Raw genomic sequence first — 57,671 nt, 5'->3', positions numbered from 1 at the left:
CGGCAGCCGGGCGGTGGATCACTGGCTGGCGCAGGGCACCGCGTTTTCCGCCATTTTTTCCGCGAACGATCAGATGGCTTACGGCGCGCGTCTCGGCCTGTACCGCAAAGGCATGCGAGTTCCGGAGGACGTTTCGCTGGTCGGTTTCGACGATCTTCCAGCCTCACAGTTCGCCCTTCCTCCCCTGACCTCGGTTCATCAGCCGCTGTTCGAGATGGGTCAGCAGGCCGCGAGGCTGATTTTCCAGCAACTGCACGACGATGACACACCCACCGAAGCTCCGCTGCTGCCGTTGACGCTAAGTGTACGGGAGTCTGTCCGGTACGCCCGGAGTCCAGCACCCTGAGCCCGCTCTTTTTTCCTGACTTTGAAAACGTTTTCTTACTGACCGCCAGAACGAGCGGTCTGGAGGTTATGTATGTCGAGAAGCTATGTCCTTCCCTGCCTGCTCCTGGGTCTGAGCCTGACTCTGGCCGCCTGCGGAAACGCCGTTCCCCAGGCTGGCGGCACAGCGTCCCCTCCCCTGCGCCCCTGGACTACAGCACGGCCGCGCCGGCCGGCACCAATGGCGGGCCGACCAACACCTCCGGAGCGCTGCTGACCCCAGCCTAGACAGCCAATGCCGCGTCCAAGGGCAAGGCGCCCACCAACGAATTCTGGTCTTCGATCCTGTTCAAGCGCAATGCAGGAAACAACCACTCCGAAAATATGTTCGCGCATCCGCTGGCCATGCATGCCCGCCCTGGCGGCCTGGAGCTGAGTTATCCAAACCGGTCCCAGATCGTGGGCGCAACCGGCCTGGAAAAATACGAGTATCCGTATACCCCCGATCTCACGCTGGGAGTTGCCGGACTGAATTCGCCGGACACCAAGACGGACGATTTCGGTGACTGGACCACCACGGCCCTCTGGAGTGACGGGGCCCAGACCCTGCGCGCGACCTTCGGGCACGGGCTGCCGTTCGTGTACGCCACCAAGTCCGGCGGGGACGCCCAGGTCACCTTTGTGGCCACGCCGACCGTCTGGGCCAACTACGGCAATGTCCTGGGCGTAAGCGTCAATGGCCGGCATTACGGGATCTTCGCGCCTTCCGGGGCCGGCTGGGCAGTCAACAACACGGTGGCCACCTCCACCCTGGCCGGCAAGGACTACTACTCGGTCGCCGTCCTGCCTGACGCGTCCACCACGACCCTGAACGATTTCAAGACCTATGCCTACAACTTCGTCACCGGCAGCCAGGTGGGCTGGACCTACAGCCCGGCGTCCGCCACCCTGACGACCACCTTCAACGTCAGCACCGTGGCCAAAGAGGGCAGCGCGGCCGGCACCCTGATGGCCCTGTACCGCCACCAGTGGATGAATTCCAGCAGCGTGAACTCCGGCTATACGTATGTCTCTCCACGGGGCGAGATGAAGGTCGTGCGCGGCAGCAACAGCTTCTCCATGACCCAGAAATTCCAGGGCGTGCTGCCCTACCTGCCCGACAACGGCGCGGCGAACACGCTGAATAAGACCCAGCTGGCTGCCTACGTGAACGAGGCCAACACCAGCGCGACCCTGAACCCCACCGGTGATTCGTACTGGGTGGGCAAGGGGCTGGGCAAACTGGCCGAGCTGGTGCCGCTGGCCGCTCAGGTCGGCAACACCGCAACGCAGAACGCCTTCCTGGACGCCATCCAGCGTGTGCTGCAGGACTGGCTGGACGGCAGCGGCAGCAACCTGTTCTATTACAACTCCACCTGGGGCACGCTGATCGGCTACCCGCAGGGCTACGGCAGCGAGGAAGAACTCAACGACCACCACTTCCACTGGGGCTACTTCATCAAGGCCGCCGCGCTGCTGCAGCAGTACCGCCCGACCTGGGCCAGCGGCGCGACCCCCCAGGGCCGCACGTGGGGCGCAAGCATCAACGACCTGATCATGGACGCGGCCAACTGGACCACGACCACCAGCCAGTTTCCGCGGTTGCGCAACTTCGATCCCTACGCCGGCCATTCCTGGGCTGCGGGGCACTCCGGTTTCGCGGCAGGAAACAACCAGGAGTCCTCCAGCGAGGACATGAATTTCTCCTCGGCACTGATCAACTGGGGGTCGGTGACCGGCAACACGGCGGTGCGGGACCTGGGCATCTTCCTGTACACCAACGAGACGGCGGCCATCGAGCAGTACTGGTTCAACCAGAGCGGTGGCGTCTTTCCCGCTGGCTTCAACAAGCCTGCCGTCGGCATGGTCTGGGGAGACGGCGGCGCGTATTCCACCTGGTTCAGCGCCGAAAAGGAAGCGATCCAGGGCATCAACCTGCTGCCGATTCAGGCGGGCAGCCTTTACCTTGGCCGGAACCCGGCTTACCTGAAGACCAACTACGACTTCCTGGGCCGCGAGCCGAACACCTGGAAGGACATCTTCTGGTCGGCCTATGCCATGTACGACGCGGCAGGAGCCCTGACGAAGTTCGGTAGTGGCGCCTATACCCTGAAGACGGCGAGACGAAAGCGCACACCTACCAGTTCCTGCACAGCCTCAATGCCATGGGACAGGTGGACACCAGCGTCACGGCCAACGTGCCCAACTATGCGGTCTTCAAGAAAGGCACCACCCGCACCTACGCCGCCTATAACCCCACTGCCAGCCCCATCACCGTGACATTTTCCGACGGCGCCACACTCTCGGTTCCGGCCCGGCAGGTGGTCTCGTCCAGAGGCTCGGCCAGCAACACGTGCTCGGCCGACACGGCCGCCCCGACCACACCGGGGGCCGTGTCCTCGCCCTCTCAGAGCTCAAGTTCCGTCACCCTCTCCTGGGGCGCGGCCAGCGATAACTGCGGGGTCAGCGCCTACGAGGTCTACATGAACGCCGCGCTGAAAGCGACGGTCAGCGGGACAGGCACAACCATCAGCGGACTCGGCGCCGACACCGCCTACCTGTTCAAGGTCCGGGCCCGTGACGCCCTGGGCAACCTGAGCCCCTTTACCTCAGAAATCAGCGTGAGAACCCAGACGGGCGGCACAACCGCAGCTTCCCTGCCGGGCACCGTGACGACCAACGCCGGCGCCATCGCCAGCGGAACCTCGAAAACCTTTCCTGTGAACGTGAACTCCACCGGCACCTACCGCCTGTCGGTGCAGAGCACCTCCAGCCTGAACAGCCTCCTGATCAACGTGGCCTTTGCCGGCTCGAACTATGATCTGGCCGTAGACGCCGGGCAGACCGCCATCGCGGATTTCCTGAACGTCCCGGCGGGCTCGGGCGGCATCGTCATTACCGCCAAATCCGACAGCGTCAGCATCGGTCAGATCAGCGGCACGAACCTGTCGGCCCCGAGTGACCCCTGCGCCACCGATACCACGGCACCCAGCACGCCCACCAACCTGACAGCGCCCAGCAGAAGCAGCAGCAGCGTCACCCTGAGCTGGACTGCCAGCACCGACAATTGCGCAGTCAGTGGCTACGACGTGTACATGAACGGCGCCCTCAAGAGCACGGTCAGCGGCGCGGGTGCTACGGTCAGCGGCCTGAACGCCGTGACCACCTATGCCTTCAAGGTGCGCGCCCGGGACGCCAAAGGCAATGTCTCAGCCTTTACGGGCGACCTGAACGTCACGACAGCCAGTGCAGCCATCCCGGTTCCCGGCGTGATCAGCAGCAGCGTTGGCGCCATCGCCAACGGGGCCAGCAGAACCTTTGACCTGAACGTCACGGCGGCCAGCAACCTGCGTTTTCTGATCACCAACGCCAGCACCTCGGCCAGTACAGCCCTGACCGTCAGCTTCAACGGACGCAGCGTGCCCCTGTCCATCGGGGCCGGGCAGACCATTCCAGTAGATTTTGCCGGCGTCCAGGCCGGCATCCGGCCGCTGACCATCACGGCCAATTCCGCTGGCGTGGCTCTGGGCAAACTGGAGGCGGTGACCTACTAGTCCGGCGCTGATCACAGACAGCAGCAATGATGGCAGGCGGTCTTGATCTCAGGCCGCCTGCTTCGCCACCGATTCACCAGCCTCCCTGACTGTTCCAGGTAGGCCGACACTAATTACCCCTGGACCGGTGTCCGGTATGCTCTGCAGCATGACGCTGGTCCGCGCTACCGACGCCCTGATCCTGGCCAACCTCGCCGATCCGGTGTTGCGGGTCCGGGCCGTGGAGGCGGCCAGTCAGTACGACGTGGAGGTGCTGGTCAGCCTCACGGAAAGCTACATGCTGACGGCCAGCCGCAAAGGCGCACGTACCAGCGTCAAGACGATCCAGGCGTACTCGCTGGCGGTGCGTGAGTTCGTGCCGTGGGCGCAGCGCTCGGGTGTGCAGCTGCTGCGTCCGGGGCGGCGCGATGGTGGGCGGTTCGTATCGTGGCTGCAGACCCGGCCCTCCAACGGCAAGGGAAAGCAGGGGCGGCTGGCGGCGTCCAGTGTGGCGCAGTACGTGGCCGGCGCGCGTGCAATGTACCGGGCGCTCCGCTGGGCCGGGGCGACCGACGCCCAGCCCTTCGAGGAAGCGCATGTGCCGCCCGACCCCACGCCCGGAATCGTCAAGAACCCGCCGTATGCGGCGGAAATCGACGCGGCCCTGCCCCACTGCGAACCCAGGCTCGCGGCCCTGCTGCTGCTGTGCGCCCACGCGGGCCTGCGCGTCAGCGAGGCGCTGCAACTGCGCCTGTCGGACCTGAGCGGCTCGCAGCTCACCGTTGCCGGCAAGGGCGGTAAGGTGCGGCGCGTTCCGCTAGGGCGCCGGACCCGTGAAGCCCTGAGCACGCTGACCCCGGCCCGCGCTGACGGCCGGCTGTTTCACTGGACCTACGGGCAGGCGACCTACCGCCTTCAGAAAGCCTTCCGGGCCGCCGGCCACGGAGATGCCTGGCGTGGCTTTCACGCAGCGCGGAAGCATTCGGGCACGCGGCTGTATGCCGCCACGCGTGACTTTACCCGCGTGGGGCTGTTTCTGGGGCACAGCAGTGTGGACACGACCCGGCGGTATGTCGCGGTGCTCGACAATGATGTGTCGCGCGAGGTCGAGGACTTCTGAGCTTCGCGTACGCAGGACAAGAGCCGGCACCTGTATCTCAAAATGCCGGCTCCTGTTGAGGATTGAATTCGGCTGAATTGCACGACAGAGCGCGCCGATTCAGCTGGGCCCGCTCAGCTGTCGCGGACTTCTCGTGGTCCTTCGTCGGGATCAAGCAGATCCGATGCAGAACCACCGTCCGATCCGCGCTGAACATGGCTGTTGACGTAATCATCGTTGGCCTCAGCGCCAGCCACCGGCCGGTCGCCCCGTCCGCTGCGCACGCCCAGCTGCTCGACTTCCTTGTCGGTCAGGCCGGCCTCATCGGTGGTAACGTCTCCGTGGTTCACGCGGCGCTGTTCACGTTCATTGTCTGCCATGGTGTTCCTCCAGGTTTTCAGGGTCAGTCTTTTGTCTGGCTTTTCCCGCCGCCGCTTTCGCTGCCGTTACGGCGCCCGTCACCTTCTCGGTCATCGGCACTGCCGTGGTTGGAGCCGGGATTGCGCCGGCCATGCCCCAGACCGTTGTTGGTCTTGTCGTCGCCGTTGGGATTACGCCCGTCAGTCGAACCCTTGCTGCCTCCCGTGTCGTTTGTCATGGCTGTATCCTCCGCCGCCTATGTGGCTGCATCGTGAGCAGAACGCCAACAGGGCCTCGCGTGCCCTGTAGATGCCCTTCCTGAAGCGTTCAGGGTTCGGCGGGCCCACCTGTTTGCCCTACTGACCTGTGGGGTACAGGTCCGGCACCTCCTCCTGGGCATCGCCGGCGTCTGCATCCAGGGGCCGCAGCGCCCGGGTGCGGTTGATGTGCAGCAGTGCGTCGTACTGGCCGGCCGGGGTGGTCTCGACATAGTGGCTCCACCGCTCTGTAGCGGGCCGGTAGATCACCCCGATGAACCGTTGCAACTGCTCCTGGGTCAGGGCGCCGGCAACCGGAGCCCCTGCGCGCAGGTCCAGCCAGAAGCGCTCGCCGACCTCGTGCAGCAGGGCCTCCAGGCTGCCGTGCAGGCCGGGGCGCACATTCATCACCAGCCCCGGCTCATCCCAGTCGTGCGCGGCCAGGACCTGCCCGTCGTAGGTAGTCTGACCGATGATGAACGTGCTCTCGGGCCAGCGTTCCCGGGTCAGCTGGCCCAGGTTGACCTCGCCCCGCTGCCATCCCATCGCGCTGGCTCGGGCATCCCCCAGGTGCGAGTTGTGCGCCCACACGACCACCCGGGCCTCCTCGCCCCGCCCACGGGCATGCTCGACCAGGGCCTCAAGGGTCTCGACCATGTGCGTGTCGCGGATATTCCACGAACTTTCCCGCCCACGAAACATCGCCCGGTAATACTGCTCGGCGTTGCGGGCCAGCCGCGCGTTCTGCTCGGCGAAAAAATGCTCGTCGTCGCTCACCTGCTGCCCGGCGGTTAGTTCGGTCTCGCGGCGCTGCAGCTCGAGCAGCTGCTGCATGGCTTCCTGCTCGCAGGGCTCCCAGGCCCCGTGTTCGGTGGCGTAGCCGTAAGCCTGCGGGTTCTCCCCGAACATCTCGAAACAGCCGTAGCGTTCGCGTGCGCGCTGCGCCGCGTCCTGATCAACTTCCTGCAGGTACTCGATGACCGCGTTCATGGAGCGGTGCAGGCTGTAGAGGTCCAGACCGTAGAAACCCACCGGCCGCGCACGCCCGGACGCGTTGTGCGCCCGCAGCCAGGTCACGAACTCCTCGACCACGCTGTTGCGCCACATCCAGCGGGGAAACCGCTGAAAATCACCCAGGGCACCGGCGGCAGATTCGTCGGCTCCCGCGTCCCCCCGCACAAAGCGGTTGACCCGGTAGGCGTCGGGCCAGTCGGCCTCGACCGCGACTGCGGTAAATCCGCGCTGCTCGATCAGCAGCCGGGTCAGGCGGGCGCGCTCCTCGTAGAACTCATGGGTCCCGTGCGAGCCCTCCCCGATCAGCACGAACCGGGCGTCTCCGATGGCGTCGAGCAGGGGGAGCAGGTCCGCGTCGGACGTCAAGGGGCGCTGTTCGCGGCGCAGAATCTCGAGGGCCATGTTCTCAGGTCGGGTCATGGGGGCTCCTTTCGTGGGCGGCGCGCAGGGCGGAGCGCACCTCGTCGTCGGTGGTCTGCGTGAAGTCCTGGTAATACTGTCCCACCGCCCGGAAGTCGGGAGGCGTGCACAGGCACAGCACCTCGTCGGCCAGCGCACTGAGGTCCGCGTGGGCCTCGGTGGAGGCCACAGGCACGGTCACGACGACCCTCTGCGGAGACGAGGCGCGCGCCACGCCAACTGCTGCCATCATGGTCGCCCCCGTCGCCAGTCCGTCGTCCACCAGGATCACGGTCTGCCCGCTCAGGACGGGCGCTGGCCTGCCCTCCCGGTAGGCGCCTTCCCGGCGGCTGAGTTCTGTGCGCTCGCGGGCCTCGACCTTCCGAATGGCGTCGTCGCTGATGCCCAGGCGGACAATCAGCGGGTCGTGCAGGACCCTGATGCCCCCGGGGCCGATGGCGCCCATGGCGACCTCCGACCACCCGGGAACGCCGAGCTTGCGGACCGGCAGCACATCCAGCGGCGCCTTCAAGGCGAGGGCGACAGGAAGCGCCACCGGTACTCCTCCGCGCGGGAGGCCCAGAACCAGCGTGTTTGCGGGCCAGGGACCCAGACGGCCGAGCAACCCGGCCAGCTGCTCACCCGCGTCGTGACGGTCCCGGAACCAGCAGGTCATGGCGGGCCTCCTGCATGGGGCGTGGGCCCCGCAGGCGCCGGGGCCGTCAGGAGCAGCGGTCCATTCCCCACAGCGAGCACATCCGGGTGGCTGAAAAATGGACGATCAACGTCGAACCTCATACAGGTATCCTCCAGCAGCCGATCAGATTGCCTCAGTCCACTGTGTGATGCCGCGCCCGAAGTGACAGCTTGGCCAAGGCGTCTGCAGAGAGTCGACCGGTGGAATGAACCCCCTGTAAATCCATGCAGACGCCGCTCTCACCAGAAGATTCCTAGGGTGCACAGAGGGCCAGCCATTGTGCTCGTAACTGCATTCCTCCTCCAGGAGCATGAGAGGGCATTCATATAACATTTAACTTCAGATTCTGGAGGGACCGACTCCATATTCTTAACCGACATGAAGCTTGCCGCCATTCCCTTCTGTTCTGCGCAGATCGCCCTGGACCTCCACGCATGACCGGTACGTTGACCCCTGCGCTCTTTGACGACCAGCAACAGATTCTTGCCGCCCTGAACGCCTTCCGGCGGGGCGATTTCAGCGTGCGCCTGCCCATGAACTGGGACGGCGTGTCTGGCAAGATCGCCGATACCTTCAACGAACTGCTCGAAGAAAGCCAGCGCATCTCTCAGGACATCGCCCGCGTCGGGCTGGTGGTCGGGAAAGAGGGCAACACCAAGCAGCGTATTCCCCTGGGCACCACCACCGGCGGCTGGGCCTCCCTGATTGAAGGTGTCAATGAACTCGTCGACGATCTGGTCCGGCCAACTGCCGAAATGACCCGTGTGATCACGGCCGTTGCCCACGGGGACCTGTCTCAGACCATGGCGATGGAAGTCAACGGGCAGCCGATGCAGGGTCAGTTCCTGCAGATCGTCAGCACTGTCAACACCATGGTCGAGCAGCTCAATGCCTTCGCTTCGGAAGTAACGCGTGTGGCGCGTGAGGTGGGCACCGAAGGCAAGCTGGGTGGACAGGCCCAGGTGGCTGGCGTCGGCGGCGTGTGGAAGGACCTGACCGACAACGTGAACTTCATGGCCAACAACCTCACTGGTCAGGTGCGCAACATTGCCGATGTGACGACCGCGGTCGCTGGTGGGGACCTGAGCCGCAAAATCACGGTCGATGCCCGCGGTGAGATCCTGGATCTGAAGAACACCATCAACACCATGGTGGACCAGCTCAACGCCTTCGCCTCGGAAGTGACCCGCGTGGCGCGCGAGGTGGGTACCGAGGGTCAGCTCGGCGGTCAGGCGGACGTGCGCGGCGTCGGGGGGACCTGGAAGGACCTGACCGACAACGTGAACTTCATGGCCAACAACCTGACCGGTCAGGTGCGCAACATTGCCGACGTGACCACGGCAGTGGCCAACGGGGACCTGAGCCGCAAAATCACCGTGGACGCCCGCGGCGAGATTCTTGAGCTAAAGAACACCATCAATACCATGGTGGATCAGCTCAATGCCTTCGCCTCCGAAGTCACGCGTGTGGCGCGTGAGGTGGGCACCGAAGGGCAACTGGGCGGCCAGGCCGAGGTCAAGGGCGTCGGGGGGACCTGGAAGGACCTGACCGACAACGTGAACTTCATGGCCAACAACCTGACCGGTCAGGTGCGCAACATTGCCGACGTGACCACGGCAGTGGCCAACGGGGACCTGAGCCGCAAAATCACCGTGGACGCCCGCGGTGAGATCCTGGATCTGAAGAACACCATCAATACCATGGTGGATCAGCTCAACGCCTTCGCTTCCGAAGTCACGCGTGTGGCGCGTGAGGTGGGCACGGAGGGCAAGCTGGGCGGCCAGGCGGACGTGCGCGGCGTCGGGGGGACCTGGAAGGACCTGACCGACAACGTGAACTTCATGGCCAACAACCTGACCAATCAGGTGCGCAACATCGCCTTCGTGACCACGGCGGTCGCCGGCGGAGACCTGAGCAAGAAGATCACCGTGGACGTCAAGGGCGAGATCCTGGACCTGAAAAACACCATCAATACGATGGTGGATCAGCTCAATGCCTTCGCCTCGGAGGTAACGCGCGTGGCGCGCGAGGTGGGCACCGAGGGCAAGCTGGGCGGCCAGGCCCAGGTCACCGGCGTCGGGGGGACCTGGAAGGACCTGACCGACAACGTGAACTTCATGGCCAACAACCTCACCGATCAGGTGCGTGGTATTGCGCGCGTCGTCACGGCGGTGGCCAACGGGGAACTCGACCGCAAGCTCAACGTGCGGGCACAGGGCGAAATTGCCGAGCTGGCCGAAACCATCAACGGCATGATCGGCACGCTGGCGACCTTCGCCGAGCAGGTCACCTCGGTGGCCCGTGAGGTGGGCACCGAAGGGCAGCTGGGCGGCCAGGCCAACGTGCCGGGCGCCAGCGGGACCTGGAAGGACCTGACTGACAACGTGAACAGCCTGGCGGCCAACCTGACCACTCAGGTGCGCGCCATCGCCGAGGTCGCCACGGCCGTGACACTGGGCGACCTGACCCGCTCGATCTCGGTGGAAGCCAGCGGTGAGATGGACGCGCTGAAAAACAACATCAACACCATGATCCAGACGTTGCGCGAGACCACCGAGAAGAACTACGAGCAGGACTGGCTGAAAACCAACCTGGCCAAGTTCACCGGGATGCTGCAGGGCCAGCGTGATCTGCTGACCGTAAGCCGCCTGATCCTCTCGGAACTTGCGCCGCTGGTGCGCGCCCGTCACGGAGTGTTCTATACCCTGGACGAGGAAGCCAGCATGCCCACCCTGCAACTGCAGGCCAGCTACGCCTACCGCGAGCGCAAGGGCCTGGGCAACCGCTTCCGTCTGGGCGAGGGTCTGGTCGGGCAGGCGGCGCTGGAGCAGGAACCCATCGTGCTCACGCACGTGCCCAGCGACTACGTGCAGATCAACTCCGGCCTGGGCGCCGCCACGCCCAACAGCATCGTGGTGCTGCCGGTCGTGTTCGAAGGCCAGACCAAGGCCGTCATCGAGCTGGCGTCCTTCGAGCCGTTCAGCGCCACGCACCTGAGTTTCCTGGAGCAGTTCACCGAGTCGGTGGGCATCGTGCTCAACACCATCCAGGCGACCATGCGCACGGAAACGCTGCTGCGTCAGTCGCAGGGCATGGCCCAGGAACTGCAGAGCCAGCAGGAAGAGCTGCGCCAGACCAACGAGGAACTCGAGCAGAAGGCCCGTCTGCTGGCCGAGCAGAACCGCGAGGTGGAGGACAAGAACCGCGAGGTCGAGTCGGCCCGCCACGCCCTGGAGGAGAAGGCCGCACAGCTGGCGCTAACCAGCAAGTACAAGAGCGAATTCCTGGCCAACATGAGCCACGAGCTGCGCACGCCGCTCAACAGCCTGCTGCTGCTGGCCCACCAGCTGCGCGACAACCCGGACGGCAACCTGACCGATCAGCAGCAGGCCTACGCCAAGACCATCTACGCTGCCGGCAACGACCTGCTGAGCCTGATCAACGACATCCTGGACCTGTCCAAGATCGAGTCCGGCACCGTCAGTGCGGACCTGACCGAGGTGCCGCTGCGCAGCGTGCGCGACTCGGTGGAAACCACCTTCGCCCACGTGGCGTCAGACAAGGGGGTGCCGCTGCAGCTGGACTTCGACGCCGAGCTGCCGCCCACACTGTTGACCGACGAGAAACGCCTGCTGCAGATCCTGAAAAACCTGCTGTCCAACGCCTTCAAGTTCACCGAGAAGGGCAGCGTCACCCTGCAGGTCGAGCCCGCGCTCTCCGGCTGGAGCGCCGACCACTCCACGCTGCGCCGGGCGCCTTCGGTGGTGGCCTTCCGAGTCAGCGACACCGGAATCGGGATTGCCGCCGACAAGCAGCGTGTGATTTTCGAAGCCTTCCAGCAGGCCGACGGCACGACCTCGCGCAAGTACGGCGGCACCGGACTGGGGCTGGCCATCAGCCGCGAGCTCGCGCGCATTCTGGGCGGCGAGATCGCCCTCCAGAGCACGCCCGGGGTGGGCAGCGTGTTCACGCTGTACCTGCCGATGGGCGACCGCGCCGTGGACCGTCAGGAGCGTCAGCCCCAGGCCGCCATGCCTGCCCGGCTGTCCCCTTCCGTCTCCGGCAGTTCCGGTGCACGCAGCGCCACCCTGACGGCCGAGCCCGTCCAGGCCACGGTGGAACCGCCGGCCGGTGAGGCGGCGGTGGGCGCGCCGCTCGATGACCGCAGTGCGCTGCAGCCTGGAGACCGGGCTGTCTTGATCGTCGAGGACGACCCCACCTACGCAGGTATCCTGCTGGACCTGGCCCGCGAGCGCGGCTTCATGGGTCTGGTCGCCACGCGCGGGGACCAGGCACTCACGCTGGCCCAGACCTACCGGCCCGCGGCCGTGACCCTGGATCTGACCCTGCCCGACACCAGCGGCTGGGCTGTGCTGGACTCGCTCAAGCACGACCCGTTGACCCGGCACATCCCGGTGCACATCATCTCGGGGCAGGAGGCGTCACTGGTGGGGCGCAAGCTCGGTGCGCTGGACCACATCACCAAGTCCGGGGACCGCGAGCAGCTCAGCGCCGCGTTTGCCAGCCTGGAAGACTTCCTGGCACGCCGCGTCAAGAACCTGCTGGTGGTGGAGGACGACGGCCCGCAGCGGCAGAACATCGTTGATCTGATCGGCAATGGAGACGTGAAAACCACCGCGGTGAGCACCGGCACCGAGGCGCTGGAGCTGCTGTCCAGCATGCCGTTTGACTGCATCGTGCTGGATCTCAATCTGCCGGACATGAACGGCTTCGAGCTGATGACCAGGCTGCAGCAGACGCCGTCACTGCGCGCCATCCCGATTATCGTGTACACCGCCCAGGACCTCACCCGCCAGCAGGAGACCCAGCTGCGCAAGGCGGCCAAGTCGATCATCCTCAAGGACGTGCGCTCGCCCGAGCGTCTGCTTGACGAGGTGACACTGTTCCTGCACCGCGTGGAGGCCAACCTGCCTGAGGCCAAGCGCCAGGTCCTGGAAGGGGCGCGCCAGCAGGAGCCGATCCTGCACGGCCGGCGCGTGCTGGTGGTAGACGACGATATCCGCAACATCTTTGCGCTGACGGCGGTACTTGAGCGCCACCGCATGCAGGTCCTGACGGCCGAGAACGGGCGGGACGCCATCCAGATGCTCGAGAGCAATCCCGACGTGGACATCGTCCTGATGGACGTGATGATGCCGGAACTCGACGGTTACGAGACCACGCGCCTGATCCGCCAGAACCGCAAGTGGAAGAACCTGCCCATCATCTCCCTGACGGCCAAGGCCATGCCCGGTGACCGTGAGCAGTCCATCGAGTCGGGCGCCAGCGACTACATCAGCAAGCCGGTCAACACCGGTCAGCTGCTGTCGTTGCTGCGCGTCTGGCTCTCGCGCTGACATGTCGGGCTTTCCGAAAGAAAGTCTGGAAGACATCGAAGTGACCCTGCTGCTCGAAGGGGTCTTCCGGCACTCCGGGCACGACTTCCGGGGGTACGCCCCGGCGACCCTGAAGCGCCGGGTGCTCCATTGCATGGCCGAGGAGGGCCTGCGCACCGTCAGTGCCCTGCAGGACCGGGTGCTGCACGACCCGGCGGCTCTGATCCGGCTGCGCGACGCGCTGTCGATCAACGTCACCGAGATGTTCCGGGACCCGCCCTTCTTCCGGGCGCTGCGCGACCAGGTGCTGCCGGTGCTGCGGACGCACCCCTTTTTGCGGGTGTGGCATGCGGGCTGTTCTACCGGCGAGGAGGTGTATTCGGTGGCGATCCTGCTGGAGGAGGCTGGACTTCTGGAACGCAGCCGCCTGTACGCCACCGACATCAGCGCCCCTGCTCTGGCTGTCGCGCGGCGCGGGATCTATCCCCAGGACCGGCTGAAGGAGTACGGCCGTAACTACCTGCTTGCGGGCGGCACCCGGCAGTTCAGCTCCTATTTCACCGCGCAGTATGACCACGGACTGGTGCGCTCCGACCTGAGGCGCAACATCATCTGGGGCCAGCACAACCTGGTCACCGACGGGTCCTTCAATGAATTTCACCTTATCCTGTGCCGCAACGTGCTGATCTACTTCACCCAGAAACTGCAGGAGCAGGTGCAGGCGCTGCTGCTGGGCAGCCTGGTGCCGTTCGGGGTGCTGGGGCTGGGCCGTCACGAGACGCTGGACTTCAGCGCGCACCAGCGCCGGTTCGAGACCCTCAACCTCAGCGAGAAGCTGTACCGGAGAATCGCCTGATGACGGGCGCCGCGCTTGACATTCCCAGGGCCAACATCCTGATCGTCGATGACCAGGACGCCAAGCGGCTGGCCCTGGCGGCGGCCCTCGAGCCCCTGGGGCAGAACCTGGTGCTGGCCTCCTCCGGCCGCGAGGCCCTGCGCCTGGTGCTGGGTCAGGAGTTCGCGGTGATTCTGCTGGACGTGCGCATGCCGGGCATGGACGGCTTCGAGACCGCCGAACTGATCCGCAGCCGTCGCCAGACGGAGAGCACCCCAATTATCTTCGTCACGGCGCATGACCGCGCCGAGGCCGACATGCTGGGCGGCTACACCCTGGGGGCGGTGGACTACATCTTCTCGCCGGTACGTTCTGAAGTGCTGCAGGCCAAGGTGAGCGTCTTCGTGGACCTGCACCTCAAGACCCTGACCGTGCAGGCCCACGAACGCCGGCTGCGGGAACTCGAGGCGCGTGAGGCCAAGGCCCGTCAGGAAGAACTGCGCCGCGAGAACGAGCGCGAGCGCCGCACCGCACGCTTCGAACTGCTCAAGCTGTCGAGCGCCATTGAGCAGACCGCCGACCCGATCCTGATCACCGGGCGCGACGGCGTGATCGAGTACGTGAACACGGCCTTCGAGGAGATCACCGGTTATGGCCGCGACGAAGCCGTTGGCCAGGACGCGGGCATCCTGAACTCGGGCCTGCACGACACGGCCGTTTTCCGGGAGATGTGGGAGACACTGCTTCGCGGCGAGGTCTACCGCGGCGAACTGATCAACCGCCGCCGGGACGGTTCTCTGTACCACGAGGAAAAAACCATCACGCCGATCAAGGGTGACCGCGGGCGCATCACGCATTTCGTGTCGACCGGCAAGGACGTGACCTACCGCAAGCACATGGAAGAGGAACTCCGGGCACTCAACGCCTCGCTTGAGGCGCGGGTGCAGGAGCGCACTGCCCAGCTCGAGGACGTCAACGGGGAACTCGAGGCTTACGCCTATTCCATCTCGCATGACCTGCGTACGCCGCTGCGGCATATCGCCAGTTTTGCCGACCTGCTCAGCCGCAATGCCAGGGAGCAGCTGCCGCCGTCCTCGGCTCGCTACCTGCAGCTGATTCAGGACGGCGCGCGGCGCATGGAACACCTGATCGACGGGTTGCTGGATTTTGCCCGCACCGGCCGGCATGACCTGACGCCGCAGACGGTGGCGCTCGACATCCTGGCGCGCGAAGTGATCCGGGACCTGGACAATGCCCCGGGCGCCAAAACGGTGCAATGGAGCGTTCGAGACCTACCGGTGGTCCAGGCCGACGTCCTGGCGCTGCGCCAGATCCTGACCAATCTGGTGTCCAACGCGGTGAAGTATTCGCAGTGCCGCGACGAGCCGCGTGTGGAGATCTGGGGAGAAGACCAGGGCGGTGAGGTCGTGGTGCACGTGCGCGACAACGGCGTGGGCTTCAATATGGCCTACAGCCACAAGCTGTTCGGCGTGTTTCAACGTCTGCACGCGGCAGAGGAGTTCGAGGGCTTTGGCGTGGGGCTGGCGAACGTCCGCCGGATGGTCGTGCGGCACGGCGGACGGGTGTGGGCCCAGGGCGAGGAAGACCGGGGCGCGACTTTCAGTTTCTCGCTGCCACGTTCCGTGCCGCGCGCCGCGCCCGCCAGCGAAGAGCTGTCTGCGGCCCTGGTCAAGAAGGGCGAGAAGGGCTAGATACTCGAGTTTTTCGCGGTTGACAAGTTGTTCCGATTGGCATCATCAGTCGGGAAGGACCCACCAGGTGATGGTGTTCAGATCAGTGCACAGGCAGGTGACCCATCGCGTATACCCCAACAAAGACACGATGTGTAATGCAGGGTCGACCTTCAAGCCGTAACACAGGTGATGGCCCGCTTGCGTATCGTTCATCAGTTGGCCAAAGTGGTGTGGGGGAACGAAATGCCCTTGGTCACCAGCGACATGATCAACGACGCGCCGTATTTCGAGACGCGTTCCCTTACGAGCCACATGGTCGCAGGGCAGATCGACACTTGGGGCCAGTAAGAGGGCAACCGTTGGGACCAGGACTTCAACGGGACCCAGATCCCAATGATCAACCTGAAGCTTCAAGACACCCGCCTGGTAGGCGGCGCCGAGATACGTGCCGTCTCCTATGGAGGGCAGGGTCTGAAAGGGTTGAGGGCTGGTCACTTCACATCCAGCGTACTCAATTCGTTTAACACATCCGAGCGGATCCATAATTCACGTCAAAAGGTTGTTGGGATCGCACGACAGCGAAGGAAATGCAGAGTATTTTCCGCGCTAGGGCAATCAGGTGCTGACGGGGCTGGCCAGTCGCCGGTCCTTTACCGAAAGTCTTGAAGGTGCGGTGGCCAACGCGCAGCGCCACGGTACGCCGCTGGCCCTGCTGCTGGCGGACGTCACGCGCTTTAAAGCCATCAACGATACCCTGGGCCACGCGGCCGGCAACCAGGCCCTGGTCGAGGTGGGGTCCACGCTGCGTGAGTGTCTGCGGGCGGGCGACCACGTCTTCCGCTGGGGTGGAGACGAGTTTGCGCTGCTGCTGCCACATACCTGAACGGGGCCCTGCAGGTCCGGGCGCGCATCCGCGAGGCCATGGCCGGGCGCTTTGCCAGGCATCTGCCCCTGGAGCTGAATCTGGGGGCCGCCGCTCTGGAAGCTGGAGACCTGACCTGCGCCCGCCTGTTGCAGGACGCCGACGCGGCCATGTACCACGAGAAGCGAGAGAGCCACCGCCGGTCCCACTGACCACGAAGCTGACCGGTTGAATAGGGAAAGGCAGCCAAGGAGACGGTGCCTGACCGGTCCCGGGTGAGGGTTTAACGCTCCGGGCGACTCCGGGGTCCATCGTCCTGCCGGGCGGATCTGTCCGGCTCGAGGCGGCGCCCTGGGGGCCGGGTGGTGCGACGCGTCAGGCCCGCCTGAACGGCCGGCCCCAGGAGGCCACTGATCGAGCCCAGGCCCATGACCCAGTACGCCCATTCCGGGATGGTGGAGATCACCTCCTGAACGGCTTGGAACAACTCTTCCATGCGGCCCTATTTTCCTGTGAATGCGCTCTTGCAAGGTGATGCGATTCACCAGACCATCCTGATTGTGACCAGGCAGGCTGCGAGTAGTGCAGCTGCCTTCAGGGGCGGGCAGGTGTGACTGCCGCACCTCTGGAGACGGGAACAGACCAGGCCGGCGCCCGTCGTCAGACGCACTGGTTGACGGGCGCCGGCCTGGCCGCGGCCTCTAAGAAGAGGTTATGTGCCTCGGCTCTGCCGGTCAGACTTCAGTTCAGGCCGTCAATCCCGATGGTGGCCCGGGCATTGTCGTCGGACATCGAACGGCGGGACGCATCGTCGTCCGACCAGCCTGGAGCGATCAGCCATTTGCTGCTCTGTAACCAGTACGAGCCCCACGCGAAGATGCCGCTTCCACCAGCATCTCTGACGACGGGTGTCAGGGCTTTCAGCAAGTCGTACCGACCCTGGGGGGTTTTGGGGGAGGGCAGGTTGGTATAGCCCTTCTGGTTCCTGTCCCAGTAATATGCGGTTTCCGCCAGATACACCTTGGCCCGGCTGAAGTTGCTGCGCAGCGCCTTGTTGGTACTGCTGAGTTTGTTGAAGTCCCCGTGCCACATCGGGTAGTACGACAGCCCGGTCACGTCCACCCACCGGCGTTGACAAACGACCTGTACCAGTTAACCGTCTCGGTCGCAGCGCCATCCTTGGCGAGGTACACCATGATGGGGGCATGTAGGTTTTTCCGCCGCTGGCATCCTTGACGCCGTTGGCGCCGGCCTAGTGAGCTGTCAATTGCGATTCACGCGTCAGACTTATTTTTCTCGGGTGGCCACGTTCCGCACTGCCAGGCTTTACCGTCGCCTCGCCTGAAGGTCGTGAACTGGCAGGTCTGCCTCTGACCTCCGCGCACTCGGGACCCAACGAGAGCCGGACCCCCCATTCAGGAGGCCCGGCCCGATGTATTTGATTTCTGGCTGCGTTCAGCTGCGGCAGCGAACGTCTTCTTTGAAATAGCGCTGCGAGAGGAAGGCGTAACTGTTGGACTGCAAGTACTTGGTGATCGCCGCATTGAGCGTGGTGCGGGTGGTGATGTTGTCCTCGGCAGTCATGATGCCGATCGGCACGCGCCACAGCTCAGGGCCGAAGTTGATCGGGGCCTTGGGGTACATGCTTTTCAGGCCTGGTCCCATGATCGTGTAGGCAAAGGTCGCGTCGACCTGCTTGGCGATGACCGCAAAAATCAGCTCCTTGGTGCTGTTGAAGACCGTGACCTTCTTCTCGAAGGGCAGTTTCTGAACGTAGGTTTGCATGATCGAACCTGCGCCCACACCGATGGACTTACCGACCAGATCCGTGTGCATCTGCAGCTTAGGATCGAACGAGACGACCGAGACACCGGCGCACGCGGTCGGGACCGTGAAGTCCACCTTGTTCTCACGGGTGCTGGTAATGCCCAGTGCTCCGATGGCGATGTCGGCCCGGTCTTCCTGAAGCTCCTTGATCAGCTGATAGGGCGGCACGACCTGGTAGGAGACTTTCAGTCCCAGAGTGCGGGCCACGGCTTCGATCATCTCGGGCTCGTAGCCGCGGTGGCGCTGGCCGTCGACACGGATGAAAGGAGGAAGATCGCCCCCGGAAACGACGCGCAGCACGCCACTGGCTTTGATGTCGGCGTAGGTCCTGGCACTGGCTTCGGTAAAAGCACCCATGACGGACAGGGCGGCAGCAAACGGCAACATGTGTGAACGCTTCATTAAGGCTCCTTGGTCAGAATCGCTTGACTTCTGGATTAAGTATGTCTACCGAATTCACACAGGGTTCTTACTTTTAGGCCATTTTGCAAAGGCTGGAGTCAGTCCAATTTTTTATGTGTTCTCTTCATTGGTGTCAGCACCGGATAGACCGCGCCGACCGTGTCTGTTCACGGGAGATGCAGTGGCAACGTCAACGTGAATGCGCTTCCCTGACCAGGACGTGACTCTGCCGTCAGGGTGCCGCCCATGGCTTCGGCCAGCCCACGTGCGATCGTCAGGCCGACTCCGCTTCCAGCTTCGAGGCGTGAACGGGCGGGGTCTACGCGGTAGAAGCGTTCGAACAGCCGCGGAAGATGGTTGGCTGCGATGCCAGGACCTGTATCCGAGACCGTGATGGCCGCCCTGGTATCCAGGCGCCTGACTTCCAGGCCGACCTGACCGCCCGGCGGGGTATGGCGCAGGGCGTTTCCCAGGATGTTGGTCAGAACCTGGAGGGTCCGCTCCTGGTCCGCGTGCAGGTCAGGTAGAGGCGGGTCCTCGTTTCCCGAAGGAATATGCAGGTCCACGTCCTTTTCCTCGAAAGCCAGGGTGAACCGTTCACGGACTGCCTGAAGCAGAGCTTCGAGGGGCACAGGCTCGAGGTGCAGCTCCATCTGTCCGGCTTCTACCCTTGACACCAGGCTCAGGTCACGCACCAGCCTCTCCATGGCAGCTACCTCGCGGCTGATGGCGCGCGCCGCATGCTCAGGGGGCAGAACATGGTCATCTATGGCGTCGGCGTAGCCCCGCAGCGCTGTCAATGGCGCACGCAGCTCGTGGGCCACGTTGCCGATTAGCTCCGTGCGGCCCTGTTCCACCCGCTCGAGGGCGGCGGCCAGCACGTTGAAGTGGTGTGCCAGATCAGCCAGTTCATCGCGGCCGGTGGCCTGGACCCGCTGCCGGTAGTCGCCCTGGGCCAGTGCCCGGCTGCGGCGGCGCAGCGTCTCCACACTGCCCACGACCCGCCGCGACGAGACATACGCCGCTATGGCCGCCACCAGCACCGAGAGCGGCAGCGAGGCCCACAGCGCGCGCGTCAGGGTCGAGCGGAGTCCGTGTTCCAGGTGACCGCGCAGACCAGCGCCGGCCGGTCCCAGGGTCTGGACCATTTCTTCTACGTGGGCCCGGTAGAAACCCGGGGCAATCAGTTCGACAGAAACGAAGACACCGGCCACCGCCAGGAGAATCACCATCAGGTGCGAGAGCAGCAGGCGCATGAAAAAGCCCACCGTTTCAGCTCCCGCCTTCGCGGAACCGGTAGCCGACTCCCCGTACTGTTTCGATGTAACGTGGGCGCTCCGGGTCGTCACCCAGTTTCTTGCGCACGGCCGTGATGTGCACGTCCACCACCCGCTCGGTCCCCGGAAAATCCGGTCCCCACAGGCGTTCAAGCAGGCGTTCACGGGTCCAGGCAAGGCCCGGATGCTGCGCCATGGCCGCCAGAAGGTCGAATTCCAGGCGGGAGAGTTCGAGGCCCACTCCATCTACCTGAACGGTGCGGCGCTTGAGGTCCATGTGCAGACCGTCGGAACGGATTTCCTGCTGAACACCGACCCGCCGCAGCAGGGCGCGCACCCGCGCCACGATCTCACGGGGGCTGAAGGGTTTGACCACGTAGTCGTCCACGCCATCTTCGAGCCCGCGGAGTTTGTCAGCCTCCTCGCCTCTGGCCGTCAGCATCAGGATCGGCAGGTCGAGCCCGGCGGCGCGCGCTTCACGGGCCAAAGTGGTGCCGGGCACACCCGGGAGCATCCAGTCCAGGACCGCCACGTCGGCGCGTACGAGCAGTCCCCGTGCCTGCAGCCCGTCACGCGCCTCCAGTACCTCGTGACCCTCAGCCCCCAGATAGGCCCTCAGGATTTCCAGAATCGCCGGGTCATCGTCAACGATCAGGACTCGGGCCACAGCCCTACCTTACTTGAGGTAAGCCTTGAACTCGTTGATTTCCTTGGCCTGCGAGCGGACAATGTCGCGCGCGAGTTTCAGGATCGTGGGATTGCTGGACTTTTTCAGGGCGTGATTGGCCATTTCGATGGCGCTGGCGTGGTGAGGAATCATCCCCTTGACGAAAGCCCGGTCGCGGTTGCCGGCCGTGCGGACATCCTTGACCATGCTGTCCATCATCTCGTTCATCTGGCTGGCCATGGCTTTATCGCTGCCGGCATGCTTGGCCAGCAGGCCCTTCATCAGGGCGATCTCGGTGTTCTGGGCCTTGATGATGGCATTGGCCCAGGTCCTGACCTGAGCAGATTTGGTTCCCGGCAACACGGCCCGGCTCATGTCCACTGCCGCCTGATGGTGAGGAATCATCATGCTGAGAAATGCGCGGTCAAAAGCCTTTCCGCTGAGCGATTTGAGATCCTGGTGCTTGGCAGAGCCGGTCGAATGGTGCATCCCGGAGTGGTTGGTCTGTGCTGAGGCAACAGACAGGGTGGCAGTCAGAAGAGTGATAGGCAGTTTCTTGGTCATAGGGGTTACCTCTGCTGTGCAGGCTATAGAGGGCCTGTTAAATTCCTGTAAAGGCCACCTCCGCCACTCCAATCCGAGTACGTTTTTATACGCACGAATGTACCTATATATTAGCGACTAATATTCTGGCAGACGAGTTGCGAGATCGGTTTTATACAAATGCGGAAACGAAAAGAGTGGCAATTACCGCCTGCCGTTGCCAGTCTCTCGACAGATCGGTCAGGTCATCGAAACAGCGCCGTCGCATAGCTTCAGCACCGGCACAAGCCCCTGGGCTGAACGTAGATTGGGTGGAGCGCCAGAGAAAGCCGCCAGACCGACCTGGAGCAGGATGGCACTCAAACCATTCTCTTCACTTCTACAACGGGGTCAGGACTATCATATATGTACATTCGTACGTATACTTAGACTGTGACAGGACTTCATCCAACCGACGAACGTGCAGTGACGATCCTGCGGCTGCTTCGGCATCCCAGCATCAGCGCCAGCGAGCAGCTCGACTCCCTGCTTCCGCTGGTGCAATTGCCAGGAATACAGAAGGTACTGCGCAGCAACCTTAAAACCACCTTCGAGGACGCGCGGAGCGACAACATCGATCTCAGCCGGCCCCCAGCAGACTTCCACGACTGGCTGGTCAAGCCATTAGGGCGCATCGGTGACGAACAGGGCGCGGCTAAGCCCAACACCTACAACGCCCGGGCCACCAGTCTTTCGCGGCTGTACGAGCGCTTCCGGGAACTGGGTGTGGTACCGGTCAACCCGCTTGATGGCCTGCCCCGGCATGCACGCGAAAGTGCGACCGATCCTCTCCCCTCCCGCGCCGAACTTCAGCTGGTGCACGCGCAGACTGCCGACGCACACGCACGCGCTGCCCTGCTGCTGATCGACGACCTGGCCTTTACCATGACTGATCTGTTGACCCTGCAGTGGCAACATGTCAACCTCAGCCGCGAAACACTGCTGCGCCGGACGGAATGCCGCATCCCCAGCCGGAGCCTCGACGCGCTTCACGAACTTGCGCGCCTGGACGCGGCGCCGCTGAATCCGGACGCGCAGAGCCAGCGGGTGCTTCCCTTCGACGAACGGACACTGCGGGCGCGGCTGTGGACCGCCTTCCAGAACGCGGGCGTGCGCTGGTCCACCCCCAGCCAGCTGCGCATGGCGGCGCTGCGCGACCACGGTATGTCCATTGCCGCCACGCCCTATCAGGCTGCTTCCCAGTTCGGGTTTACCAGCCCGCGGGCCTATCAGCAGGCGATGGAACTGGCCCGCAGCCTCAGCGTGCGCGACCCGGAGTCCGGAACGTAACAGCCAGGAGAGGAAGCGCATAGTCACCGTGTGCTTTACATGTCCCGAAGCTGAGCATCCGCACGCCTGCCGTGCAATATGCTGAAGGTATGCCTGATCACCATGGCACGCTCGCTCCGCCTACCCTCAGTGAGCGGCTCCAGGAAGTCACAGAAGCGCTGGCTGCCACCCGCATGCAGGAAGGCGTTTTTGAGGTCATCCTGCAGCCGGCCCGTGAGGCCCTTGACGCCCGCGCCGCGACCGTGCTGCTGGCGGGCCGCGGGGGATTGCATCTGGAGCGCGTCGCCATGACCGGCCAGCCGGAGGGGGGGGCCTCGATCTGGCACGGCGCCATGCTGGAAGACGATGGACCAGCGGCCGACGCACTGGCCCAGCGGCGGCCCCTGTTTTTTGAGCACGAGGGCGAGCTGACGCAGAAATACCCGTCGGTCGAGGCCCGCTCCGGAGCCACGGCCCCGGTCGTGGCCACCGCAGTCCTGCCCATGTTTCTGGACGACCGTCCTCTTGGCGTTCTCGTGCTGGACTTTCTGGAGCCGCACAAGTTTACCAAGGACGAGCAGCGGTTCTTAAGGACGCTTGCGGCGCAGTGCGCTATTGCCTTCGGGCGCGCGCGGCTGCTGCGTGACCTGGAAAGCCGCGTCACCGAACGGACCATTCAGCTCGAATCCCAGAACGACGTTCTGGAAGCGCAGCACGCCGAGCTGACCTCGCGGTCCGAGGCGCTGCGCCTGGCCAATGAGGAGCTCGACGCCTTCGCCATGTCGGTGTCGCACGACCTGCGCGCGCCGCTGCGGCACATCACCGGATTCCTGGGTCTGCTGCGCCGGTCGCTCGACGCGCCTCTCAGCGAGAAATCGGAGCGCTACCTCGGCCTGGTGGACGAGGCGGCCACCCGGATGAACACGCTGATCGACGCCATGCTCGACCTGTCACGCACCTCGCGTCAGCCCCTTCGCCTGACCCCCGTGGATGTCGGGGAACTGCTTTCCAGCGTGCAGGCAGCCCTGCAACCCGACACCGCTCAGCGGCAGGTGAGCTGGAACGTGGGCCCGATGCCGGTGGTCACTGCCGACCCCGAACTGCTGCGGCAGGTGCTGGTCAACCTGCTGTCCAACGCCCTGAAATATAGTCAGCCACGCACGGAAACGCACATCAGCGTGTGCGCCGAGCAACGGCCCGGTGAGTGGGTTTTCCAGATCACCGACAACGGGGTCGGCTTTGATCCCCGGTACGCAGGCAAACTGTTTACCGTGTTCCAGCGCCTTCACCGCCCCGAAGCGTTCGAGGGCATCGGCGTAGGGCTGGCCAACGTCCGGCGCATCGTCCTGCGGCACGGCGGCCGGGTCTGGGCAGAAGGTCAGGAAGACCAGGGCGCGACCTTCAGTTTCTCGCTGCCGCGCCCCCGATAGCGGCGATAAGACTCAGGAAGACAGCCCCCGGCTCACCCTTCCCGCGCCGAACCTGGATATACGGATGGCCCGGATCTAAGGATGGTAGGTGCGGGGCAGGCTGGCGGTGCCGAACCAGTAGGCGCCCAGCCGCTCCATCAGCTGCATGAAACCCGTCAGGGTTACCGGCTTGCTGACATAGGAGTTGGCGTTCAGGGCATAGGCGCGCTTCACGTCCTCGGGCGCGGTGGACGTCGTGAAGACCACGACCGGCAGATGAGCCAGCGCCGGGTCCCGGCGGATTGCCGTGAGCACCTCGAAGCCGTTCATACGCGGCATGTTCAGGTCGAGCAGCACCAGGTCGGGAAGGCGCCCACCGTCCTTGAGTTCATCAAGCTGATCGACCACTTCGCGGCCGTCGCGTGCCACCGTCATCACCACCGGCATCGCGGCAAGTTCGAGGGCCGCCTCCATCAGATAGACGTCGGCCGGATTGTCCTCGGCCAGCAGCAGCCTCACCGGTTCGGTGGTCACGGGCGCCCCGACCCTTCCGGGGAATCCGGCAGCCAGAAGGTAAAGGTGCTGCCCCGGCCCGGCACCGAGCTGACGCCCAGGGTGCCGCCGTGCCGCTCGGCGATCTTGCGGGCCAGTGCCAGACCGATGCCGTTTCCAGGCGCATCTTCACGCCGCCCCAGGCGCTGAAACAGGCCAAAGATCTTCTCGCGGTACTCCGGCGCGATCCCCAGGCCGTTGTCCTGCACGGTAATGTTCCAGCCGCCTGCGGTCCGCCCGGCCCCGATCTTGATCCAGGGGGCGTGGGCCGCACCGAAGGTCAGGGCATTCTTGACGAGTTGCAGCAGCAGCTCGCGCATACCGGCCGGGTCAGCTTCCACACTGGGCAGGTCGGCCGCGACCTCCACCTGCGCGCCGCTGCTGCCGATCTGGGGAGCGACCCCAGCCAGCACATCCTGCACCACTGCTGACAGCGCAAAGCGGCGGCGCACGACCGCCGGTGCCGACAGAAGCGCCGTGTAGGTGTGCAGGTCAGCCGTCAGACTGCGCAGCCGCGCGGTCTCGTCAAGCATGAAACGGATCATTTGCGCGGCGTTCTCGTCGACCTGATCGCGGTAGCGCAGCTGGAACAGCTCGGCGAACTGGGTAATCAGCCGCAGTGGTTCCTGCATGTCGTGAGCGATCACGAACCCGTACTGCCGCCATTCAGTGACCGAGCGCTCCAGCGCCTCGTTCAGGCCGCGCACGACACTCAGCCGTTCGCCCAGCGCGGCCGTCAGGGCCCGCTGAAGTTCCTGGGCCTCTTCGACCTCGCCGGCGTGCCACGGCTCGGCGTGGCCGCGCACGGTCTGCTCATAGGTCTCGAACGACCGGCGCGGGCCCAGCGCGTGCTTGGCCTGTTCGGGGGTCGCGCCGCCCCAGGCCACCGTTGTGGTGATGGCGGGGCGCAGCCACACCACACCCTCGGACCAGCCGGTACCGACACTGATGGCCAGCAGCCCGCTGGCCCGATCCGCGAAGGACGCCGCAGGCGGCCACTGCTCCCCCAGCGCCTCGGTCTGCACCAGAGTGCCGTCCTGCTCGCGCAGCCAGGACAGCAGGGCCTCGGTCTGGGCCGGGGTCGGCACCCGCCCGGAAGCCTGCCAGCGGCCTTCGAAAAAGACGATCACCCCGCCGGCGCGCATCAGTCCAGGCAGATCCAGGCTTTCGTCGGCGAATGTGGCCAGCGGGTCGACCGAATGGGCGGCCGCCCCGACGATCTGGGCGCGGCGCGTCTGCAGTCCGGCCCGGAAAGCGTCGGTGTCGGCACGGGTCTTGACCTGAACCTGCAGCGCCAGGAGCCGGCCCAGGTATTCCAGAGCCGTGCGGGTTTCAGGCGGCACCACGTAGGCCTGCTCATGGTGACAGGCGATCAGCCCCCACAGCCGGCCGTCCACCACGATGGACACCGACAGGCTCGACCCGACGCCCATGTTGCGCAGGTATTGCAGGTGCATCGGTGAGGTGCTGCGCAGCACGGCGCCGCCCAGGGGCGTGGGCTTCCCGCTGCGCGGACTGAGCACCGGCTCCAGCGCCACGGGCTCGGCGTGCGAATCGGCCGTCAGCCGCAGGAGGTGGCGCAGATACAGGGCGCGCGCCTGTGCCGGAATGTCCGACTCGGGAAACCGGTGGCCCATGAACGACTTCAGGTCCTCGCGGCGGGCCTCGGCGCGCACCTCCCCGCTGGCGTCCCCGGCAAACTGGTACAGCATCACGCGGTCGAAGCCCGAGATCTCGCGCACCACCTGGGCGGCCACCTGCAGCAACTCCGCCAGGGTCCGGGCATTTTCCAGCGCAAAGACCGCGTTTCGCAGGGCGTGTGACCCGCTGCGCTCCACGTCCGGGGCCGGCTCGAACTCGAGAATGTACATTTCCTCGGCCCGGTGGGCAGTCATGGCCTGCGGCCCACCCGGGCGCCCGGACGAGGCTGGTACCAGGGTGGTGCGGTATTGCAGGTGGTCGGGTGACCCTGGGGGCAGGGCGGCAGTCAGAGCCTGGAGGTCGGCCGCTGCCAGCAGGCTGCCCAGCGGGGCCCCGCGCAGGGCCTCCGGTACGTGACCCAGGTGTCGCAGGGTATTGGCACTCACCTGCAGGATCTCCAGGCTCACAGCGTCGGCGGTGAGCAGCGCCCCGTGAGGCTGGATGCTGCCGGGAATCTGAATCGGCTCACGCTCGCAGTTGTCGGTGGTGATGGCCGGTCCACCAAGGTACGTGGGTGGCAGCAGATCGCTTCCGGAACCCCTGGTCATGCCGGCGTTCCCGCAAGTACCCGCCGGAAGGCCTCGAAGGCCGTCTGGGCACCACCGATCACACGTTCCTCTGCTTCAATCGGCACTTCACGGTTCATGGCCTGCGTAAACGCCTTCCACATGGTTCCGGTGCGGGCGCCGTAGGCATGGAAATATGCCGCTCCGGTTTCGGGGGTCAGGCCCAGCGCGCTGTTCAGGTGCCGTCCGATGACCTGCCCGCCCAGCGTGGCCCCCTCAAGCACATACAGCACGCCGAGGGCCTCGGGCACACCCTGTGGCCGCAGAGGCGGCCGTGGAGCCGGCGTGGCGCCCGAGACCGCCTGCAGGTCACTGACCAGCAGGGGTGTTTTGAGCCTCGCGGGCAGTTCGAACGGTTCAGGCAGCGTCAGCGCCTGCAGTCCGGCTTCCAGCGGCTGGACAGCTGCGTAAATTTGCGTCAGCAGCCCGGCGTACGCAGGCAGAGTCAGGCCCGGGTGCAACACAGGCATCAGAGCTTCGACCTCCAGGTGCTGCGCCAGAGTGCTGTGTTTGAGGCGCGACATGATCATGGGTTCTGGCGACATTATCACGGGGGGTGTGAGAGTCTCCCTCTTGCGCATCAGCCCGGAGCACAAGCATTGGCTGTCTTTCTTTATGACCCAGGGTTATTATGATGACCTGCGCCAGAGGGCAAACTGGACCACACCAGACTGCGTGGCGTGCTCCAGCGTCAGGCCCGGAAGGTGACGCGAAATCCAGGCCAGGTCAGGAAAGTGCAGACCGCCGAGGTGACCAAAAGCCGTCTGCGCTGGACCCGGCGCGTGGGTCACGTACATCAGCCACAGACCGCCGCCAGGACGCAGCAGACGGTTTATTTCTGCCAGAAACAGGGCCGGACAGGCGGTCTCGTTGAGTGTCGCTCCGACGGTGATGCCGTCGTAGGTGTCAGCTTCCCAGCCAGACCGCTCCAGGTTGACCTGACGCCAGGAAATCAGCGGGGACGGGTGGCGTCGTGCCGCCTGCCGCAACATTCCGGCGCTGAGGTCGGCCGCGTCAACCTGGCAGCCGCACCCTGCAAGGACACCGGCGTAAAAGCCGGTACTGGTTCCGGCGTCCAGCCAGCGCTGCCCCGCTCGGGGGCCGGCGAGCGCCCTGAACAGCCGGGCTTCACGGTCCAGCCCGAAGAACTCTCCTGCCAGCAGGGTCAGGGACCTCTCCCGCCACCAGGGATATCCGAGAGGAGTGACGGGCAGAAAGTTGCTTCGCTGTGCCAGGGTCAGGGCGTTTGTACTCATGTTGCTCTCCAGGAGGACTCTTGAGGCGGTGCTGGTCCAGAATCTCGCGTTCGCGGTCAGCCAGGAGGACGGAGAACCACACCGGTACCACGTGTTGCCGATAGAAACACAATGCGAATGTTCCGACAAAGCGGGAATGACGCATCGAGTCAGCCCGGTTCCCAGGGCGCAAACCCACAGCGCTGCCCCGCCGGAACCACGGCAATGCAGTCCACGGCTCCAGCGCCGGAAATCTTCAGCCAGCGTATCTTTCAGGCCAACACGATTCCTTTAAGATTAAAGTAACTTAAGCCGGGTTGTGAACTAAGATGCATTGAGCCGCCCCGCCCACCCGATTCCTGGGAGACCTGCCATGCCTCAGCTCAACCTGCCTGACTCACCTCCGCTGGCCGCGCTGCGCTGGTGCCAGTCGGTGACCCGTGTGCACAGCCAGACCTTTTACCTGGGCTCGCTGCTTTACCCCCGACGGCAACGGCTGGCGGTATGGGCTGTGTACGCAGCCTGCCGGGTGGGTGATGACATCGTGGACGAGCAGACCGGTGAAGACGCCCGGCAGCAGCTTGACCGCTGGTGGGCCCAGGTCCAGGCAGCCTTCCGCGGCGATCCTGGGAACAACGCCATGCAGAGCGCGCTCGCGTGGGCCACGCGGGAATTCCGTATTCCGCTGAGCGCCTTCGCCGAACTGTACGAGGGATTCTGCATGGATCTCACGGGGGAGGTCTATCAGGGGCTCGGCGACCTGGCCCTGTACTGCCGGCGGGTGGCCGGCGTCGTGGGATTTATGGTTGCCCCAATCGGGGGCTACCGGGGCGGAGCACAGACGCTGGAACAGGCGCTGATGCTGGGTCAGGCCATGCAGCTGACCAACATCCTGCGGGATGTGGGCGAGGATCTGGCGCGCGGGCGGGTCTACCTGCCGGCCGACCTGCTGGGCCGGCACGGCGTCACGCTGGCCGACCTGCACGCTGGCGAGGTCACGCCGGAATACCGCCGGCTGATTCGCGAACTGTGCGGACTCGCGCGCGAGTGGTATTCATGGGGCCGCGAGGGCATCCCTGCGCTGGAAGGCCGGGCCCGCGTGGGGGTGGCCGCTGCAGCCCGGGCCTACGAAGGGATCCTGGACGACCTGGAGCTGCACGGCTACGACAACTTCACCCGCCGGGCGCATGTGCCGGGCCGCCAGAAACTGCGGCTGCTGTGGCAGGAATGCCGCGTGCACGCCCCTGCGCCTTCGGTGTGCCCGGTCAGCTGGGCCGAACAGCAGTACCTGCGGCTCAAGGGCCTGCGCGGCTGAAGCCCGGCCGGTCCGTCGGACTCCAGCACTCAGGTCACGGGGCCACCGTCCCGACCGACCAGGCTACGATGGCCGCAGCATGCCTCTTCCTCCAGAACTCACGCGGCGCAAGGTCGCCGTGATTATCGGCGCGGGCATTGGCGGGCTGAGCCTGGGCATCCGGCTCCAGAGCCTGGGTTTCGATACGACCCTTCTCGAACGTCTGGACGGCCCGGGGGGTCGGGGGTACCAGAAGCGCACGCCCGACGGTTATGTGTTCGACATGGGGCCGACCGTCATCACGGTGCCGCACTTTATCGAGGAACTGTTTACGCTGGAGCGGGACCGAAGCGCACTGGACGACGAGGATTTCCCGCCGGCGGTGCGCGAGGCCACCCGCGTCACCAGCGGTGAAAGCGGCGGGCCCCGTACCCGGGACTACGTGAAACTGGTGCCGATCCTGCCGTTTTACCGGATCATGTTCGATGACGGCACCTTCTTCGATTATGACGGTGACCCCGAGGGCACCCGCCGGCAGATTGCGGCGCTGGCCCCGGAGGACCTGGAAGGCTACGGGCACTTTCACCGCGACGCCCAGGCCATCTTCGAGCGCGGATTCCTGGAACTGGGCTACACGCATTTCGGTGACGTTCCCACCATGCTGAGCGCCGTGCCGGATCTGCTGCGCCTGGACGCGGTGCGCACGCTGTTTTCGTTCACGTCGAAGTACTTCCGCTCCGACAAGATGAGGCAGGTGTTCTCGTTCGAGACGCTTCTGGTGGGCGGCAACCCGCTGAGCGTCCCGGCGATCTACGCCATGATTCACTTTGTCGAGAAAACCTGGGGCGTCCACTACGCGATGGGAGGCACTGGCGCCCTGGTGCAGGGCATGGTCCGCAAGTTCGAGGAGTTGGGTGGAACGGTCCGCTACAGCGCCGGGGTCGAGGAGATCCTAGTCACCGACGTGTGGGGCCAGCCGGTACGGGCGCCACTGGGACACCGCCGGGCGCGCGGAGTCCGCCTGGAGAACGGTGAGAGCATTCCGGCCGACCTGGTGGTCAGCAATGGCGACTGGGCCAACACCTACCTCCGCCGCGTTCCGCGTGCGGCGCGACTGGTGAACTCGGACCTGAGGGTACGCGCCGCCCGTCAGAGCATGAGCCTGCTGGTCATCTACTTCGGCTTCCGGGATGATGGCCGGCCGCTTGGGCTGCGTCACCACAACATTCTGCTGGGGCCACGCTATGAGGCGCTGCTGCGCGAGATTTTCGGGCAGAAGGTGCTGGGCGCGGATTTCAGCCAGTACCTGCACGTGCCGACCCTGACCGACCCGGGTCTGGCTCCGGAAGGCCACCACGCGGCATACACGCTGGTCCCGGTTCCGCACAATGGCAACGGCGTGGACTGGAAGGTTCAGGGGCCCCTGCTGGTGGACCGTGTCCTGGACTACCTGGAGGAGCGCGGGGTCATCCCCGGGCTGCGCTCACGGCTGACGCATCTGGAGTACGTCACGCCGGACTATTTCGAGACGACGCTCGACAGCTATCTGGGCAACGCCTTCGGGCCGGAACCGGTCCTGGCGCAGAGTGCCTTCTTCCGCCCGCACAACCGCAGTGAGGACGTGAGCAACCTGTACCTGGTGGGGGCCGGGGCGCAGCCAGGCGCCGGAACGCCCAGCGTGATGATGTCAGCCAAGATGACTGCGCGCCTGATTGCCGAGGACTTCGGCGTCACGGCCGAAATGACAAACTAAGCCGCCAGCCCGGGGTGCGGCCACCAGCCCCCGGGGAAGAAACTCGCGTGGACGCCGTCCTCTACCCGAAGTCCGGGCCGCCCAGCGGGTCATATGGCAGACCCAGCAACTGACCTGAGGCGTTCCAGCCGGACAGCACCGACAGGGGCACGCCTCCACCAGGAAACACCGTGCCCCCGGCCTGCGCCAGGTTGCTTATTCCCGGCACGCGCCAGCCCGGACGCAGGCTGCCCAGGAGGCCGTGAGGCGCGCGCCCATACAGGGCCCCGCCACGGGCGGTCCGGGCATAGTCGGCTGGCGACAGGGCCCGCAACTCCTGGACCGGCAACGGGAAACGCGCCTGAAGCTGGCGCAGCAACAGCTCCGCGTACAGTGCTGAGTGCGCGCCAAGGTCAGGCTGCGGTGGCGCATTGACCAGCAGGAAGGCCCGCTGTCCATCCAGGTGCAGGTACAGGGTGGGCTTCTGTGGAAGTTGGCCCCGTCGGATGTCGTGCCATTCCTGACGGTAATCCTGGGGCCAGAAGACATGGTGGCCCTGGCCGTGATCCCCGGTCAGCCGCAGTTGCAGGGCGAATCCGCTGACCCCCAGACGAGTGGCGCCACCGCGTCTGCCCAGCCACCCAGCGGTCAGGTGGTGGTCTGCTGCGCTGACCCAGGCGTCGGCCGTAAAGACCCCCCGCGAGGTGTGTGCCGCCACCACCTGAGCGCCCCGGGTGTGGAGCGTACGAACCTCGGTAGCGTGCTCAAATTCGACGCCCCTGGCCCGGGCTTCTACGTACATCCGGGCCGCGAGCTGTAGCAGGCCGCCATCCAGATGCCACACGCCGCCTCCCAGTTCGACCCAGGAAATGTTGTGCAGCACGGCCGGGGCCCGGTAGGGATCGGCGCCCAGGTAGGTGGCAAAGCGCAGCCAGAAGGGGGTCAGGAAAGGACCGCTGTCCACCAGACGGTGCAGGGAGGTCAGCGGCGCGGCGTGCCGGCCATGACGCGCCGCGTACCGCGCCAGTCCCGCCAGCCCCGGAGGCGGCGCAAAGAGAAAGGTGGAAGCCGCCGCCTCGTACAGCTCGCGGGCGAGGGTCAGCAGGCGGTGGTAGTCCCGGGCCTCTGCTGCGGTCAGCTGAGCCTGAGTGCGGTCCAGCGCGCCGGGCACGACTGGCGCTTCGGGGCCGAAGGTCCGGCCGTCCGGCGCGTGGTAGAGGGTCACCGGCCGGGCGGGGTCCAGCGCCGGGGGGGCCCACCCGAGACGGTCATACAGGGCCCGGAACACCTGGGGCATGGTGACCACCGTGGGACCGCTAGAAAAGTCCTCGTACCCCAGCGCGGCCTTACCCCCGGCGCGGTCCAGTCGGTCAAGGACGGTGACCTTCGCGCCGGCACGCGACAGCCGCAGCGCCGCCGCCAGCCCGGCAAAACCCGCCCCGATTACCACGACATTCATGGTCGGTCCTGTGAATAGTAACGCCCCTTCCATTCCACATTCCGGCGCAGGGCGCGCAGGTACACCGGCAGGGCCGCCAGGGGCAGCACCGGGGCCAGCACTATTTCCGCGAGGTCGGCCGGTCGGGTGCGGCCGGTCAGGACCCTGACCAGCAGACCTTCCAGCCCCGCCAGCACCACCGGGCCCGGACGTCCCCTCAGCAGGGGCAGCGTATAGGTGATCAGGTTCAGGACCCAGGACAGGCTGAGCGCCAGCCGGGACCCCCCGTGGACCGTCAGCACATTCTTGCCAAAGCCACGCACCGAATCCGGATACGAGCGGTACATCCGCACGCGGATCAGGTCGCGGCCCAGCGCCACCGATACCCGGCCGCCGGCGGCCTTGACGAGCTGCGACAGCGCGACGTCCTCCAGCAGGTGGTCGTGCACCGCCGCGTGCCCACCGAGCCGGGCATAGATTCCGCGCCGGAACAGCATGACCTGACCGTTGGCCGCGCTGGCCTGCCGGTGCCGGAGCCGCAGCAGCGGCGCGGGCAGAAGTGTCAGCAGCACGTGGTCCACCAGTGGGGTCAGCAGCCGTTCCCCGCCCGTGACGTTGGCCTGCCGGGGAAAGACACTCAGCAGGTCGGCTCCGGTGCGCTCCAGTTCGGTCAGCAGGGCGTCCAGTGCCCCGGGCGACCAGGACACGTCCGCATCGGTAAACAGAAGGAATTCTCCCCGGGCCGCCTGAGCCAGCTGATGACAGGCCCAGGTCTTGCCATTCCAGCGCGGCGGCAGCGGCTGACCCGCCAGAACCTGCGCCCCCCGGCTGCGGGCCACCTCGCCCGTCTGGTCCTGGCTCTCGTCGTCCAGCACCAGAACTTCAAGCGCTCCCTGACACAGCACGCCGCCCAGTGTTTCCTGAAGGGTGAGCGCCTCGTTACGGGCCGGGATCAGCACCGACACACGCCGCGCAGCACGCACACTGACCCCGGAGGGCCGCAGCCGGGGAAACGTCGCCACGTTGACCAGAGCCACGCCGACTTTCAGGGTCAGCACGGCCCAGGGCAGGGCGCGTATCAGGGTCCTCATGGTGCTGGGCTCATTGGTCTTGGGCTCATGGTGTCGGCCGCCCGGTATTCCAGACCCACCACATCAGCAGGGGCTGAAGAGGCAGCCGCGCCCAGGTCACCCAGGCCGGCGTACCGAATTTGTCGGGCGCCTGGGCCATATACAGGTTGGCCGGGTAGACCGCCACCAGCAGGGCCAGCAGCCCCCAGCGCGCCGCCGGACGGGTCCGCGGATGCAGCAGCCCCAGCCCGCCGGCCAGTTCGGCCGCGCCGCTCAGCAGGGTCGCGGCGCGCGGCGACATCGGCGTTGCGGGCGGCACGATGCGGTCGAAGAACTCCGGCCTGAGGAAATGCAGCACACCGGCACCGGCAAACAGGGCCGCCAGCAGTGCCGTTGAGAGGTCGAAGCGGGCACGCGGACTCATGGGCGCATTCTGCCGTGTGCCGGCACAGGGAGCTCAGGGGCCGCTTCGGTCCGTCCGAAGCCACTCAGCCGGGTGAGCCAGCGGACCGCGAGCGTGACCTCGTCCGGTCGGGCGCCGAGTCCCGTCACGCGGAGCAGGTAGCCGGCCGGAGGCCGCTCAGGGTCTGCGCTGCTCAGGTCGGCGTCGAGCGCTTGCAGTACTGCCGCCAGTTGCGAGGGCAGCTCAGAGGTCAGACAGGGCGTTCCGAACCGGAGGAAAGCTTCCGGACCGGGCCCGGCCCGCACCACGACCCGGATGGCCACCGGCACCAGCGGCACCCGGGCAATCTGCGCCAGCCACCCGGCGCCGGGCTGAAGGGCCTGCAGGGGACCGGCCGCCTGGATCGCTCCTTCGGGGAACACGCCGATCCAGTACCCGGCCCCCGCGTCACGTGCCAGAGAGCGCAACTGGCCAGGGGGGCGCGCCCCGATCAGCTGCAGAAAGGGAAAGCGGTCCAGCTGCCGCGACGTCATCATCACCCGCAGCGGCTGCCCTGCCTGCCAGGCCAGCTCCGCCAGCAGGTAGCCGTCCCAAAAGGAATGGTGATTGGGGGCCAGCACGGCGCCGCCTTCAGGGGGGCCGCCACGCACCCAGACACCCGCGAGCCCCCGGCGAACCTGGGTCCGGATCGTGCGGCGCAGCATCGGCGCGATCCACCAGCGGTTCACACGGCCCTCCGGGTCTGGCTCAGGACCAGAGCCATGGCCACCAGGGTGACACCCGCCGCCACCGGTTGGCCGAACAGCAGCAGGCCGCCGGGAAGGAACAGCAGTTCGGCCAGGTACACCTGCCCCGGATGCAGCCCGGAGGTGGGCCGCCGCAGGTCCGGGGCCAGCCGGACGAACGCCCAGCTCAGGGCCGTCCCTATTCCCCACCAGCCGATAAAATTCAGCAGCGGCGCCCCGCTCCACAGCGGGTGGGGGTCCTGCCAAGTCCAGTACCCCTGGGACGTCATCAGGGGCTCGAGCCCCAGGTCCCAGGCGACCAGCAGCAGGCCCGCCAGCCAGGCCCGGCCCCCGGACAGCAGCGTGGCCACCAGGGTCATGGCAAACCAGCCCAGCGGCACGATCAGGGGCACTCCCAGCAGGGTTGGTGCAGGAGCACCCTCGTAGCTGTACTGCCCGAACGGCAGCCCGGTCTGACTCCCGATCCACTCGACCAGCCAGCCGGTCCCGCTGCCCAGCAGCAGCAGGGAAACGGCGCGGCCCCACCCCACCCGGTCAGCGGCGTACGACAGCGCAGCCAGGCACAGGAAGCCGGTGCTCAGGGTGCCGAGCAGCGGGAAGCCGCCCGGCCACAGGGGCACCGGAATTTTCAGCAGCAGGTACAGCGCCGCGAAGCCCAGCCAGGGACGCAGGTATGGGCGGGCCCGGCCAAGCCGCTCCAGGGCTGCCGGATGCAGGAACAGCATCAGCCCCGTGACCACCAGCAGGTTCGTTACCAGGAAAAACAGCATCTCCTCGAAGGGGAGCCGTCCCAGATTCAGGCCAACCGTGTAGCGCGGCGAAATCTGCCAGATGCCGTTCGAGATCGCGTAGGCATCGGTCAGCCACAGATAGGTGGTGGGAAGCAGCGTGGCAGTCCAGAACAGCCGCGCGCGGCCCAGCAGCAGGTCTCCTCCAAAGGCCCACTGCCCCGCGAGCACCGGCATGGCCCAGGCCAGGATCAGGCCCAGGTACAGCGTGCGCTCCTGACGCAGACACAGGGCGCCGACAAAAGCCAGCCCCAGCAGCAGCGCGGCGCCGCCCCAGCGGACCAGCTCCGGACGGGCCGCGACCCGCGCCGGCCCCCCCCGGCGCATGAGCAGCAGCAGCAGCAGCCCGGAGATCAGGGTCTGAAGGATAAAAAACGCGTACTCCTCGTAGGGTACGTAGCCCAACCGGCCCAGCACGCGCTCGGGTGGGTAGGACCAGACCTCGCGGAAAACCAGATAGTTGTCCCAGGGCGTGGTGTAGACCGTGGCCACCAGCGGCAGGGCCCAGAACCAGCTCCAGCTCCAGCGGTCATCCGGGTTATACGGTCCGGCCAGCGGGCCACGCCGGCGGGCGGTGAGGGCAGCCAGCACCAGCAGCACCGGCAGGATAAAAACCAGGTGGTACTGCAGGTAGCTCACGAAGGCCACCTGACCAGCGCATGCAGAGGCATGTCAGGGTTCACTGCCACCGCCGCCGGGTCAGGTCGCTGAGCAGCACGCGGGCCGCGGTGCGACCGGAAGCGCCCATGATGCCCCCGCCGGGATGGGTACTGGCGCCAGTCAGGTACAGGCCCCTGACGCCGGGCCAGCGGTACCCGCTGGCCTGCATCCATGGCCGGAAGGCGAACATCTGGTCGAAGCTCATTTCCAGGTGCATCACGTTGCCGCGGTGCAACCCGAGGTGCTGATCTAGCCAGGCGGGCGTCTGGACCAGTTCACCTACTATCTGGTCGCGGGTGCCCGGGGCGTAATGTTCGAAGGCGTTCAGGATACTGTCGCGGGCCTCAGCAGTGCGGGTCTCCCAGCTTCCGGACGCCAGCTCGAAGGGGTAGTACTGAGCCCACAGCCACAGCACCTCGCCTCCGGGTGGAGCCAGCGAATCATCCACGGCGCTGAACGTCATGGCCACCAGTGGAGGATCGGTGGTCGGCTCCCCGGCCAGGTACTCCCCGTAGCCTTTCATCAGCTGGCGTTCGTTTTTGATCAGCAGGCCAAGACCGATCCGGCTTTCGGGTTCGGTGTGCTGGCGATAGCGGACCTTGCCACTGAGAGCCAGCCGCAGAATCATGCCGAATCCATTGCCCACCCGCACGTCCCGTGCGGCAGCCGGCACATGTTCCGGTGACAGGGCCCCGGCGGTGGTCAGGATGTGCGACCCGGCCACTACCGCGCGGGCCGTGTAGGTTTCTCCGTTGACCAGACGGACGCCCTGGGCCCGGCCGCCCTTGACCAGAATGTCCTGCACGGGTGCGTTCAGGAAGATCTGGCCGCCGTGGGCTTCGGTGGCGCGTGCCAGGGCCCGTGTCAGACCGCCGCTGCCGCCCTTGGGGCGCGCCACTCCGCCCTCGTGGTACAGCGGATGCCACAGCAGAAAGGGAGCGCTGAGCGGATCGGTCGGTGGTGGACCGCTCTGGGCCGCCATCCAGGTCAGGGGCGCACGCACCCGTTCCTCTGAAAAATATTCACGGGCGACCTCACCGTAGGGGCGCAGGATGCGGCTGAGCTGCCGTGCGCTGTCCTGCCCACGGCCGCTGCCCAGCGCCATGCGGCCAAGTTCCAGCGGCCCCGGCGCACTGTTGAACAGTTCAGCGACACTGCGCGCAAAGGGAGTCCACTCGTCGAGAAAGCGTGAGTATGCCTCTCCCTGGCCAGGAAATAAACTTTCAAGGTCGTGCGCCGTGCGTTCGCGGTCGCGCCAGATAAACCAGGGTGTCTCTCCATCGGAACAGTGAAACAGAGGGTCGAGATCCAGATAATGCAGACCGTAGCGGGAGAGTTCGAGTTCCTGAACAACAGGTGTCATTCGGATCAGGATGTGGGCGCTGCCCCCGTAATCGAAACGGTATCCGGAGACGATTTCCTCGGTGCTGACGGCGCCGCCGACCAGATGCCGGCGTTCGAACACGCCAACCCGCAGACCCGCACGGGCTGCATAGGCGGCCGTGACCAGAGCATTGTGACCTGCTCCCATCACGATCACATCAAAATCAGTCATGTTGAGGCAGTTTGACATGTGACCCTTGCCAGACTGTCCTTCACACGCGCAGATGAGGTGTCGGCAGTCGCATTCGAGGTCGCCGAAAGTGACCTCAGAACGCGCAGCAGCCACAAAAGCAGTTTATTGTAAGCAAGAGAACTAAACAGTCTAGCGGAGTCAGGAGACGTTCGCCGGGGGCATCCCACAGTGTTAAGGGACCTTCACCAGACTCTCTGACCACCGTTCACAGAGATGATTCTTCCGCCAAAAATAAGGTGGCGGTCATGACATATATTTGGGCTCCAGACCCGTCGGGGACGTACTTTGCTGTCGCCTGACGTACTCTATTGCTTTTAACTTTCAACAAGTTCTTTTGAACTGGGAGGAGCCACTGTGTCTAAGCCCCTTACACTTCCTACTCCTGCCCTGATCGTGCTGTCTCACCTGCGCTGGCATTTCGTCTACCAGCGTCCTCAGCACCTGATGACCCGGGCAGCCAGAGACCGTCGTGTGTATTACGTCGAAGAACCGATGTTTGGCGAGTATGCCAACCAGCTTGAACTGGAACGCACCGACAGTGGGGTGACCGTCTGCACGCCTCATCTGCAGGCTGGGCTGACACCAGCCGAGGCGCAGGGCATCACGGCCCGGCTGCTGGAAGGCCTGGTAAACGACGAGAACCTCACCGAATATGACCTGTGGGTGTATTCCCCGATGGAACTGCCTGTCGCTTCCCACTTGAGCCCCCGTATCACGGTCTACGACTGTATGGACGAATTGGCCAATTTTAAAGGCGCGTCGTCCGAGCTGCGACGCCGTGAAGCGTCGCTGTTCCAGCAGGCAGATGTGGTCTTTACCGGCGGACACCGGCTGTACGAGGCCAAGTGCCTGCAGCACAGCAACGTGTTCCCGTTTCCGTCCAGTGTGGATGTGGGCCACTTTGCCCAGGCCCGCACGGATCTGGCCGATCCGGCTGACCAGGCGGCCCTGGCGCGTCCGCGTCTCGGGTTCTACGGTGTGATCGACGAGCGCTTTGACATCGACCTGATCGGGGAGGTGGCCCGCCGACGCCCCGAGTGGCACTTCGTGCTGCTGGGCCCGGTGGTCAAGATCGACGAGGCCGAGCTTCCCCGCGGCGAGAACCTGCACTACCTGGGTCAGAAGAAATACGCGGACCTGCCGGCCTATCTGGCCCACTGGGACGTGGCGTTGCTGCCCTTTTCCCTGAACGCGTCGACCGAGTTCATCAGCCCGACCAAGACGCCGGAATATCTGGCGGCCGGGGTTCCGGTCGTGTCTACCAGCATTCGCGACGTGATCCGTCCCTACGGTGACGGCGACATGGTGCGCGTGGCTGACGGAGCCGATGCTTTCGAGGCTGCCTGCGCCGCAGCACTCGCGGAAGCGGGAACACTGGCCGCGACGCGCCGGCAGGAGCGCGCCGACGCCTATCTGGCCCAGCTGTCCTGGGACCTGACTTGGCAGGGCATGCGCGACGAGCTTGAAGCCGCCGCCATCCTGCAGACGGCTGTACCGCTGCCCTCCGCTGCCGGAGCCGGTTATTTCGAGGGCGCCGATGACTGAACCCCGGGAGATGCAGGCCCGGAACAACGGGAAAACCTTCGATTATCTCATTGTGGGCGCCGGCTTTGCCGGAAGTGTCCTGGCGGAGCGGCTGGCAAACACCGGACGCCGGGTGCTGGTGGTGGACCGCCGCCCCCATATCGGCGGCAACGCTTACGACTGTTACGACGACGCCGGTGTGCTGATCCATCCGTATGGACCGCATATTTTCCATACCAATTCAAAGGACGTCTTCGAGTACCTGTCGCAGTTCACCGAATGGCGGCCCTACCAGCACCGGGTGCTGGCAAATGTCGATGGTCAGCTGCTGCCGATCCCGATCAATCTGGATACGGTCAACAAGCTGTACGGGCTGAACCTGACGGCCTTTCAGGTCGAGGAATTCTTTGCCTCGGTGGCGGAAAAGGTCGAAGCGGTCCGCACCAGCGAGGATGTCGTGGTCAGCAAGGTAGGCCGCGACCTGTACAACAAGTTTTTCCGAGGCTATACCCGCAAGCAGTGGGGCCTGGACCCCAGTGAACTGGATGCAAGTGTCACGGCGCGCGTGCCCACCCGTACCAACCGCGACGACAGGTATTTTGCCGACACCTTTCAGGCCATGCCGCTGCACGGTTACACCCGCATGTTTCAGAACATGCTCTCGAGCCCGAACATATCCGTGATGCTGAACACCGATTACCGGCAGATCGTGGATTTTATTCCACATAGTCACCTGATTTACACCGGTCCGGTCGACGCCTTCTTCGGGTTCTGTTATGGCAAGCTGCCTTACCGCAGCCTGGAGTTCCGGCATGAAACCCATGATGTGGATCAGCTGCTTCCAGTCGGAACCGTGAATTATCCCAACGATTACGGTTACACGCGCGTCAGCGAGTTCAAGCACATCACTGGCCAGCGGCACCACCAGACCAGCGTGGTCTATGAATACCCACAGGCCGAAGGCGATCCGTACTATCCGGTACCGCGTCCCGAAAATGCTGAACTGTACAAACGCTACGAAGCGCTGGCGCAGGAACGCAATGACGTGACGTTTGTGGGCCGCCTGGCGACCTACCGGTACTACAACATGGATCAGGTCGTGGCCCAGTCGCTGGCCACCTTCCGCAAGCTGCAGGGCGAGAAGGAGTAGGCATCTTGCAGGAAACCCGGGTCAACTCCTGGAGCGAGTTGCTGGATGTCCTGCACGGCGAATCCTGGAATCCTGCACTAAGGCGCTTCCGGTCTCCATATGTCTTTCGTGGTCAGGGGTATGATGCGCCCCTGACCACATCCTTGCAGCGGCTCGCCGGCAACACCCGTGACATCGAGCGGCATCTGGTCCGCGCCTTCCGCAAATATGCCGAGGCAAACGTGCAGACCCGCGACCTGTTGTGGTACTGGCTTTCGCTCGGCCAGCACCACGGGTTGCCGACCCGGTTGCTGGACTGGACCTATTCTCCGCTCGTGGCCCTGCATTTCGCGACCGCCCAGGAAGAGCGCTTCGACGAGGATGGGGTGATCTGGATGCTGAACGCCGCCCAGACCAACGAGGCCCTGCCGCCAGCGCTTTCGGAGCTGCTGCACCGGGAGGGCGCCAGTGTGTTTACCGTGGACATGCTGGAACTGCTGGGCAGCCAGGGCCGTGAGGCGCTGGCCTTTGACGCAGAGATGACCTGGCTCGACCGTATGGAGGCCGAGGCGGGGCATCCGTTTCTGCTGTTTCTGGAGCCTCCCTCGCTGGATCAGCGGATCGTGCAGCAGTCGGCGCTGTTCTCACTACTGAGCGATCCGGAAATCACCCTCCACGACTGGCTCGGGCGGCACGAGCACGCGGCGCGGCGGGTCATTCTTCCAGCGGAATTGAAATGGGAGGTCCGAGATAAGCTTGACGGCGCGAACATTACCGAACGCACGCTGTTTCCGGACCTCAGCGGCCTCAGCCAGTGGCTGCGGCGCTATTACCGCCTGCGGCAGAACGGCGTTCCTGGTCCTGAGGAGAAGCCTGCGCCCGAAACCGACCGCCGTCAGCAACGCTAGAATCATTCCAAGGCGCTTCGCAGACGGCAGGTGCAGTGTGTCGGGAAATTTGTATGCGGCCAGGGAGCGGAACCCGGTCAACGCCGTCGGGAGCCGCTCAAAGGTGCGCTCCGGCTATCGATAGCGGTCGCCCCGGCAGGATGGGTACGCCCGTGGTTCCCGGCATTGTGGCCGGGCGCAGCCCAGGCATCCGGAATTCCGGGGTGGCCTCCCGACCTTTCTGCGTGAACCATGGCCTCTTCTGAACCCCAACACGATGACGCGTCAGGCCATCACCGAAACGCGGGTCGTCAAGCACGTCAGACGGTCATGAAAGCCGCCATACACTGAGGCATGAATCCGACTAAAGAACCTGTTGTCGACAGCCTTGCGGTGTGGTCGGCACTGCAGAATCTGAAGTTGTCCTGGAATGAGCCAGCTGGCCGTGTCTTCTCTTTGACGCCAGAAGTTCAATTGGTTGCGGTTGCCTTGTCTCCTGGGTCCAATTTCTACCTGGGTCAACTCTACGCATCGGAAGAATTTTTCGATCTTATAAATGGGGCGGGCGACTACACGGAAGAAGAACTCAGCGATTCCGACAGGGTCATGGGCCGAAGGTATGGGTACGCAGAAGAGTTGATCAAAGGTTGGCAGAATGAAGCTGCCCGGAGCCTGGGTGAGCCATTTTCCACCACAGGCTCACCGCTGTACCGCGTCACTTGGCATCTTCCGCACCTGGGCACTTCAATGGAAATCCATCAGGAAGACAAAGAGTTGTGCATCGAGGTGCGCCTGATCCTTACCCCACCTGACATCCGTACTATTCCATGGAATTATTAAAAGGCTACCCCATAACAATTCGAGAAAGCCGCTGCAGTGCAGAGCTTGGCCTGGGCGAACAGAAGCAAGACTTCAGTCTCCGCTGCCATGCGCCTACAACGCAGGCGGGACCAGCCTAAATTAATTCAGACGGCCTCATACTGCCCTCTTCCAAATCGACCCGCCACGGTTCCACGGTTCTGAATTTTCCTTAACCGCCTCTGGCACGGCATGCACGCCATTTCTATACAATATCCACCAAAAGAATGCATGTGCTGGAGGCAGCTCGAAACAGTTCGGGTCTAACAATGCCCTCACTAGTGTTCAGATGAGTCTGTTTGTCCTGTTATGGATCGGGCAGGCACTGAGTGGCTGGGCGGTACACAACCAGGACATGGAAGAACTGAAGCAACGGGCCCTGACCTTTGGCCAGTACCTGCTCCCAGCACACTTCTGGTCAGCGACCACCGAAAACTGGGAAGGCGAATTTCTTCTTATGGCGGCGTTCATGGTCATGACGGTGTATCTCAAGCAGCGTGGAACTGCGGAGTCCAACCCTTATCCCGAAGAGGAAACGGAAGAGCAGCGCCAGCGGGCCAGGCGCGACATCGCCGTGCGTGGTTTCTGGAAGCGGAAGACGCTGACCATCGTGTTGCTGGGGCTATTTTTAACATCTCTGCTGGTGCATCTGAACAATTCCATGCGCGGCTTCAACCATGAGCGCCTTGCGCGAGGTCAGGATCCACTCTTGCTGGGCGAATTTCTCAGGGAACCCCAGTTTTATTTCGAATCTGCACAGAACTGGCAGAGCGAGTTTCTGGCGGTGGCGGCCATCATGGTGCTGACCATTTTTCTGCGGCAGGTAGGCTCATCGCAGTCCAAAGCCCTGGAAGATCCTGACGTGAAACCCAGCGACGGATAGTTGGCCCCGCGCCAGGCCGACTCAGATTCATTGACTTGGCGGTTGAGTCGGAAAAGAAACTCCGCAGGTGGAGAGGAACTGAGCTGAGACTCAGTGCGCGCTTCCGGAAGTCCACACGAACACTTTGTAGGACAGCAAATGTACATGGAAATGCTGTGCCCGACGGGGCGAGACGTCCTTGGCCGCGCGGCGTGCGCACCATGACTCACAGATGGCCGCGGGTTGAGGAGTTTCAGAGCAGGTCTGATGATGTCCTGCTCTGCCCGCAGAAGCCGACCAAAGACGAGCCACCACAAAGAAGAGAAACCACCATGCTGCCGCCTTCCCTGAAATCGCCCGGAAAATGCCGTGGCCTCCATTGCCTCCCTGTGGCTGCTGCCTTGTTTACCCCGCCTTAAGCCAAATCAAGAGCAGCCCAGGTTTTCCCGCTGAGCAACTTTGCGAAACCCGTGTTTACGATGTCTCACACGGCTCTAGCTTCTGTTAATGCCTGATCAGGAACCAACAGGGCACCGAACTGGAGACCCGCTATGACCGATTCCACACCTTCCCAGAACCCCCCACGTCCCATGCGAGTGACCGAACGGCAGGTATACCGCGGACCGAACGTCTATGGTTACGAGCCGATGATCCGCTTTCAGGTGGACCTGGGCGCTCTGGAAGAGTTTCCGACCAGCGCTCTGCCGGGCTTCAATGAGGCCCTGATCGCCCTGCTACCCACCCTGCACAACCACGGCTGCTCCTATAAGGAACCCGGTGGGCTGATCCGCCGGATGCAGGAGGGGACCTGGCTTGGACATGTCATCGAGCATGTCGCCCTGGACCTGCAGTCGCTTGTCGGACGGCGTGTCACCTACGGCAAGACCCGGTCGGTCAAGGGTCAGCCGGGGGTCTACAACGTGCTTTACGCCTACCAGGAGGAACGGCTCGGTATGGCCGCCGGGGCTGTGGCCCTGCGGCTGGTGGACAGCCTGCTGCCTGACCATCTGCGCGGAGTTCAGGGGGTGGAGCTGCTGCTTCCTGCCGGCGAAGAGCCGTTCACACCGGGCTCGCCGTTCAACTTTGAAGCCGAGGTCAGCGCCCTGCGCCGGCTGGCCAAACGCTACACGCTGGGGCCCACCACCCAGTCCCTGGTGACCGAGGCCGAGCGGCGTGGGATTCCCTACCTGCGCCTGGATGACAACAGCCTGGTCCAGCTGGGGTACGGCCGGTACCAGCAGCTGGTCCGGGCCAGTATTACCGGGCAGACCGCCCACATCGCCACCATGACGGCCAGCGACAAGGCACTGACCAAAACCCTGCTGGACCGCGCCGGGCTTCCGGTTCCTCGCGGAGCGGTGGTCCGCACGGCAGAGGATGCGGTGGCCGCGGCGCGCCGACTCAGTGGACCGGTGGTCACCAAGCCGCTGGACGGCAACCATGGGCGGGGCGTCTCGCTGCTGCTGACAGAAGACGAGCAGGTCCGCAGGGGCTTCGAGGAAGCCCGGCAGCACAGCCGTGACGTGGTCGTCGAGCAGCACTTCCAGGGCAACGATCACCGGGTGCTGGTCATCAACGGCGAGGTCGTGGCCGTGGCTGAGCGGGTCCCGGCCCATGTGGTGGGGGACGGTATACGCAGCATCGAGGCCTTGGTCGAGGAGGTCAATCAGGATCCCCGCCGTGGTGAGGGGCACGAGAACGTCATGACCCGCATCCGCATTGATGATCACGTGCTGGGACTGCTGGCCAAAGCAGGCTGGACCCTGCAGAGCGTGCCGCCGCTGGGCCAGACGGTTTTCCTGCGCGACACCGCCAACCTGTCCACCGGCGGTACGGCGGTCGACCGCACCGACGTGATTCACCCGGATAACCTCACCGTGGCGCGCCGGGCGGCCAAGGTGATCGGCCTGGACGTCGCCGGGATCGACCTGATCAGCCCCGACATCTCGCGCTCGGTGCATGAGACCGGCGGCGGCATCGTGGAGGTCAACGCGGCCCCCGGGTTCCGTATGCACCTGCAGCCATCGGAAGGCACGCCGCGCAATGTAGCCGCCCCGGTGCTGGACATGCTGTTTCCACCGGGAGTGCCGTGCCGCATGCCGATCATTTCCATTACCGGCACCAACGGGAAAAGCACCACCTCGCGCATGGTGGCGCACATCCTGCAACAGAGCGGGAAGGTTGTGGGCCTGACCACCTCCAACGGCATTTACATTAACGGCGAACAGGTCGTCAGTGGAGATACCACCGGCCCCAAGAGTGCCAAGGTGGTCCTGAGTGACCCCGCCGTGGAAGTCGCCGTGCTGGAAACGGCCCGGGGCGGTCTGCTGCGCGAGGGGCTGGGCTTCGAGACCTGCGACGTGGGCGCGGTCCTGAACATCCAGCCGGACCATCTGGGTATCAAGGGCATCGAGACCATCGAGGACCTGGCGTGGGTCAAATCGCTGGTCATCGAGGTCGTATCTAAAAATGGCGCCAGCGTCCTGAACGCCGACGATCCCCTGACCCTGAAGATGCGACGCAAGGCGCGGGGCGAGATCATCCTGTTCTCGATGCGCGGCGGGAGCGACTATTCCCCCGAGTTGCAGGAACATATCGCCGGGGGCGGGACGGCGGTGGTCCGCGAACCGACCGTGCTGGGCGACGAACTGGTGCTGTACCAGGACCACCGGCGCCGCCCGATCATGCGGGCCCGCGACATTCCCGCCACCCTGGGCGGGTTCGCCCAGGTCAACGTGCAGAATGCGCTGGCCGCTGCCGCGATTGCGCTGGCCCGGCAGGTGCCCCTGCAGGTCATCCGCTCGGCCCTGAGCAGCTTCTCCACGTCGTTCGAACTGAGTCCCGGCCGCCTGAACCTGTACGACGGCCACCCGTTCCGGGTACTGCTGGACTACGCGCACAACCCGACGGGCATGGAATATCTGAGCGAGCTGATCGGTCACCTGCGTCCCCCCAAGGGCCGTGTGATCGGCGTGATGGGAGTGGCCGGAGACCGCCGTGACGAGGACATTCTGCGAATGGGTGAACTTGCTGCGCAGGCCTTTGATGAACTGATTATCCGCGAGGACGAGCTGCGGCGTGGCCGGCGCGTCGGGGAAGGGGCCCGCCTGATTACTGAGGGCGCCCTGAGCAGCGGTTTTGACCCGGCGCATGTGCAGACCATCCTGAAAGAGCCGGAGGCCGTAGACGCTGCCCTTCGCCTTGCGGCGCCGGGCGACCTGGTGGTGCTGCTGGCCACCGAGGTCGAGGACACCTGGCAGCAGATGCGTGACTTCGACAGCTCAGCTGCCCTGGCCGAGCCCGAGATGGCCTCCGCGGCCTGGGCGAAAGGATCCCATGACTGATACATCTTCGAAGAACCCGCACTGGGCCATCATGGTCCATGGTGGCGCGCATGAAGTGCCGTCTGAGCAGGAAGAAGCCGCCCGCGACGGCTGCCTGGAGGCCCTGCAGGCCGGCCGGGCTGTGCTGGAAGCCGGCGGAAACGCCGTTGACGCAGTTGAGGCCGCCGTCCGCGTTCTGGAGGACCGCCCGGTTTTCAATGCCGGATATGGATCAGCCCAGAATGCCGACGGTGGAGTCGAGACCCAGGCCTCGGTGATGGACGGGCAAACCCTGGATGTGGGCGCAGTGGCGGCCCTGGTGGGCGTGCGCAATCCGGTTACTGTGGCCGCGCACCTGCTGCGTGAAGAAGCGATCCTGCTGGTGGGCGACGGGGCACACCGGTTCGCCCGGGATATCGGCGCCGAGCTGTGCGACCCGGACGAGCTGATCGCTCCGGACGTCGCGAAGCAGACCTCCGATACGGTCGGGTGCGTGGCCCTGGACATCCGCGGCCATGTCGCTGCTGCCGTCTCCACCGGTGGTCTGGACGGGCAGTGGGTCGGGCGGGTTGGGGATTCTCCGCAGCCCGGATGCGGCTACTACGCAGAGGATCAGGTTGGCGCCGTGGCCCTGACGGGCGAGGGTGAGCGCATCGCCCGCCTGCGGAGTGCCGGACGCATCATGGACCGCCTGTCACGGAATACACCTGCAGAAGCCATCGAGGCGGTCATCCGTGAAATGGCTGCCCGGGTCGGCGGTGAGGCCGGCGGGATCGCCCTGACCGCGGACGGTCAGATGGGCTGGTGGCACAACAGCCCCCATATGCCAGTCGCTTTTCAGGCGGCCGGCGCCGATGGTCCGCAGGTTTATCTGACCAGACACGAGGAGGGAGCCCATGGAACAACCTCACACTGAGCGGGGCACGCTTCCGGGAAAAGGCACGCTGGTGATTATCGGTGGCCACGAGGACAAGCAGGATTCCCGTGAGATCCTGAAGGAGGTGGCCCGGCTGTCCGGAAAGGGCAAGCTGGTGATCGCCACTCTGGCCTCGCACACCCGCGAAGGCTATTTCGAGAGCTATCAGAAGGCGTTCGACGATCTGGAGACGGGCGAACTGGTCGAGCTGTACCTCGACGAGCGGTCCGACGCCAATAAGGCTGCGGCCCTGGACACGCTGCGCGGAGCCACCGGAGTGCTTTTTTCCGGCGGAGACCAGCTCAGGATCACCAGCCTGATGGCAGATACCCCGGTGGAGCACTGCCTGCGCGAGATCTACCAGGAAGGCGGCGTGGTCGCCGGCACCTCGGCCGGTGCATCGATGATGTGCGAGACCATGCTCGTCAAGGGCCGCAGCGAGGAAACCTACCGGGTGGGCGAACTGCAGATGGCGCCAGGGCTGGGGCTGATCCGGGGCGTGATCATTGATCAGCACTTCGCGGAGCGTGGCCGGATGGGACGCCTGCTGGGCGCCGTGGCCCAGAATCCCCGGGTCCTGGGCATCGGCATCGACGAGGACACGGCCATCCTGGTGCGCGGCGAGTCTTTCACGGTGCTGGGCAGCGGCGGCGTCTACGTGGCCGACGGCTCGGACATCACCCATTCCAACGTGGCCGAAGCACGTACCGGGGAGACCCTGTCGCTTCACGGGGTGCGCCTGCATGTGCTGGCGGCCGGAGACACCTTTGACCTTCAGGCGCGTGAGCCAGGACTTTATCGAGCTTAGGCCGGCACCGAACGGAACCCGTGACCTGGTAAGGGCAGTCTCCCCTGGTCAGCGCTTTCCTGACCCTGTCACCATCCTGACCATGAAAGCTTGGCCATGAACGCGAACGGTCCTGTTCACGGAAAGTCCAGCCCACCTCGCCAACCTCATGAGAGGATTTCACCGTGATCCGAATGTCTGACTCTGCTGTCATTGAACGTCCCCCCTCCCTGGGTGCGGTTCCCGGGCCGGAGGGCACCACCTTCCGGATGTGGAGCACCCACGCACGTGAGGCGGCCCTGATGGTCTACGACGGCGACCGTGCCTCACGCCGCCCCCTGCAGGCGGCTGGCCAGGGGGTCTTCGAAGGCACCTTTGCGGACCTGGGTCCCGGCACCCGGTACAAATTCGAGGTCAGTGGGCAGGCTTTTCCCGACCCGTATGCACGCTGGCTCCCTGAAGGGGTGCACGGTCCGGCGGTGGTGTGGGCAAGCAGTTACGTGCCCAGGCACGCCCCTCCACAGCGTCAGCGCCACGAACTGGTGATCTATGAACTGCACGTCGGGACCTTCACCCCCGAAGGCACCTACCGGGCAGCTGCAAAAAGGCTGGGGCACCTGCGGGACCTGGGAATCACGGCCATTGAACTGCTTCCGCTATCTGCTTTTCCAGGGCAGAGGGGCTGGGGTTACGACGGGGTCGCGCACTTTGCGCCCTTCGCGCCCTACGGACCACCTGAAGACCTTCAGGCCTTTATCGATGAGGCGCATGGCCACGGGCTGCTGGTGCTGCTGGACATGGTCTACAACCATTTCGGCCCTGACGGAAACTATCTGGGCGCCTACAGCCCCCAGTATTTCACGCCGGCACATCAGACGCCGTGGGGCTCGGCTCCTGATTACACCCAGCCCTTTATGCGTCAGCTGGCCGTCGACTCGGCAGAGCACTGGCTGCGCACCTACGGTTTTGATGGCTTCCGGCTGGACGCCACCCACGAAATCGTGGACACCAGCGAGCAGCACATCCTCTCGGAACTGACCGGGCGGACACATGCCTGGGGCCAGGAACGGGGGGCAGCGACCTTCGTGTTCTGCGAGGACGACCGCAACTTTCCCCCGCTGGTGCAGGACACCGGCGCCGACGGGATCTGGACCGACGACTTCCACCATCAGGTGCGCGTGGTCCTGACGGGTGAGCAGGACGGCTATTACGCCGCCTACCGGCCAGACGTGGCCGACCTGGCGCGCTGTATCGAGCGGGGGTGGCTGTACGAGGGCCAGCCCTGGCCCCTGAGTGGCAAACCGCGGGGCCTCGCCTCAGATGGGCTGGACGCTCCGGCCTTCGTGTACTGCATCCAGAACCATGACCAGATCGGCAACCGGGCGACGGGGGACCGGCTGCAGGAGACTGCCGGAGAGGAAGGCTTCCTGGCCGCCAGCGCACTGCTGCTGTTTCTGCCGATGACGCCGCTGCTGTTCCAGGGACAGGAATGGATGGCCAGCACACCGTTCCAGTTCTTTTCCGATTTTTCCGGCGATCTGGGCAGGCAGGTCACCGAGGGGCGCCTGGCCGAGTTTGCGGGTTTTGAAGGCTTCGGTGCCCACACGGTGCCTGATCCACAGGCGCCGTCCACCTTCCGGCACAGCACGCTGGACTGGGCCGAGCCCAGGAATGACGTGCACGCCAGGGTGCTGGAGGTCTACCGCAAGCTTCTGAGGCTGAGGCGGGAGGATCCGGTGCTTGGTCATGCCTCCCGAGGCGAATTGCAGGCGGGGTCCGCTGGACCGGTTCTTTGGGTGGAGCGCCGGCTCGGCCGTCAGCGGCGCCTGCTGCTGGTGAATTTCGGCCAGGAAACGGCTGGCGTGCGGGACTCGCTGCCCTACAGTCTCGAGGGAGCACACGAGTTGCTAAACACCTCTGCGTCGGGGGATTCCGGGGTTCCTGCCTTCAGCGCCGTACTTTATGTATTGCCGGACGCCTGAACTGGCATCAAGGCTCCTGCAAACACCCATCAGCGAACCAGCACCTGCAAGCTCCGTGCAGGTGCTGGTTCGCTTTTCCTGCTCCCCCTAGCGGCGCCGGCGTCCGCCGCTCAGCAGGAAGACGCCCAGAAACAGCATCCCGGCCAGCACGCGGGTTCTCCAGGGGTCCGGCTGGCCGGCCCGTGCTGGTGCCACCGGGACCGGGCGCGTCAGGTACCAGCCACGCACCGGGCGGGCCGCCTCATCGAAGTTCTTGGCCAGTCGGTGCAGCGACGCCATCAGCTCAGGGCCGCCCATGGGGTGGCCATGGCCCGTGGCAGCCAGGTCAGGGTCCAGGGCCGCCAGAAGGTGAACCGACTCTTTTGCCGCGTCCCAGTTGGGTGTGTAGTAGGCCGGCGGGCCCTGAACCACCGTCGGCCGCAGCAGCAGTGCTCCCCTGGCAGTCTCCTGATGCGTGGTCACGAAGGCGTCTCCAGCGATCAGCGACCGGTCGCGGTCACGCCACAATGAAATGTGGCCGGACGTATGCCCGGGGGTATGCAGCCAGCGCCATTCCGGAAGGAAAGGGACTGTGCCTCCCGGCTGCAGGGCCATGACCTGGAGGTCAAACGGCCCCGGAACAAAGGCCGGGGACAGCAGGCTCATGGTGCCGCCCACGGTGGGGTCAGGAAAGGGATAGGGGGCCTCGTTGTTGACGTGTGGCAGCTCCAGGGTGTGGGCGTAGACCGGCACGTTCCACTCGGCTTTCAGGGCCTTCAGCGCCCCGATATGGTCCAGGTGCCCGTGCGTGAGCACGATCGCTTCCGGTGGACGCTCGCCGTGGACCTTGCGGGCTGCAGCGCGAATAAGACCGGCGGTACCTGGCATCCCCGCGTCGACGAGGATCCAGGGCTCTCCGGGGCGGCCCAGCAGGTACACGTTGACCATGGGCAGCCGAACACGCACCACGTCCGGGCGCAGCTGCTGTGTGCCCCCGAAGGTGGACACGGGAGGGTGATGCGGCAGGGGGCTATGGGACTGGGTCATGAGCAGAGACCTCCTGATGGGTTGAAGAAAATCGGGCAGTGTGCGCATGACCTCACGCCGGAGGGCAAGCTGGAAACGTGCTGAAATTGCTGAGCGGGTCCATTAGGCACCGGTCCATCGGGAAGCAGAAAAATGCTTTCTGAAAGGCCTGGCCCTCTATACGCTGCTGCTGGAGTGTCAGCCGGCGACCGCGCAGGCTCCCAGACCGGCCAGGGCAGAGAGATGGAATCAGCGGGCTACAGGGCGTTGATCAGCTCCTGGTGCGTCATTTTCAGATGAACCTGGGTATCCACCCGGTCAACAGCAGACAGGGGCAGGTGGTGGGCCCGGCCGTCGGGGTCCGTGGTCTGCAGGTAGGGTCCGGAAGTGCTGATGACCTGTCCGTGGACATAGCCGTCGGCGCAGACCACGTCCATTCCAGGCTGAAGATTCGGATGCTGATCATGTTCAGAGTGCGTCATAGGTCTCCTTGGTCGAAGGTCCGGCTCAGCTCATTTGGCGGGAGCGAATAAGCCGCAGGCCAGCGGCAAGCATGAACGCGCCCCAGACCAGAAATCCAAGGTCGTAGGCCAGCTGGCCGGGCCCGGGCCGGACATGGTGCAGGCCGAGGATCTGATGGTTGATCAGTCCCTCGATAACGTTGAAGAGCCCCCAGCCCACAAGCAGGGTTCCGACGAAGGTGGCAGTGTCCCGTTGTGCCGGCGCGTTTTTCCAGACCAGCCAGATACCCACCGCTGTGAACAGGTAGGTTGCCGCATGAAAAAGCCCGTCGAGCAGGGTGTTGTCTTGGAGGGCCCCCAGGCTGTCGGGGGGATGGCGCGCGCTGATCAGGTGATGCCACTGCAGAATCTGATGCAGCACAATGCCGTCGAAAAAGCCCCCCAGGCCCAAACCCAGAAGAACTCCACCGGTCATCCACCGGGGTAGCCTGTGGTGCTGCAGAGTGGTCTCAGATGACATGGGTTCTCAGGGTCGGGCTGGAACCGGCCGGGGTCACGAAGACTGCTGGAGGCTGCTCTGGCGTTCACGGTCCTCAGCGATTTTGCCGAGCAGGAACAGCGTGGGCGGCCAGTGACCGATAAACAGGCCATTGCGCTCCTTGTCGGCGCTCTCACTGGTCAGAAACTGTGACGCGCTCAGGGCGATCGAGGCAAAGCCGAGGGTGTAAAAGACGGTGGACAGTTTCATAAAGTCACCTTCCCGGGAAGACGAGGGCCGCGCTGCGGCGGAGCGGGGAGTTCCTGTATGCCTGACGTCGTGGTGTCTTGCAAAGCGACGAATCCTCCTCCTGGCTTTTAAGCACTCAAAGCCATAACGATGAACAGACGAATGAGGCAGATATCCGGAAGGGCTGCACAAGGGCGAGGTGCTTTCCGGGGCTCTACATCCGCCCCAACCCATCAGTCTGATCCGACACGGTCAGATCCAGGCGACCCATCCTCAGGAAAGGGGGTTCAGCGGCGCGTCTTATCATGAGCTCCTCCTTTTCCAGGTCACGGATCTTGGGGTAGGCGGCGGGGCAAGGAAGGTACGCCCGTGAATCTTGGTAGAGCAGAAGGAGGACCGTGACGCGCAGTCCACTTCTGGCTCTCTGCCCAGGGTCGGGGATGCGCTCTAGCGACACATGAGCTTCGCATGCAGGGCGCCCAGAGGGAGCCCATAGGCGTTCTTAACCTGACGAATCCGCCTGGGACATCACCATACTGCCCAGCACTTTCCTGGTGCACGACAGGACTCGAAGCAGTCACTCGAAACGAGCTGACCACATGCCGATCAGAAGACCTGCATTTCCTGAGTATCCGATCGTCATCCATCTGGACGACTTCACGTCAGTTGGGCCTTTCAGGCGCTGGTTCACGCACTTCCGGCCACGGAATCACGGTACATCTTTTCGTCCGGCGCCCTACCGTGTGACTGGTCATGCTCCACGCACTTCTTCGCTATTGTGGCGAGAGATGTCAGTCAGCCCGCGCAGCCTCTCTGTCGAGCAGGCTCTCGACGACGCTCCATCACCTGGCCAGGAACTCGCGGCCACGGACTGTGCGGGGGCAGTGCGTACGCAGTCACGATGGTCGACAGCTTCCCAGGTGGCTGTGGCCATAACAGGAAATTTCACGGATCACAGCCGCGCCACTGTGCCAGTATTCGGCATAGGGAAGCTGATGGAAACCAGATGAGTGCCCAGGACCACAATATCTTCACGGGGATCCTGAGCGGATACGTGGCGCTGAACCGCGAAGGGCGGGTCACCATCATGGACCGGGTTGCCCACGACCTTCTGGCGCAGGTGGGATGCGGGCTCGGTCGGTGCTGGCAGGAGGTGTTCCCGCCGAATACGGCAGTGGGCCGGGCACTTGGTCAGGTGTGGCAGAGTGGTCAGCCGGCCCTGCTGTCGGCGCCGGCCCACAGTGGGAGCGGCAGGCTGTTTACCCGGGTCGCCCCGACGCCGGACGGGGCCGAGGTGCATTTAGAGCTGTGTGAGGTGGAGCCGGGGCCGTGGGACCCGGGCCAGAACACGGCCCGCCTGTTGCAGCTGACCCAGGAGCTGAACGCAGCGCCCGGTCTGGATGCCATGGTCGAAACCTTCATTCGGCATCTTCATCAGGAAGCCTACGGGGTCCTGCTGGCACTTCACGATCCGGCGCGGGACTGCCTGGAGGTCCGCTACGCAGTGGATTATGACGAGGCGATCCTTGCACCCTTCCTGCAGGTTCCGTTACAGATGCAATGCCCAGCTACCGAGGTGTTCCACAGTGGCGAACTGCTGATCCTGAGCCGCGAGGAATGTCTGGCCCGTTACACCGACCTTCCGCTGGCCGAGGGAACTCAGGAACTGGTGGTGGTTCCCCTGCAGGCCAGTCGAGGCGTGATAGGCGTGCTTCTGCTCAGCCTGCACGAACGTGGAACACTCGGACTACCGGGACGCAGCCAGATGATGCTGCTGTGCACCCACATGGCCGGAGCCATCGAGCGCACGCAGCTGGCCGACGAGGCGCGGCGCAACGAGAGCCGGTACCGGACCCTTCTGGAGTCGACCAGCGCCATCCTGTGGGAAACCGAGAGTAACTTTCAGGTCGTGCGGAACATGCCCACCTGGGAGGCTTTCACCGGCCAGACCTTCCGTGAGTACCGTGGTCAGGGGTACATGACCGCGGTGCATCCCGACGACCGGCCTGCTGTTCTGAACGCGATTCAAGAAGGCCTGCGTGGCGGCGGACGGTTCGCCATGCAGGGACGCCTGATGACCGCCCGCGGCGTGTACCGGCAGGTCGTGGCTCAGGCCGTTCCTGTGCTTGGAGAGGCCGGTGAGGTTCTGTCCTGGATGGGAACTGTTCAGGACGTGACCGACGCGTATCAGCATCAGCTGCGGGAAACCGCCACGCGAGAGGTGCTCCTGAAGCTCAACCGGACCAGCTCGGCCCGTGAGGTTTACGAGACCACACTGGCCGAAGTGGTCCAAAGGACCGGGGCGCAGCGCGCCCTGCTGGCTGGGGTGTCCAGGAACAGGACGACCATGCGGATACTTGCCGCCCGGGAAGTCCCGGACGAACTCCGGCACCACCTGAGTGAATTCACTGTGGTGGACGGAACGCCGCTGGGGCAGGGCGTGGCCAGCGGAGAGCCGGTCTGGCTGCGCGACATCCTGGCCCGGGGCACCCGCCCCAACCTGCTGCCTGAAGGCATCATCGAGCAACAGGGCGAGATTCTGCTGGTGCCGCTCCACCACCAGCAGGAATTGGTGGCGTTGCTGGCCCTGGCGTTTGCCGGGAACCAGGACCTGCCGGATCAGACGCTCGATCAGCTGCGGTGGCTCCAGCCCCACCTGGCGCAGGCACTACAACGTGCACAGCTGCAAGGCGCTCTCGAGCGCAACGAGGAGCATGGCCGGACCATTCTGAGCGCACTGGAAGAGGGCGTGGTACTGATCAGCAGCCGGGGTCGGATCGTCTCGGCCAATCAGCCGGCCCGGCGCCTGCTGGGCCTCCCGGACGATGGCCCGCTGGGGTCGGTGCTCGACCGCCACTGGGAAATCACCGATACGGCCGGATTTACGGTGCCTCCTGACCGGTATCCGGCGGTCCTGGCTCTGCACACCCGGCAACCCGTCAGAAACGAGGTGGTCTGTGTGGTCACGGGGGGCACCAGCAGGTGGCTTTCTGTCAATGCCATCCCGATCACTGAAGGCGAAGACCTGCAGGGCGTGGTGATGTCCCTGACCGACATTACCGAGTCTTATACCCTGCGCCAGCAGCTGGAGGTTCAGGCCCAGCAGGACGAGCTGACCGGTCTGCCCAACCGGCGTGTGTTCCGGCGGGTCCTGGAGCAGTTGGCCACCACCGAGAAATGGACCCCTGTCCATGCCGCCGTCCTGCTGGTGGACGTCGATCAGTTCAAGCTGGTCAACGACAGCTACGGTCAGCAGGTCGGCGACGCGCTGCTGCGGTCGTTCGCTGAGCGCCTGTCAGATCTCGTCAGGGGGCGCGGTATCGTGACCCGTCTGGCTGGAGACGAATTTGGACTGATCCTGGACCTGAATGCCATGGACCGGGTGGACGTGAGCACGGTAGCTCAGGAAGTCCTGGACGTCCTGAACGGGCAGCTCAGTGTCCATGGCATCGAACTGCAGGTCACCGCCAGCGTCGGCGTGTGCGCGACCGGTCAGGGGGGCGCCGCGGTTCAGGATCTGCCCAGGAATGCGGGCCTCGCGCTGGGTGAAGCCAAGCGCCAGGGGGCCGGGCTGTGGCAGGCCTTCTCCCCCAGCCTCGCTGCGGCGCAGGACCGGCGCATCCAGGTAGAGCGCAGGCTGCGCCGCGCCCTGCAGGAAGGCGAACTGGACGTTTCCTATCAGCCGATCGTAGAACTGGGCTGCGACGAGTGGAGCACCTTCGAAGCCCTGGCGCGCTGGACCGATGCAGAACTGGGCCCCGTCAGCCCGCTGGAATTTATACGGGTCGCCGAGGAAAGCGGGCTGATCAATGAACTCGGGCAGTTCGTCATGCAGCGTGCCCTGCAGCAGAGCGTGGCGTGGTCCGCGCGGTGGTCCCGGCGGGTCACCGTCAACGTGAATGTCAGCGCGACCCAGTTGATGCGGCCTGATTTCGTGGGCCAGGTCGAACAGCTGCTCGTCTCCACCGGGGCGCATCCCCGACAGCTGACCCTTGAAATTACCGAGGCGGTGGTCATCCAGCAGCTCGACTTCGTGATCGGGCAGCTGCAGGGTCTGCGCAGGCGCGGAGTTGGCGTCGCCATGGACGACTTTGGAACCGGATTCTCCAGCCTGGCGGTGCTGTCGCGCCTGCCGATCGACGCCCTGAAGGTGGATCGGGCGTTCGTCCGGGGGGTGTACCGCGAGCCGCGCCGGCAGGCCCTGCTGTCGGCCGTGGTGCTGCTGGGACAGCGGCTGGAGATCAGCGTGGTGGCCGAAGGTGTCGAGGAACAGCGTGAACTGGATGTGTTGCAGGGCCTGGGCTGTACCCATGCCCAGGGCTACTACCTGTCGCGCCCGGCGGACGCGGCCAGCTTCGACTCAGCCTGAGTGTACCGGGCACCCCAAGGCGCTCACGAGGAGCCGGGTACGGTTTTCCGGCCAGAGGGGTCTGGGGACACCTCCTCGCCGGTATGCCTCAGCACACCAAACGGTCTGCAACCGGAGCGCTCGGGCACCCACCCCACCTTCTGACATCTGTGGTCAGGGCGCAAATTGGAGAAAGCAGCCCCTCTGGCCTTCGCCGTGCGATGCTCTGCAGGGCCGGGTCCCTGGTCTCGCCTGCCACTTCTCGTCAGTCCAGTGATAGGACCTGGCTCGGCGCGCTGGCGGTGCAGGCCGTTCTGCGCTAGACCCGGCTGTCGGAAGATGCGGCACTGGGCACCGTACTGTCAGGATTTTTCGGTTTCGGCATTACGCTGCTGACCTTCATTCAGGCAGGCAACAATGCCAATCAGGCTGGGCTGGACAAGTTTCTGTTCGGGCAGGCCGCCACCATTGTCGCCGCAGACGTGACGGTTATGGCGGCGCTGGCCGGAATCGGGCTGGGAACTGTGTTTGTGCTGTTCAAGGAATTCAAGCTGCTGAGTTTCGATCCGACCTACGCCGCGACGCTGGGCTATCCCACCGGGCGGCTCGGAGCGCTGCTGACGTCTCTGGCTGTGGTGGCCGTGATGATCGGCTTGCAGACCGTGGGCAGCGTGCAGCTGCTGGAGCGCAGCGGGCGCGTCATGGCCGACGCGGCCATCGGGGTGGTATTTCCGCTGCTGTTCTCGCTGTATTTCCGTGACGTTCATCTGGACCTTGACGCCGTACTGTACGGCGAGATTGCCTACGCGCCGCTCAATACCCTGATGCTGGGGGGCGCGAGGTTCCCGAGTCGCTGCTGCTGATGGGCGGGCTGGCCGCGCTGAACTTTCTCTTCGTCACAGTGCTGTTCAAGGAACTGAAAGTCTCTACCTTCGACAGCGGACTGGCTGCCACCCTGGGCTTTGCCCCCGCCGCCCTGCACTACGCCCTGATGACCCTGCTGTCCTCCTCCACCGTGGGCGCCTTTCAGTCTGTGGGCGCGGTGCTGATCGTGGCCTTGTGATTATTCCGCCGGCCTGTGCCTTCCTGCTGACGCAGCGGCTGGCGGTCATGCTGGGGCTCTCCATGGGCATCGGGGTGCTGGCCAGCGCCGCCGGCTACGGCCTGTCTGTGTGGCTGAACAGCAGCATCGCCGGCATGATCGCCACCGTGCTGGGCG

At 64.9% G+C, this 57,671-nt stretch carries 49 protein-coding genes and 1 pseudogene (2 of these 50 running past the window's edge); 25 read left to right on the top strand and 25 right to left on the bottom strand.

Annotation, left to right across the window (positions count from 1 at the left end; translation table 11 throughout):
- The 4 genes from IEY49_RS05060 to IEY49_RS05045 all read left to right on the top strand — a co-directional run.
- On the top strand, positions 1-346 hold the final stretch of the coding sequence (locus tag IEY49_RS05060) for a LacI family DNA-binding transcriptional regulator (RefSeq protein WP_229780642.1). 662 nt of this gene lie to the left of the window's left edge; the window shows 346 of its 1,008 coding nt (coding positions 663-1,008); its start codon lies beyond the left edge, outside the window; its stop codon occupies positions 344-346.
- Positions 347-708: 362 nt separating this feature from the next.
- Positions 709-2,643, top strand: coding sequence for a glycosyl hydrolase (locus IEY49_RS05055; RefSeq protein WP_189005163.1), 1,935 nt, complete (start codon positions 709-711; stop codon positions 2,641-2,643).
- Positions 2,529-3,917 carry a fibronectin type III domain-containing protein gene (locus tag IEY49_RS05050; protein ID WP_189005162.1) on the top strand — a complete coding sequence of 463 codons (1,389 nt, stop codon included), beginning with the start codon at positions 2,529-2,531 and terminating at the stop codon, positions 3,915-3,917. The genes IEY49_RS05055 and IEY49_RS05050 overlap by 115 nt, the downstream gene beginning before the upstream one ends.
- A gap of 148 nt (positions 3,918-4,065) precedes the next feature.
- Complete coding sequence (locus IEY49_RS05045) at positions 4,066-5,016, top strand: tyrosine-type recombinase/integrase (RefSeq protein ID WP_189005160.1); 951 nt, start codon at positions 4,066-4,068, stop codon at positions 5,014-5,016.
- A 113-nt stretch (positions 5,017-5,129) separates the two neighbouring features.
- On the opposite strand, the gene IEY49_RS05040 is transcribed toward IEY49_RS05045, so the two are convergent.
- The 4 genes from IEY49_RS05040 to IEY49_RS05025 all read right to left on the bottom strand — a co-directional run bounded on the left by IEY49_RS05040 (position 5,130) and on the right by IEY49_RS05025 (position 7,701).
- On the bottom strand, positions 5,130-5,375 hold the full coding sequence (locus IEY49_RS05040; protein WP_189005158.1) for a hypothetical protein: 246 nt from the start codon (positions 5,373-5,375) through the stop codon (positions 5,130-5,132).
- 23 nt (positions 5,376-5,398) lie between these two features.
- Positions 5,399-5,593, bottom strand: coding sequence for a hypothetical protein (locus IEY49_RS05035; protein WP_189005156.1), 195 nt, complete (start codon positions 5,591-5,593; stop codon positions 5,399-5,401).
- Positions 5,594-5,711: 118 nt separating this feature from the next.
- On the bottom strand, positions 5,712-7,046 hold the full coding sequence (locus IEY49_RS05030) for an erythromycin esterase family protein (RefSeq protein WP_189005154.1): 1,335 nt from the start codon (positions 7,044-7,046) through the stop codon (positions 5,712-5,714).
- Positions 7,033-7,701: a phosphoribosyltransferase gene (locus tag IEY49_RS05025; protein WP_189005152.1), complete on the bottom strand. Its 669-nt coding sequence runs from the start codon at positions 7,699-7,701 to the stop codon at positions 7,033-7,035. The genes IEY49_RS05030 and IEY49_RS05025 overlap by 14 nt, the downstream gene beginning before the upstream one ends.
- 455 nt (positions 7,702-8,156) lie before the next feature.
- Between IEY49_RS05025 and IEY49_RS05020 the strand changes: the two genes are divergently transcribed.
- The 3 genes from IEY49_RS05020 to IEY49_RS05010 are packed head-to-tail and all read left to right on the top strand — an operon-like array spanning position 8,157 to position 15,605.
- Positions 8,157-13,079 (top strand): response regulator, encoded by a 4,923-nt coding sequence (locus IEY49_RS05020; RefSeq protein ID WP_189005150.1) that lies wholly within the window; start codon positions 8,157-8,159, stop codon positions 13,077-13,079.
- Between the two features lies 1 nt (position 13,080).
- Positions 13,081-13,914 (top strand): CheR family methyltransferase, encoded by an 834-nt coding sequence (locus IEY49_RS05015; protein ID WP_189005148.1) that lies wholly within the window; start codon positions 13,081-13,083, stop codon positions 13,912-13,914.
- Positions 13,914-15,605 (top strand): sensor histidine kinase, encoded by a 1,692-nt coding sequence (locus tag IEY49_RS05010; protein WP_229780641.1) that lies wholly within the window; start codon positions 13,914-13,916, stop codon positions 15,603-15,605. The genes IEY49_RS05015 and IEY49_RS05010 overlap by 1 nt, the downstream gene beginning before the upstream one ends.
- 45 nt (positions 15,606-15,650) lie before the next feature.
- Here IEY49_RS05010 and IEY49_RS05005 read toward each other — a convergent pair whose 3' ends face one another.
- Positions 15,651-16,082, bottom strand: a complete 432-nt coding sequence (locus IEY49_RS05005) for a hypothetical protein (protein WP_189005146.1) — start codon at positions 16,080-16,082, stop codon at positions 15,651-15,653.
- A 124-nt stretch (positions 16,083-16,206) separates the two neighbouring features.
- On the opposite strand from IEY49_RS05005, the gene IEY49_RS05000 reads away from it, so the two are divergent.
- Complete coding sequence (locus IEY49_RS05000; protein WP_189005144.1) at positions 16,207-16,470, top strand: GGDEF domain-containing protein; 264 nt, start codon at positions 16,207-16,209, stop codon at positions 16,468-16,470.
- A 38-nt stretch (positions 16,471-16,508) separates the two neighbouring features.
- Positions 16,509-16,661, top strand: coding sequence for a hypothetical protein (locus IEY49_RS04995; protein WP_189005142.1), 153 nt, complete (start codon positions 16,509-16,511; stop codon positions 16,659-16,661).
- 71 nt (positions 16,662-16,732) lie between these two features.
- Here the strand turns inward: IEY49_RS04995 and IEY49_RS04990 are convergent, their stop codons facing one another.
- The 6 genes from IEY49_RS04990 to IEY49_RS04965 form a co-directional block, all read right to left on the bottom strand.
- A complete protein-coding gene (locus tag IEY49_RS04990; protein ID WP_189005140.1) occupies positions 16,733-16,945 on the bottom strand; it encodes a hypothetical protein in 213 nt (70 codons plus the stop codon).
- A gap of 245 nt (positions 16,946-17,190) precedes the next feature.
- Positions 17,191-17,565, bottom strand: a complete 375-nt coding sequence (locus tag IEY49_RS04985; protein ID WP_229780640.1) for a glycosyl hydrolase 53 family protein — start codon at positions 17,563-17,565, stop codon at positions 17,191-17,193.
- A 339-nt stretch (positions 17,566-17,904) separates the two neighbouring features.
- Entirely contained in the window at positions 17,905-18,678 is a 774-nt protein-coding gene (locus IEY49_RS04980; protein ID WP_189005138.1) for a substrate-binding periplasmic protein, read from the bottom strand.
- 167 nt (positions 18,679-18,845) lie between these two features.
- Positions 18,846-19,946, bottom strand: a complete 1,101-nt coding sequence (locus tag IEY49_RS04975) for a sensor histidine kinase (RefSeq protein WP_189005136.1) — start codon at positions 19,944-19,946, stop codon at positions 18,846-18,848.
- Between the two features lie 4 nt (positions 19,947-19,950).
- Complete coding sequence (locus IEY49_RS04970; RefSeq protein ID WP_189005134.1) at positions 19,951-20,622, bottom strand: response regulator transcription factor; 672 nt, start codon at positions 20,620-20,622, stop codon at positions 19,951-19,953.
- Positions 20,623-20,631: 9 nt separating this feature from the next.
- Positions 20,632-21,186: a DUF305 domain-containing protein gene (locus IEY49_RS04965; RefSeq protein ID WP_189005132.1), complete on the bottom strand. Its 555-nt coding sequence runs from the start codon at positions 21,184-21,186 to the stop codon at positions 20,632-20,634.
- Between the two features lie 411 nt (positions 21,187-21,597).
- Between IEY49_RS04965 and IEY49_RS04960 the strand changes: the two genes are divergently transcribed.
- Both IEY49_RS04960 and IEY49_RS04955 read left to right on the top strand, forming a co-directional pair.
- The gene (locus IEY49_RS04960) at positions 21,598-22,494 is read left to right on the top strand and encodes an LOG family protein (RefSeq protein ID WP_229780639.1); all 897 of its coding nucleotides are present in this window, start codon (positions 21,598-21,600) and stop codon (positions 22,492-22,494) included.
- Positions 22,495-22,583: 89 nt separating this feature from the next.
- Positions 22,584-23,903, top strand: coding sequence for a sensor histidine kinase (locus tag IEY49_RS04955; RefSeq protein ID WP_189005130.1), 1,320 nt, complete (start codon positions 22,584-22,586; stop codon positions 23,901-23,903).
- Between the two features lie 75 nt (positions 23,904-23,978).
- Here IEY49_RS04955 and IEY49_RS04950 read toward each other — a convergent pair whose 3' ends face one another.
- The 4 genes from IEY49_RS04950 to IEY49_RS04935 all read right to left on the bottom strand — a co-directional run bounded on the left by IEY49_RS04950 (position 23,979) and on the right by IEY49_RS04935 (position 27,957).
- Entirely contained in the window at positions 23,979-24,416 is a 438-nt protein-coding gene (locus IEY49_RS04950; protein ID WP_189005127.1) for a response regulator, read from the bottom strand.
- Complete coding sequence (locus IEY49_RS04945) at positions 24,413-26,683, bottom strand: ATP-binding protein (protein WP_189005125.1); 2,271 nt, start codon at positions 26,681-26,683, stop codon at positions 24,413-24,415. Before IEY49_RS04945 ends, IEY49_RS04950 begins: the two co-directional genes overlap by 4 nt.
- Entirely contained in the window at positions 26,680-27,231 is a 552-nt protein-coding gene (locus tag IEY49_RS04940; protein WP_189005117.1) for a biliverdin-producing heme oxygenase, read from the bottom strand. The genes IEY49_RS04945 and IEY49_RS04940 overlap by 4 nt, the downstream gene beginning before the upstream one ends.
- Before the next feature lie 99 nt (positions 27,232-27,330).
- Complete coding sequence (locus tag IEY49_RS04935; protein WP_189005115.1) at positions 27,331-27,957, bottom strand: class I SAM-dependent methyltransferase; 627 nt, start codon at positions 27,955-27,957, stop codon at positions 27,331-27,333.
- Between the two features lie 352 nt (positions 27,958-28,309).
- Between IEY49_RS04935 and IEY49_RS04930 the strand changes: the two genes are divergently transcribed.
- Both IEY49_RS04930 and crtI read left to right on the top strand, forming a co-directional pair.
- Positions 28,310-29,251, top strand: a complete 942-nt coding sequence (locus IEY49_RS04930; RefSeq protein WP_189005113.1) for a phytoene/squalene synthase family protein — start codon at positions 28,310-28,312, stop codon at positions 29,249-29,251.
- Positions 29,252-29,330: 79 nt separating this feature from the next.
- Complete coding sequence (crtI, locus tag IEY49_RS04925; protein ID WP_189005111.1) at positions 29,331-30,983, top strand: phytoene desaturase family protein; 1,653 nt, start codon at positions 29,331-29,333, stop codon at positions 30,981-30,983.
- Positions 30,984-31,044: 61 nt separating this feature from the next.
- On the opposite strand, the gene IEY49_RS04920 is transcribed toward crtI, so the two are convergent.
- Genes IEY49_RS04920 through IEY49_RS04895 form a run of 6 tightly spaced genes read right to left on the bottom strand, consistent with a single transcriptional unit; the run spans position 31,045 to position 37,622 of the window.
- Positions 31,045-32,421 (bottom strand): phytoene desaturase family protein, encoded by a 1,377-nt coding sequence (locus IEY49_RS04920; protein ID WP_189005109.1) that lies wholly within the window; start codon positions 32,419-32,421, stop codon positions 31,045-31,047.
- Complete coding sequence (locus tag IEY49_RS04915) at positions 32,418-33,491, bottom strand: glycosyltransferase family 2 protein (RefSeq protein WP_189005107.1); 1,074 nt, start codon at positions 33,489-33,491, stop codon at positions 32,418-32,420. Before IEY49_RS04915 ends, IEY49_RS04920 begins: the two co-directional genes overlap by 4 nt.
- A 25-nt stretch (positions 33,492-33,516) precedes the next feature.
- Positions 33,517-33,894, bottom strand: a complete 378-nt coding sequence (locus tag IEY49_RS04910; RefSeq protein ID WP_189005105.1) for a DoxX family protein — start codon at positions 33,892-33,894, stop codon at positions 33,517-33,519.
- Positions 33,891-34,601, bottom strand: a complete 711-nt coding sequence (locus IEY49_RS04905) for a lysophospholipid acyltransferase family protein (protein ID WP_229780638.1) — start codon at positions 34,599-34,601, stop codon at positions 33,891-33,893. The genes IEY49_RS04910 and IEY49_RS04905 overlap by 4 nt, the downstream gene beginning before the upstream one ends.
- The gene (locus IEY49_RS21815; protein WP_189005103.1) at positions 34,598-36,046 is read right to left on the bottom strand and encodes a carotenoid biosynthesis protein; all 1,449 of its coding nucleotides are present in this window, start codon (positions 36,044-36,046) and stop codon (positions 34,598-34,600) included. The genes IEY49_RS04905 and IEY49_RS21815 overlap by 4 nt, the downstream gene beginning before the upstream one ends.
- Positions 36,047-36,086: 40 nt before the next feature.
- On the bottom strand, positions 36,087-37,622 hold the full coding sequence (locus IEY49_RS04895) for a phytoene desaturase family protein (protein WP_189005101.1): 1,536 nt from the start codon (positions 37,620-37,622) through the stop codon (positions 36,087-36,089).
- Positions 37,623-37,997: 375 nt separating this feature from the next.
- Between IEY49_RS04895 and IEY49_RS04890 the strand changes: the two genes are divergently transcribed.
- The 9 genes from IEY49_RS04890 to treZ all read left to right on the top strand — a co-directional run bounded on the left by IEY49_RS04890 (position 37,998) and on the right by treZ (position 49,911).
- The gene (locus tag IEY49_RS04890) at positions 37,998-39,188 is read left to right on the top strand and encodes a glycosyltransferase family 1 protein (RefSeq protein WP_189005100.1); all 1,191 of its coding nucleotides are present in this window, start codon (positions 37,998-38,000) and stop codon (positions 39,186-39,188) included.
- Positions 39,181-40,317: a UDP-galactopyranose mutase gene (glf, locus tag IEY49_RS04885; RefSeq protein ID WP_189005099.1), complete on the top strand. Its 1,137-nt coding sequence runs from the start codon at positions 39,181-39,183 to the stop codon at positions 40,315-40,317. The genes IEY49_RS04890 and glf overlap by 8 nt, the downstream gene beginning before the upstream one ends.
- A 5-nt stretch (positions 40,318-40,322) precedes the next feature.
- Complete coding sequence (locus IEY49_RS04880) at positions 40,323-41,204, top strand: FRG domain-containing protein (RefSeq protein WP_189005098.1); 882 nt, start codon at positions 40,323-40,325, stop codon at positions 41,202-41,204.
- 333 nt (positions 41,205-41,537) lie between these two features.
- Positions 41,538-42,023, top strand: coding sequence for a hypothetical protein (locus IEY49_RS04875; protein ID WP_189005097.1), 486 nt, complete (start codon positions 41,538-41,540; stop codon positions 42,021-42,023).
- A gap of 232 nt (positions 42,024-42,255) precedes the next feature.
- Complete coding sequence (locus IEY49_RS04870; protein ID WP_308424642.1) at positions 42,256-42,924, top strand: DUF6766 family protein; 669 nt, start codon at positions 42,256-42,258, stop codon at positions 42,922-42,924.
- A 530-nt stretch (positions 42,925-43,454) separates the two neighbouring features.
- Positions 43,455-46,247: a cyanophycin synthetase gene (gene cphA / locus IEY49_RS04865; RefSeq protein WP_229780637.1), complete on the top strand. Its 2,793-nt coding sequence runs from the start codon at positions 43,455-43,457 to the stop codon at positions 46,245-46,247.
- A complete protein-coding gene (locus IEY49_RS04860) occupies positions 46,240-47,142 on the top strand; it encodes an isoaspartyl peptidase/L-asparaginase family protein (protein ID WP_189005095.1) in 903 nt (300 codons plus the stop codon). Before cphA ends, IEY49_RS04860 begins: the two co-directional genes overlap by 8 nt.
- A complete protein-coding gene (locus tag IEY49_RS04855) occupies positions 47,123-47,950 on the top strand; it encodes a cyanophycinase (protein ID WP_189005094.1) in 828 nt (275 codons plus the stop codon). Before IEY49_RS04860 ends, IEY49_RS04855 begins: the two co-directional genes overlap by 20 nt.
- 173 nt (positions 47,951-48,123) lie before the next feature.
- Positions 48,124-49,911, top strand: a complete 1,788-nt coding sequence (gene treZ, locus IEY49_RS04850) for a malto-oligosyltrehalose trehalohydrolase (protein ID WP_229780636.1) — start codon at positions 48,124-48,126, stop codon at positions 49,909-49,911.
- An 87-nt stretch (positions 49,912-49,998) separates the two neighbouring features.
- On the opposite strand, the gene IEY49_RS04845 is transcribed toward treZ, so the two are convergent.
- The 4 genes from IEY49_RS04845 to IEY49_RS04830 form a co-directional block, all read right to left on the bottom strand.
- The gene (locus IEY49_RS04845; protein ID WP_189005090.1) at positions 49,999-50,937 is read right to left on the bottom strand and encodes an MBL fold metallo-hydrolase; all 939 of its coding nucleotides are present in this window, start codon (positions 50,935-50,937) and stop codon (positions 49,999-50,001) included.
- 236 nt (positions 50,938-51,173) lie between these two features.
- Positions 51,174-51,398: a DUF2171 domain-containing protein gene (locus IEY49_RS04840; RefSeq protein WP_189005089.1), complete on the bottom strand. Its 225-nt coding sequence runs from the start codon at positions 51,396-51,398 to the stop codon at positions 51,174-51,176.
- Between the two features lie 25 nt (positions 51,399-51,423).
- Positions 51,424-51,852: a DUF2243 domain-containing protein gene (locus tag IEY49_RS04835; RefSeq protein ID WP_229780635.1), complete on the bottom strand. Its 429-nt coding sequence runs from the start codon at positions 51,850-51,852 to the stop codon at positions 51,424-51,426.
- A 78-nt stretch (positions 51,853-51,930) separates the two neighbouring features.
- Positions 51,931-52,125: a hypothetical protein gene (locus IEY49_RS04830; protein WP_189005087.1), complete on the bottom strand. Its 195-nt coding sequence runs from the start codon at positions 52,123-52,125 to the stop codon at positions 51,931-51,933.
- A gap of 985 nt (positions 52,126-53,110) precedes the next feature.
- Between IEY49_RS04830 and IEY49_RS04825 the strand changes: the two genes are divergently transcribed.
- From IEY49_RS04825 to IEY49_RS21860, 3 genes and pseudogenes are all read left to right on the top strand, one after another.
- Positions 53,111-56,473 carry an EAL domain-containing protein gene (locus IEY49_RS04825; RefSeq protein WP_189005086.1) on the top strand — a complete coding sequence of 1,121 codons (3,363 nt, stop codon included), beginning with the start codon at positions 53,111-53,113 and terminating at the stop codon, positions 56,471-56,473.
- Between the two features lie 308 nt (positions 56,474-56,781).
- A complete protein-coding gene (locus IEY49_RS21345; RefSeq protein WP_308424641.1) occupies positions 56,782-57,315 on the top strand; it encodes a metal ABC transporter permease in 534 nt (177 codons plus the stop codon).
- Positions 57,315-57,671 (top strand): annotated as a pseudogene (locus tag IEY49_RS21860) (metal ABC transporter permease); it runs 167 nt beyond the window's last position. The gene IEY49_RS21345 and the pseudogene IEY49_RS21860 overlap by 1 nt, the downstream one beginning before the upstream one ends.

Source organism: Deinococcus malanensis, assembly GCF_014647655.1.
Taxonomy (GTDB): domain Bacteria; phylum Deinococcota; class Deinococci; order Deinococcales; family Deinococcaceae; genus Deinococcus; species Deinococcus malanensis.
Note: the sequence above shows the minus strand (reverse complement) of the source record. Positions and strands in the feature narration are given on the sequence as shown.

Coding starts and splice junctions, on each gene's coding strand:
- IEY49_RS04930 (WP_189005113.1), top strand. CDS start 28,310: ATGCCTCAGCTCAACCTGCCTGACTCACCTCCGCTGGCCGCGCTGCGC.
- IEY49_RS04990 (WP_189005140.1), bottom strand. CDS start 16,945: ATGGAAGAGTTGTTCCAAGCCGTTCAGGAGGTGATCTCCACCATCCCG.
- crtI (WP_189005111.1), top strand. CDS start 29,331: ATGCCTCTTCCTCCAGAACTCACGCGGCGCAAGGTCGCCGTGATTATC.
- IEY49_RS04910 (WP_189005105.1), bottom strand. CDS start 33,894: ATGAGTCCGCGTGCCCGCTTCGACCTCTCAACGGCACTGCTGGCGGCC.
- IEY49_RS05010 (WP_229780641.1), top strand. CDS start 13,914: ATGACGGGCGCCGCGCTTGACATTCCCAGGGCCAACATCCTGATCGTC.
- IEY49_RS04840 (WP_189005089.1), bottom strand. CDS start 51,398: ATGACGCACTCTGAACATGATCAGCATCCGAATCTTCAGCCTGGAATG.
- IEY49_RS05025 (WP_189005152.1), bottom strand. CDS start 7,701: ATGACCTGCTGGTTCCGGGACCGTCACGACGCGGGTGAGCAGCTGGCC.
- IEY49_RS05015 (WP_189005148.1), top strand. CDS start 13,081: ATGTCGGGCTTTCCGAAAGAAAGTCTGGAAGACATCGAAGTGACCCTG.
- IEY49_RS05055 (WP_189005163.1), top strand. CDS start 709: ATGTTCGCGCATCCGCTGGCCATGCATGCCCGCCCTGGCGGCCTGGAG.
- IEY49_RS04935 (WP_189005115.1), bottom strand. CDS start 27,957: ATGAGTACAAACGCCCTGACCCTGGCACAGCGAAGCAACTTTCTGCCC.
- IEY49_RS04920 (WP_189005109.1), bottom strand. CDS start 32,421: ATGAATGTCGTGGTAATCGGGGCGGGTTTTGCCGGGCTGGCGGCGGCG.
- glf (WP_189005099.1), top strand. CDS start 39,181: ATGACTGAACCCCGGGAGATGCAGGCCCGGAACAACGGGAAAACCTTC.
- IEY49_RS04875 (WP_189005097.1), top strand. CDS start 41,538: ATGAATCCGACTAAAGAACCTGTTGTCGACAGCCTTGCGGTGTGGTCG.
- IEY49_RS05045 (WP_189005160.1), top strand. CDS start 4,066: ATGACGCTGGTCCGCGCTACCGACGCCCTGATCCTGGCCAACCTCGCC.
- IEY49_RS04845 (WP_189005090.1), bottom strand. CDS start 50,937: ATGACCCAGTCCCATAGCCCCCTGCCGCATCACCCTCCCGTGTCCACC.
- IEY49_RS04835 (WP_229780635.1), bottom strand. CDS start 51,852: ATGACCGGTGGAGTTCTTCTGGGTTTGGGCCTGGGGGGCTTTTTCGAC.
- IEY49_RS04980 (WP_189005138.1), bottom strand. CDS start 18,678: ATGAAGCGTTCACACATGTTGCCGTTTGCTGCCGCCCTGTCCGTCATG.
- IEY49_RS04940 (WP_189005117.1), bottom strand. CDS start 27,231: ATGATCATGTCGCGCCTCAAACACAGCACTCTGGCGCAGCACCTGGAG.
- cphA (WP_229780637.1), top strand. CDS start 43,455: ATGACCGATTCCACACCTTCCCAGAACCCCCCACGTCCCATGCGAGTG.
- IEY49_RS05030 (WP_189005154.1), bottom strand. CDS start 7,046: ATGACCCGACCTGAGAACATGGCCCTCGAGATTCTGCGCCGCGAACAG.
- IEY49_RS05020 (WP_189005150.1), top strand. CDS start 8,157: ATGACCGGTACGTTGACCCCTGCGCTCTTTGACGACCAGCAACAGATT.
- IEY49_RS04995 (WP_189005142.1), top strand. CDS start 16,509: ATGGCCGGGCGCTTTGCCAGGCATCTGCCCCTGGAGCTGAATCTGGGG.
- IEY49_RS04855 (WP_189005094.1), top strand. CDS start 47,123: ATGGAACAACCTCACACTGAGCGGGGCACGCTTCCGGGAAAAGGCACG.
- IEY49_RS04915 (WP_189005107.1), bottom strand. CDS start 33,491: ATGAGGACCCTGATACGCGCCCTGCCCTGGGCCGTGCTGACCCTGAAA.
- IEY49_RS05035 (WP_189005156.1), bottom strand. CDS start 5,593: ATGACAAACGACACGGGAGGCAGCAAGGGTTCGACTGACGGGCGTAAT.
- IEY49_RS04895 (WP_189005101.1), bottom strand. CDS start 37,622: ATGACTGATTTTGATGTGATCGTGATGGGAGCAGGTCACAATGCTCTG.
- IEY49_RS04830 (WP_189005087.1), bottom strand. CDS start 52,125: ATGAAACTGTCCACCGTCTTTTACACCCTCGGCTTTGCCTCGATCGCC.
- IEY49_RS04965 (WP_189005132.1), bottom strand. CDS start 21,186: ATGACCAAGAAACTGCCTATCACTCTTCTGACTGCCACCCTGTCTGTT.
- IEY49_RS05050 (WP_189005162.1), top strand. CDS start 2,529: ATGGGACAGGTGGACACCAGCGTCACGGCCAACGTGCCCAACTATGCG.
- IEY49_RS05040 (WP_189005158.1), bottom strand. CDS start 5,375: ATGGCAGACAATGAACGTGAACAGCGCCGCGTGAACCACGGAGACGTT.
- IEY49_RS04955 (WP_189005130.1), top strand. CDS start 22,584: ATGCCTGATCACCATGGCACGCTCGCTCCGCCTACCCTCAGTGAGCGG.
- IEY49_RS04945 (WP_189005125.1), bottom strand. CDS start 26,683: ATGACCAGGGGTTCCGGAAGCGATCTGCTGCCACCCACGTACCTTGGT.
- IEY49_RS04860 (WP_189005095.1), top strand. CDS start 46,240: ATGACTGATACATCTTCGAAGAACCCGCACTGGGCCATCATGGTCCAT.
- treZ (WP_229780636.1), top strand. CDS start 48,124: ATGTCTGACTCTGCTGTCATTGAACGTCCCCCCTCCCTGGGTGCGGTT.
- IEY49_RS04825 (WP_189005086.1), top strand. CDS start 53,111: ATGAGTGCCCAGGACCACAATATCTTCACGGGGATCCTGAGCGGATAC.